Source organism: Priestia sp. YIM B13491 (assembly GCF_042787605.1).
Lineage (GTDB): Bacteria > Bacillota > Bacilli > Bacillales > Bacillaceae_H > Priestia > Priestia megaterium_E.
In genome coordinates, this window is sequence record NZ_JBHZOR010000008.1 from 115,343 (window position 1) to 160,865 (window position 45,523).

Consider the following 45,523-nt stretch of genomic DNA (forward strand, 5'->3'; position numbering starts at 1 on the left):
AATCGGGGTAATATGGCTGATTTTCTTTTTTAAATCACGCAGAACACTTTCAGTACCATCTAACGTACCTACCTCCGCTTTTACTTGAACAACCTCACGAGAAGAAAGGTGTTTGATGAACGGGGCTCCTATTTGATTAATATGTCTCGTCTGTTCTAATTCCTTCATTCGAGTTGTTAACTGCGCATTCACTCTTTGAAGGTGACGAATTTTTTCTTTTGTTACCTGCTGATATTCCGCTAAAGTTTCAATAAATTCATCCAAGCTGCTGTGTTCCATCTTTCTTTTAATTTCTTTTAACGGAACTCCCATCAGCTTTAAATAGACAATGATATCTAATTTCTTAAATTGTTCTAACGTATAATATCGATAACCGGTTTGCGGATCAACTTCGTAAGGCTCGAACAGGCCAATTTCATCATAATAGCGAAGTGTTTTAACCGGAATATCATGCAGTCTGGCCATTTGTCCAATCGTAAATTTGTTTTGCACTATAAGTTCACCTTCTTTATGTAAAGCTGCTTGCGCTTAAAGCAAGCAACGCCTTAATTCTCATCATTCATTTAGTTCTTGTACAAGCTCTTCCACAATAAGATGTGCAGGGAGTTCTTTTGCCAGCGTAAATCCAGTTCCTGCCCACAAAGATGCATACTCTGGATTCTTCATTTGTGTAGCTTTTGAGCGAATAGGCTTTGTCATGTAATGAATATGAGGGTAGGCGGATGGTGCTGATTTATCATAGGAAATAAAAAAGGCATTCACAAATCCTCTAGCGCGTTTCCCTGTAAAAGCTCGGGTGACACCTGTTTCATTAAAACGCTTTTGAAGAATGCATTCTTTATGAAGAGCACTCGCTCCGCTTTCTGAACAACAAATAAAAGCCGTACCTAACTGAGCAGCAGAAGCTCCTTCTTGTAACACACGTTTAATGTCAGACCCCGTCATCAACCCTCCCGCAGCAATCAATGGGTTTTTGGTGATTGAGCGAACTTCTTTCAGCAACTTCATAAGCGGGTAATCCACCGAACTCTCTAAAAAAGTAGATCGATGGCCGCCGGCTTCAATGCCTTGCAAACATAGCGCATCCGCTCCTGCTTTCAAAGCCACTTCGGCTTCTTGAGGTGTTGTAATCGTAATGAAAACAAGGCTTCCAATTCCTTTTAAACTTGCTACAATCTCTCGATCCGGGCACCCAAATGTAAAGCTCACAGCAGGTACTCGATGTTTTTGAATGATGTCGAGCTTGGCACTCCATTCATCATCATCATTCTTTGGTATACCAACTTGACACTCCAAATATCCAGCTGCTTTTGACAGTTCTTTTTGATAACAATCAAGTGCATCAACTGCTACTTTTTCATTTGTCGGAACAAACAGATTCACTCCAAAAGGTTTTTTCGTAAGTGAGTGCATCTCTATAATTTCCTGCTCCAATTCACGCGCACTTTTATATCCCGCAGCTAAAAACCCTAGCCCTCCGCTATTAGATACTGCTGCAGCTAGTTTAGGCGTCGAAACTCCTCCTGCCATGGGAGCTTGTACAATTGGATACTCACATATATTTTCCACACTTATCACCTCAGCCTTTCATGCGTTCTCTCTTCATTCTACTATAATCCCAGAAAAAAAAGCCCTCCAAAAGGACTTTTCTTCCATATATAGATAGATTATAAATGATGCTAAGGAACGCACACTACCTGACTATTCCCTCAAAGATTCACCTATGCGGATGGCACTAACCCCGCAAGGGAAGTGACATCCGCTTAGATTTGAAAGCCAGACCTGATTGTTCTTTGATCAGGTCTGGTTTTCTACATCGATTACTTATAGTGGAGGAACTTTACGCATACAGCTTCTGGAACCGTAACGTTAGATTGAAGAAGCGTTAGCTTTCCACTTTCTTGGTCTCTTTCAAACAGTACCAAGTTTCCTGTTTCTTGATTAGACGCTACAATAAATTGTTCCGTTGGATCCAAAACAAAATCGCGCGGCCAGTCGCCTTCAGTACCTGTCCATTCTACGAATGTTAACTGTCCAGAATCCTGATCTACTTTGAATGTTGCAATCGAGTTATGTCCGCGGTTTCCTGCATAGACAAAGCGGCCATCTGAAGAAATATGGATCGCACTCCCTTGATTATTTTCTGTAAAATCAGCCGGGATCGCTAAAGTAGCTTGTTGTTGAGTAAAGCTTCCTTTGCTTTCGTCATAAGTTAAAAATAAAACTTCAGAGCTGAATTCTGTCATTGCATAGGCATAGCGGCCATTTGGATGGAACGTTAAATGTCTAGGGCCCGAACCAACAGATGTAGAAAGACTGTTGACTTCCTTCAATTTATTCTCTTCCACTTCATATGTCACGATTTCATCGATACCTAAGTCCACAACAGCCACGTGCTTTTCTCCAGGAGTAAAATCGGCATAGTGTACGTGTGGTTTTCCTTTTTGTCCTTTTTTGAGGTCTGAATGAGGATGTTCCACTACGGATGCTACATATTCAATTTCCCCTGTTTCTTCATTAACAGAATACGTCTCAACGCTCCCTTTATGAAAGTTAGCAGATAAAACAAGCGTATTATCTTCATTCACTGAAACATAGCAAGGAGGTGCGCCGTCTAGCAGCTGTTTGTTTACAAACTTTAGTTGCCCCGTGTTTGGATCAATCTTAAAAGCAGCTACTCCGCCTTTTTCTCCTTCTTTAATAACTGTATAAAGATGTTCGTTGTCTTTGCTTGCATTTAAGTATGTAGGATTTTCAATTTTAGCCACGGCTTTTACTTCTACAATCTTTTTAGCCTTTGTATCTAACGTAAATGTATAGACACCTTCACTGCCTGCTTTTGTATATGTACCTGCAAATCCAATAAATTTTCCATGTTCACTCATTTTCCTATACCCCTCCTAAAGAATTGTTTTGTTTCATTTATTTTACTATATCATACCGCATTTGTTATAGAGAATGCTCCAATTCAACGTTCATTTATCAGTTTTCCCTACATGCCTATCGTCAAACCCTTCCTTTTTAAGCCTGCATCTTGCATTTTCCTACCATTGGGCGTTATGATTAAGGATGATTTTATATCGCCCCATAGCAGACGGCTTCTGTATTTCTTGGATTTTCAAATAAAGAAAAATGAACTGATGAATAGTCGACTTTCATGGCTATAACCGCTGCTCAACTTTTTTCGTAAAGTTACATCAAAAAAGGAGTGAACAACAATGATCACATTAAAAAGTGAACGCGAAATTAATTTAATGCACGAAGCAGGTAAATTATTAGCTTCTTGTCATAAAGAAATCGCTAAAATGATCAAACCAGGCATAACAACAATGCAAATTGATAAATTTGTTGAAGAGTACTTAGCAAAGCACGGAGCAACACCGGAACAAAAAGGATACAAAGGATATCAATATGCAACGTGCGCTTCTTTAAATGATGAAATTTGCCACGGTTTTCCAACAACTAAACCGTTAAAAGACGGTGATATCGTAACCATTGATATGGTTGTAAATTTAAACGGAGGCTTAGCAGATTCAGCATGGACTCATACCGTTGGAGACATTTCAGACGAAGCACAGCGTCTAGTAGATGTTACATACGAAGCGCTTTTGAAAGGAATCGAGCAAGCACAGCCAGGAAATCGCACAGGTGACATCGGCCACGCTATTCAAAGCTATGTAGAAGGCGAAAAGTTCTCTGTGGTACGCGACTTCACAGGACACGGAATTGGAAATACCATGCACGAAGCACCTACCATTCTTCACTACGGAAAAGCTGGCAAAGGTACACGTTTAAAAGAAGGCATGGTGATTACAATTGAGCCAATGGTAAACGCTGGTACATGGCATTCTAAAATGGATAAAAACGGTTGGACGGCTCGTACAACAGACGGTAAATTATCCGCTCAATTTGAACATACACTTGCGATTACGAAAAACGGTCCTCTTATTTTAACAGCACATTAAAAAAACAGCCCTTTTGAGGCTGTTTTTTTAATGTAGAGGAAATTTAATAACAAAAACGGTGCCGCGGGAAGAAGTAGATAATAATTTAATCTGTCCTCCGTGGCTTTCTAGAATACGCTGAGCAATGGGCAGACCAAGACCTGTTCCGCTATCTTTTGAAGTGGAAAAAGGCTGGTACAGCGACTGCTGCATATGCAAAGGAATGCCTTTTCCAGTATCTTCAATGTATAGACAGTAGCTATCTTCATGAACCTGCGAGTAGATTGTAATGACTCCTTCTCCATCCATGGCTTCCATACTGTTTCGAATTAAATTATGAAGAACTTGTTTGATTTGTTTTTCATCTACCTTTAGTATATGCGGCTGCAGTTTCACATCGAAGATAAGCTTATCTTTTTCTGTAAATTTGCTTGAGTGAGTAATCAAAGGCAATAGCTCATTAATAATCTCCTGCATGCTGACTTTTTTCATCACCGGAGTCCCTGGTTTTGATAACAACAGCATTTCTTCAATGATGTAATTAATCCTCTCTAGCTCTTTCATAAGTAGAGGCAGGTAAAAACGCTTTTTCTCCTCATCAGAAAGAGACTGATTCATAAGAGATATAAATCCATGAATCACGGCAAGAGGATTACGAATCTCATGAGCAGCTCCGGCTGCCACTTCTCCAACCAGGGCAAGTTTCTCAGACTGATGCATTCGCTTTTCTAATTCTTCGGTATCCGATATATCAATGAAATAAAAAATCCTTCCAATGCTCTCGTTCTTCTCGTTAAACAGCTGCGTTTGAGAGGCTAAAAAGCAATAGCACGTCTTTTTTGTTCCAAATAATACTTTTTTATTTTCGTGAATTTCTCCCGAATTCAACATTCTCCAAAACTCAGTATTATATTCAGGACATTCCTCCATGTACCCGCAAATATCCTTTTCATCGAGATCTAAAAACTGCTTTGCTGAGGTATTGGCAAATATACTATTTGTCTCATCTTCCATTGTAATAATTCCAACAGGCAGTGAATTTAAGATCTGCTGGCGATACGCTTTATCTTTAATGATTTTCCAAAATGAATCTTCTAAACTAACCGACATTTGATTGATAGAAGCCGAAAGCTGCTTCAGCTCAATTTGCTTTGTGTCTTGAAGAACAAGACCGTATTCTCCGTCTGCAATGTCATTCACTTTTTCAATCATTTGTTCAATTGGTTTCGTAAGACTCGCACTCATGCGATATGAAGCATAGAGAGAAGCCACAATAGCACTTACTGTTAAAATTAATAATAAAATTAATGAATCCTTAATAATGACAGCCAGTGTATCTGATAGTGTATCAAGTGAATCAACCGTCTCCTCTTTTGAACTATTAATATCTTTTTTTATCTGATGCAAATCCGGCAAATAATTTCCCTTAAGATACTCTTTTGCTCCCTCTATATCTCCATACTTCAGCAGTCCTTGCACGTTATTAGAGATCTTAAAATCCAGCAGCTCAATTTTTTCTTTCAGTGGAATCAACGATTTTGGCACAGGCTGCTTATATCTTTCATTATTTTCGATAACTCGTGTATCATATGATTGATATTCTTCTATCAAAGAGACAGTGGGGTTCTTTAGATTATTTTTCACAATGTATTCTTTTATGTTCAGCTGCTCTTCCCAATAAGAAAGCCACACCATTTGAGGAACATCTTCATCTTTAATTTCGTTGCTTACATGATTCATTTTATCAACGGCATGCACTAAAACTAAAGAGAACCCGCTTAACATGAATGTAATCAAAAGAAGAATCGTTAATATTTGGCTACGGAATGACATGTTGCGAAATAATTGATTCATAATCATCTCTTTCTTTTTCATAGTTACTTCGGCTGTGTAGACATTCTAACTTTCGAATATAAAATTTGTTTTTCCCGTTTACTGTACATCGGTCCAAAAGGCGCAAGCTTATAAACACCGTCTCTGGCGTCAAGTTTGACTTCTCCAATTGGAAGACCCTTTTTACTGAAATAGTCTTTCATAATCACGTTGTAAGCTTGAGGAACATCATTGATCACACTTGTTAAAATAACAGACCTACCCATGTACGCCTGATCATCTAAATATCCTATTACGTACATTCCTTGTACTTTCGCTTCTTGAATAACTTCTTGATTATACGAATTTCCTTTAGCATAGACGATATCGACGCCTTCACCTTTTAACTCACGGAGCAGCTTTACTGCTTTTGCTCCATCGTCTCGGCTGTTTACAACTCGATAATAAAAAGCAATCGATGGATTATACGCTTTGATTCCTTGTTCAAATCCTAGATTCTTTTCTTTGGCAAATGTATCAATTAATCCAATTTTTTTCGTTTGTGTCTTCATGGCAGCTGCCGTACCTGCCAGATACTCTATTTTGGTTTGATCAAATGTATATACCGTTTGGTTTTTATAAGTTGAAGTACCGTGAATGGTGACGAAATGAACATGAGGATACTTAGGAGCGAGTTCTGTAAAAACGGTAGAAAATTCTCTTCCATGTCCAATTACGACTTTTGTTCCATTTTGAATAACTTTTTCAGCAGCTTCCTTCATTTTTTGGTTCGTATTTACTTCGCTAATAACTTGAGCCGAAACAGGGTACTGCTGCTCGATGTTGATTTTTCCTTTATAAGCTAGACTGCCCCAGCTTTGATCTGTCAGTACATCAGAGGTGAGAATTGCAACGCTTGTATTTTCTACTTTTTTTGTCGTTTGCTGACTTATAATCCCTTGTGTTTTCGAAACAATAATAATTAAAAACGAAGCGACAACAATCAGGGCAAGCAATAAAATCAGCCTTAACTGTCTTGATCGTTGCATAGACCTTCTCCTTTTTGTTTAGCATACTTTCATTATATAAAAAAAGCATCTAAAAAGACTACATCTTTAACGAAATTCCAACTTTTTTCGACATTTCTTTCATATCTTACCTTTTTTAATACTTTCACTCCAAAAGAAAAAGCAGAAAACATCTGTTTTCTGCTTCTGCCTTCAATCTTCATCTTTTACGTCCATATCTTCAGGGATTGGCTCATTTAAGTATTCTTCAATTTGTTTTTTGTACTTTTCCATTTGCTCTAAATGGGTGTTAAACTGCTCTTTATTTAATAAGTAGTTTTCACCATCAAATATAGCCCGTACTTTTCCTTCTTGAATCAACTTCTGTACATATTCTTCAGGAAAAGATAGATACTCTGCTGCTTCTTTTATCGTTAAATACATCCTGCTCCACCTTTTATACGTTATAGTGTACTTCTTCTGTAGCTTTAACCATTAACTCATACTGACGCAAGCGAAGCTGGAATAATGTTAACGGATCATAGTAAGCTTCAGGATTGGCTTTCATATGACTTAAAACGTCTTGATTTTCATTAATATGCGCCTGTGTTTCTTCAATCGTTTCTTTTAAAACCTCTTTTGGCTTTTCAAAGAATAGTTCAATATCAACTTCTAAATTTTTCTCAAATAAATTAAATTGCATAAAAAACTTTGCCAGCATAGATTCTGTGATATCTTGATAGTCTTGACTTTCAATGTACTTTTTATATTGATTATAAAGCAGCGTTTGATTTTGAAGAATGGAAGAAAACAGCTTTCCTGCTCCTTTTAACAAGAGCTGCGTTGGATTAACGCGAAGTAAAATATTTTCTTCATCCAGCTGAACCCGATTAGCCATACGATTAACGTCGCGGCGCCAGTCATCCAGCACTTTAAAATCGCAGGCTAACGTTAATTTTTGCTCATTGTACATCTTATTTAATGACTCTGCTACTTCTTCAATATCTACTTGACTCGCAATCAGCTCTTCATTTGATGTAGCAATCCAGTCCTTTAAAGAAATACGGAACTTAGGTAGGACATCTTGCTGCAAGTGCTCTTCCACGCGCATATTCATTTGTTTATTCAGCTCAATATGAACCGTGCTAAAATCACTGTCTTCCTTCACTAATTCTGAAGACTTTTTGAGTAAACGAGGAATTTTATTTTTTAACTTTTTGCTAATATCCTCTTTGATGCCGTGATAAGCCGAAACAATACTACTCGCTTTTTCTTGTTCTAAGTCATCTACTCGATGCAAGAAGCCATTTAATCGCACAAGCATATCTTCGTTCCATTTAATGCTTTCAATCAAATGATTTTCTGTTTGATTTCTCTTCTCCACTAAGCCCTTTAGCATGCTTTGAATAAAGAACAGCAGTCTGCGCGCACGCTCTTCTACTCCAACGTTGTTTGGATCGTAATAGAAATTAGCTTTAATAAACTGAGCCAAGTCTCCGTGGTGCTGACTCGATACGTAGTGAGGCGTATAGGCTAATACATGCGCCTGCGGGAAATCTGCTCCAATGCTTGCCTCAAATTCTTTTGTAATTCGCTCAATCGTTGCTTGATTATAAAGACTGTCCATATTGTTGATGACAAAATGAACTGGCGTATTTGGCGCATATTCTTTAATCTCCAGCAATAGTTCTCTTTCTTCATCAAGCAGCGATTCTTTTGCATCAAGCACAAACAGTAAACCATCTGCTAAAGGAGCATATTTAAATGCATCCTGCTCACGCGCCTCTTGTTCTGTAAAACTTGGCGTAACAATGCATGAACAATTATGCTTATCAAGGAACGCAAAAGGTTTTTTCACTTCTACAAGCGCCTTGTGAGGAGATTGCTCCGCTCCGTCAATCGTTTCCATCGGAGTGATTTCTTGATCAGCGATTTGCTGGATAGATTCTTCCTCATCATGAATGAACACAAAGGTTGTTTCGTGATTTTGCGGTACCTTTTCTTCTGTAATCGATCCCACAAATGAAGACGTTGCAGCATTTGTTCCGGTAATTAATAAGTGTGTCGTATGAGCATCTAATAAGAAATCTACCCACCATTTAAAAGTATGCCCCACTTCTAAACCATTTTCATTAGCCCATTTAATAATGCCATGGCAAAGCTTGTAGTGATATTCAAGACCATCAATGTCGTTACGCGCCTCAAAAATTAACCTGCCTGCATTTTCGATTGTAATGGTATCAATAGTTGACGGAAACTTTTCATTCCATGAAAGCACGGCCGCAGACGGAAATAACGCACGTGACTTATTGGTAATTTTAAGCCAGTTTGTTAATACGTTCGGAATGACTTCATGCAATTCCTTTACAGAATGATCACTTTCCATTAAGTCAGTGTACGTCTCTTGATAAAGAGTTGAAATCTCTTGCCAATAATCATAGAGGCCCACTTCAATATTCAAGAAAATATCATTGATGGTTTTAATCCAAGCAAGATAAGGAGGCTGACTCTTATATTGTTTCCATAAAGCTGAGACAAGCTGTTTGAAATATACTTGATCCACTTTGTAAAATGAAATCATCACTTGATAAAAATAGTTAGGGATAAAATTTGCTGTATATCCTTTATCTACGTAAGTCTTTAATACCGCAAACCAATTTAACGATTCCGTTCGAATACACTCATCTACCGCAAGCTCTACTGCGCTGTTAAAGTCTTCTTGCTCTTCATAAAATCTGCGTGCAATCGCCGTGACGTTTGGATAATCCGGCTGAGAAGCAACCAGCTCGTTAATAACTTCATAAGCTCGTTCAATATTGTTATGGTCCGTATAAAGCGAAAACAGCTTTAGCGCTATTTCAGCTTTTAATAATTTTGAATCCGTTTCGATGGATAGGTAAAGCTCTTCAGCTAGCGTAGACAACCCCAATTCATAATGTGCGTCGGCTGTATTTTTCTTTGCCCACAGCTTAAACTCGCCATTTACATTCTCCCACTTAAAAATCGCGGACTCAAAATCTTGATTATGGAAGTACACTTCTCCCTGAGCTAAGCGAACGAGCGATAAGTCGTACCACTCTTTTTGCTGCTCTTCGTAATAAGCTTGTCCAAGGACTTTTACAGGCGGCTGATTTTCATTTTCTTGCATAAACGTTTCGTAATATTTCTTTTTCGTTAACTGATATTCTACCGTCATATAGTCTCTCCTTTTTGATGTCAATATTTTATGTACTCTATCAAATTCCCTTTTTTATACTTTTCATACACGATATTTTCTTACTCATATTTTACGCAAAAAAAGCCTCAAGAACTACTCTTAAGGCTTTTTTTATAACTTTTATACTATAAAAATGGCTATTTATCATAAATCGGCGCTGAAATAACAAATATATTAATAGGCATCCCGTCGAAACAGCCCCATTACTTCTACCGTTTCCGTAATATTTACGAAAGCTTCAGGATCCACGGATTGAATTAACTGCTTGAGGTTTGCAAGCTCATAGCGTGAAATTACCGTCATTAATATTTTACGGTCTTCTCTTGAATAAGCTCCTTCACCGTTCATTAACGTCACGCCGCGCACCAAATTCGTAAGAAGCTGCTGCTTCATTTCTTCGCCTTTTCTTGTAATAATTGTTAACGTGAGCTTAATGTGGCGAGTATGAATCGCATCCACTACTTTTCCTGTGACGAAAATCGAAAGCATCGTATATAAAGCCGCGTCCCAATTCACAAAAAAACCTGAAACAAATACAACCACGGCATTCATCGCTGATAATATAGCGCCAAGCGGAAATTCTTTTTTATGCGTAAGAAGCATCGCAATAATATCAAATCCACCTGTCGAAGCTGACTGACGAAAAACAAATCCTACGCCAATTCCAGTTAAAACTCCTCCAAAAACAGCTGACAGAATAGGATCTGTACTAACAGCTCTCAGGGGAATCACGTATAAAGCAATTGATAAAGCCACAACGGACAGCAGCGTATGTAAAACAAACCGCTTTCCTAACTTCATAAAACCAATAATTAAAAGGGGTAAATTCAACAAAAAATTCATTGTTCCCGTGCTTGCAGGCGTTAAAATTCCTATAATCATAGCAATACCGCTAATACCGCTGCTTAGCACTTTATGGGGAATTAAAAACCAATTGTATGCAAATCCAATTAACACAGAACCTGCTATAATAGCAATTGCTCTATACATGATGTCCCTTCACCTCTTACCACAAATATAATGTTTTCATTTATTGCTTCTTTATTATAATTCCTAAAATATTGAAAACCTTAAAAAAAGTATATTCAGAAATTTGCTGTGTTGGTGAGGTGGACAAATGTAAAAAAGCGAAAGAAAAAACCTTAGCGGTGTCCTCTTTCGCTTTAAATTCAAATAGGTTGATTTTTCATGTAGTGAATTTCCCATTTATCTTTCTATACTAATTTTCTCGTTATCAAAATCAGCTTGTTGATATTCTTCTTCAAATACCATAAACCAATACCCCGTCTGATCCTGAGCACATATAGCTTTTCTTACTTCACTCATACCTTTTGGAGTAAAGATGCACGCATAAATTCTTTCTGAATTAATCTCAGCGTCATAATATCGATAAATCATTAAAGCATTAGATTTTTGAGTGGCATTTTTTTGAAGAATCAATTCATTTAGATATTGTATCCTTTCAAAAGACTCTACGAACTGAATTCCTATTACATTATGAGGAATATATTCTTCTTTCGTTTGTGAAAATAACTTTTGAATGGTATCGACATCTTTTTCCCAAACATTTTCTCGTTCTAAATGTAAGGCCAGATATAAAAAGTATTCGTCATCAAATCGAGCATCCCATTTCCACCAAGATAAATCCATTGGTCTAGAACGACCTTTCAAGCAATCGAACTTAGAGTCTTCAATAAAGGCGTCAAAGCCTAACGACTCCCCTAAATGAGCAAAATAATCAATTTCTCGTTTTGTGAACATGGATCGATTATGTAAACTTGATAAATTCATTCTTCGATAGCTCCGTACATAACCATTAAAGAATGACATTAAATTAAAGTATTGCTTTTCCATGAAGGTCTCTCCTCTTTTTTACTTAAGAAGAGACAGCTTCCTAAAGTGAAAGCTGAAAGCTGCCCCTAATCAACAAACATATTCATATTATTTAACTGTAATGGAATCTAGCGTTACTTTTGTTACGGTCTTTTTAGCTCCAGGATGAACTTTTCCAGACCATTCAACTTTGAGAGTATGTTTTCCTGCTTTTAATCCTTTTTTGTTAAACACTGTAGCTTTATACTGTGACTTATCAGCGTACAAATCAACCCAATAAGCGGTGCCGTCTAGTGTTACTTTTGCTTGCCCTTGGGTATTATCCTTAAGCGTATTTAAAGATACTTCAGTTCCATTAAATACAAACTGCATGCTAGCATTTGCTTCATTTACAGCTTTGTATGATCCTCCTGATGAACTGCTGTTTGACACTTTACTCCAGTTTCCTGTATAAGCCAAATTTGTACTAGTATCTTCGTATACCCCAGCAGTTGCTCCGTACTTCACATCTACTTTATAGCTTCCGCTTCCTTTATAAGCGTATACATCTAAATAATAAGTACCATCAGCTGACGCTACAAACGTTAAAGCTTCACTTGAAGTATTCAACTTTTCTGAGTAAGCTACGATACCATCGCTAGAGTTTACAGTTTTTGCATTTTGATTATACAAATACAAATCAAAATCTGTCCCCGTAGCTCCTGATAACGACACCGTAAACTTTTCGCCTTTTGTTAACTTTATTGAATATACATCATCTTTATCTGTGGAAGCGTTCAAGGTAGAGCTTATGCTATTTCCATTTAAAGACACTCCTGGTATTTCTCCATCTATATCAGCTGATACCGCTAATCCAGCGTTAACTAGACCGCCGCTTGCAACTTTTCCTGTTAAAGATGACAGTTTTGTGGTACTTTTCATCAATGTATCTTTTAGTTGTGCAGAACTGAAAGATGGATTTGCTGCTAAAACCAATGATGCTACACCCGTTACATGCGGAGCAGCCATAGATGTTCCACTGAAATAGCCATAACTATTCTCAGGAAGCGTGCTCAAAATAGAAACACCCGGTGCAGCTATATCTACATTTTTACTTCCATAATTCGAAAAATAGCCTAGATTACCTTGGTTATCTACCGCTGCTACAGAAACGATATTAGGTAAGTCAAAAGCAGCTGGATAAGCGGCATAATAATCAATGTTGTCACCATCGTTTCCAGCCGCCGCTATGAACGTAGAGTTTGAGTTTTTAATAACATCATATAAAGCCTGAGAGTACTGTCCGCCTCCCCACGAATTATTAGATATTTTAATACCTTTTGATTTTGCATAATTAATTGCAGCAATGGCATCATCTGTGCTACCGCCATCAGGACCAATAAATTTTAAAGGCATGACTTTGACGTTAGGTGCTACACCCATTACACCCACTGAATTTTCCTTAGCCGCGATTGTTCCAGCTACATGAGTACCATGATCATCTTCGGTTTCGTCATAATAAACATCTTCGTTTCCATCATAAAAATTCCAGCCGTTCACATCGTCTACATAACCATTATGATCATTATCTACTCCGTCACCAGGAATTTCTCCAGTGTTTTTCCAAATATTATCCTTTAAATCCGGGTGATAAATATCTACACCGGTATCAATTAAAGCTACCGTAGTGCTAGCGCTTCCTTTTGTTTTCACCCAAGCGCTTTCAGCGTTTATATCAATACCTTTTTTCCCTGCCACTCCATCTATATACTGACCTGTATTTTTTAATCCCCACATATATTGATAATATGGCTCTGAAACAGCTGCTGGTTTATAAATATAATTAGGTTCAGCATATTCCACAGCGTTGGAAGCATTTAAGCTTTTTAAGATTTCTTTCATAGTTGATACATTCGTATCAAACTTTAACGTTTGAATTCCCAGTTTCTTATCTAACGTTTTATTTAACTTTAACCCTTTTACCTTTGTTTTATCTCCTAGACTACTAATAGACTTATTCGTTTTAAACTTAACAATAATTTCGTCTTTTATGTATCCTCTTTTTGCATCCGCTTCAGTTATCTTTCCTCTTCTAGTTTCCTTTTTAGAGCTACTGCTAAATAAATTTTTTTCTTTTTTCTTCACTTTATTAGCAGGAATTTGGATAGTAGGATTCAACTGTTGCGTAGCCTTTTTCACATTAGAATTAGTACCTGATTCTGCATAACTTGACTCCGCGCCTAGCGTTAATCCAGACACTAATAAACTTACTCCCAATAAAGCACTTAAAGACTTTTTCATATAGGTCCCCCTTATCGATATTCTAAAAATAATACTACAGACCTATAATATCAGTATTTTAAGAAAATATAACTATTTACTTTTAGACATTTTACGACAAAAGAACTATAAATTTATTTACTTGCACCTTTTATTTATAAGAAAAATAAAAAATCGCTATCATTTCATTGATAGCGATCTACGTATTTATCCTCTTATTTTAATGTAAGCACCGCCACATTCTCCACATGTGTCGTATGCGGAAACATATCAACAGGCTGAACTTCAACCGTCTCATATCCGCCTTTTTCTAAAATAGCTAGGTCACGTGCGAGAGTTGCTGGTCCGCATGAAACATAGACAACTTTTTTCGGCTTCATGTCAATGATGGTATTCAAAAGAGCTTCGTCGCATCCTTTTCGCGGCGGATCTACGACGATGACGTCCGCTTTGATGCCTTGTTTGTACCAGTTTGGAATGACGACTTCTGCTTCGCCTACTTCAAATTCAGCGTTGTGAATACCGTTTAGCTCAGCGTTGCGCTTTGCATCTTCAATCGCTTCAGGCACGATTTCAACGCCATATACTTTTTTCGCTTTTTGAGCGAGAAATAACGAGATTGTTCCGATTCCACAGTAGGCGTCAATGACCGTTTCTTCTCCTGTTAAATCTGCATACTCAAGCGCTTTGTCATAAAGCACTTTCGTTTGCTCAGGGTTTACTTGGTAAAATGATTTTGCTGAAATGGCAAATTTAACGTCGCCGATATAGTCGTAAATATATTCTTCTCCCCAAAGTACGTTCGTTTGGTTCCCTAAAATGACGTTTGTGCGCTTGCTGTTTACGTTTTGAACAATTGATTTCACGTTCGGCACGGCTTCGATAATGTCTTCTATAATACGCTTTTTGTTTGGCAGCTCAGCTGTACGAGTTACAATGACAACCATAATTTCACCCGTTACAAGTCCGTAGCGCGCCATGATATGACGAAGCGATCCTTTATGCTTTTGTTCTTGATAAGCAGAAACGCCATGCTTTTCACAGATTGATTTGACAGCTTGAACAACATCATCATTTGCCTGCTGCTGAATCAAACAGGCATCCATGTTAATGATGTCGTGGCTTCGCTGCTGATAAAATCCAGCGACCAAACCGCCTTCTCGTTCTGCTACGGGAACTTGAGCTTTGTTTCGATAGCGCCAAGGATCGTTCATTCCTAGCGTCGAATGTACCGGAACGTCAGGCAAATGGCCAATTCGCGCCATGACGTCTTTTACTTGCTTTTGTTTAAATTGCAGCTGTCCTTCATAGCTTACATGCTGCAGCTGACAGCCTCCGCACTGCTTGTAGACCGGACAGGGTGCTTCAACACGCTGCTCACTAATGGTATGGTGCTTGATAAGCTTGCCAAACGCATAGCCTTTTTTTACTTTAATGACTTTTACTTGGCCGCTTTCGCCGGGCAGCGCATTTTGAACAAAAATAGGAAATCCGTTCACTTTCGCTACACCCGCTCCGTCATGCGTTAAATCTTCAAACGCAACATCTATATATTCATTTTTTTCTACAGGTGGTTTTAATTTTTCCATTTATCGTTACATCCTTTTAGTCATTTGAAAATGCTGAACTGATTGTACCATAAGAGCGAAAGCCAAACAAAGAAAAGCATGAAAAAAGATCGCAATTAGGCGATCTCATTTTTTTCCATCAATTCAGCTGTTGCTTTTGGAACAAAGATTTCTACATGGCGATATAAGTTTACAAATTCCCCAGGCAATAACCCTCCGTACTCGCCATCTAGATTTAGCTGCATTTTATCATTTGTATGAATTTTAACACGGTTTGCTTTTGTATAAATAATATGAGGATCATTGATATGTTCTCCTCGCAGCGCAAGTGTCGCAATTCGAATAAATTCAGCTAAATTTGCTTTCTTTAAAATAATTAAATCAAACATGCCGTCATCTAAAGAAGAATCTGGTGCCAGCTTTTCAAAACCGCCGACTGAGTTCGTTAAGGAAACGAGGAAGAACATAATCTCGCCGCCAAAGAATTTTCCGTCATACTCAATTTCAACAGATGTTGGTTTAATAGAAGGAAGCATTTCCATGCCTTTTAAATAGTAAGCTAGCTGTCCAAGCATTGTTTTTAACTTGCTTGGCACTTCATATGTTAGTTCAGTTAAACGGCCGCCTCCGGCGATATTTACAAAGTAATGCGTTTCTCCGTCGTTTGTTACACAGCCTAAATCAATTGGCTTTGTTATGCCCTCTACAATGACATCAATAGCGCCTTCAATCGTACGCGGCACATTAATGGCACGAGCAAAGTCATTGGTTGTTCCAACAGGAATAATACCTAGCTGCGGACGATAGTCTTGTCCAGCGATACCGTTTACGACTTCATTGATGGTACCGTCTCCACCAGCTGCGATTACAACGTCAAAGCGACGTTCTACTGCTACTTTAGCAGCTTCTGTTGCATCACCAGCGCAAGTTGTAGCATGACAAGATGTTTCATAGCCTGCTTGCTCTAGCTTTTGCAAAACTTCCGGTAAGTTTTTCTTAAAAATTTCACGGCCCGATGTCGGGTTATAAATAATTCTCGCTCTTTTCATATTCATCATCCTAATAATGATAATTTGTCACAAATCTTTGCCTACTTTTATCAGTGAAAGAATGCCCCCTCACATTACATCATCAACAAGAGGGGGCATGAACAAACATATTATAAAGAAATTAACCTTGATATACAATATTCACGTTTCGGTTTTTATTCATACCTTCAGCGCGATCGCCCTTACTCATAATAAATGTGAGATGGAAACCCACCTCACATTTAGTTATCAAATTTAGCGTTTATTAATTTCTTCTAAAAGAATTTTATTAACCATCGGTGGGTTCGCTTGGCCTTTTGAAGCTTTCATAATTTGACCAACTAAGAAGCCAATGGCACGATCCTTACCGTTTTTGAAATCTTCAATAGATTGAGGGTTTGCATCTAATGCATCTGTTACGAATTTGCGTAAAGTTGCATCATCAGAAATTTGTACAAGACCTTTTTCTTTTACAATTTTCTTTGCATCTCCGCCATTTTCAATTAATTCTTTGAATACTTTTTTCGCAATTTTAGACGAAATCGTACCTTCTTGAATTAATTGAATCATACCAGCTAGGCCTTCAGGTGTTAAAGCTACATCTGAAAGTTCTTTTTGGTTTGAGTTTAAGTAAGCAGAAACTTCACCCATTAACCAGTTAGAAGATAGCTTCGCGTCTCCGCCTGCAGCAAGTGTTGCTTCAAAGAAATCAGACATTTCTTTTGTTAGCGTTAATACCATTGCATCATAAGCAGGTAAGCCAAGCTCTTCTACATAGCGCTTTTTACGAGCATCTGGAAGTTCAGGAATCGAAGCACGAACGCGTTCTTTCCACTCTTCGTCGATGTGTAATTCTAATAAGTCAGGCTCTGGGAAGTAGCGGTAGTCGTCAGACCCTTCTTTTACACGCATTAGAATTGTTTCGCCCGTAGACTCGTCAAAACGGCGTGTTTCTTGCTCGATTAAGCCACCAGACAATAACACTTTTTCTTGACGAATTTCTTCGTGTTCAAGACCGCGGCGCACATAGTTAAATGAGTTTAAGTTCTTTAACTCAGCTTTTGTACCGAATTCTTCTTGTCCAACTGGACGTAAAGAAATATTGGCATCACAGCGAAGTGAACCTTCTTCCATTTTACAATCAGATACGCCTGTATATTGAATAATTGATTTTAATTTTTCTAAATAAGCATATGCTTCTTCAGGAGAACGCATATCTGCTTCTGATACAATCTCAATCAGAGGTGTACCTTGACGGTTAAAGTCTACTAGTGAATAGCCATCGCCTGTATGCGTTAGCTTACCAGCATCTTCTTCTAAATGAAGTCGGTTGATACGAATACGCTTCGTTTCACCTTTAACTTCTACTTCAATCCAACCGTTCTCGCCAATTGGTTTATCAAATTGAGAGATTTGATAAGCTTTTGGGTTATCCGGATAGAAATAGTTTTTACGGTCAAACTTTGTATCTGTTGCGATTTCACAGTTTAGCGCAAGCGCTGCTTTCATTGCAAAATCAACTGCTTCTTTGTTTAACACAGGTAATACGCCAGGATAACCTAAGTCAATTACACTTGTGTTAGCATTTGGAGCCGCACCAAATGCGTTTGGACTTGCTGAGAAAATTTTAGATTTTGTCTTAAGCTCAACGTGTACTTCAAGACCAATAATCGTTTCAAAGTTCATCTTTATCTCACCCCTTACAGTGCTGGTTTCGCTTTATGATGCTCAGTTGCTTGTTCGAATGCATGAGCAACACGATAGATTGTGCTTTCGTCGAAATGCTTACCGATAATTTGTAACCCTAATGGCAATCCATTTGATAAGCCGCAAGGCACAGAAATACCAGGTACTCCAGCAAGGTTTACTGGGATTGTTAAAATATCGTTTGCATACATTGTTAATGGATCGTCTGTTTTCTCACCAATTTTGAATGATGGAGTTGGTGTAGTTGGTCCAATGATAACGTCATAGTTTTCAAATACAGACTCAAAGTCTTGCTTAATTAACGTACGTACTTGCTGTGCTTTTTTGTAGTAAGCATCATAATAACCAGAGCTTAACGCAAATGTTCCAAGCATGATACGGCGTTTTACTTCGTTTCCAAAGCCTTCGCTTCGAGACTGCTTGTACATTTCGATTAAGTTCTCCGCATTATCTGTACGGTATCCGTAGCGAACGCCATCAAAACGAGATAAGTTAGCAGACGCTTCAGAAGAAGATAATAGATAATACGTAGCTAATGCGTATTTAGAGTGTGGAAGCGATACTTCTTCCCAAGTTGCTCCTAGTCCTTCTAACACTTTTAGTGCATCTAAAACAGACTGGCGAGCTTCTTCGCCCACACCTTCGCCTAAGTATTCTTTTGGAACAGCAATTTTAAGACCTTTTACGTCACCTGTTAAAGCAGATACATAATCCGGTACATCAACATTAGCAGAAGTAGAATCCATTGGGTCTACGCCTGAAATTGCTTGAAGTAAATATGCATTATCTTCAACAGAATTTGTGATTGGTCCGATTTGATCTAAAGAAGATGCAAATGCCACTAATCCGTAACGAGATACGCGACCATACGTTGGTTTTAATCCGACAACACCGCAATAAGCAGCTGGCTGACGAATTGAACCACCTGTATCAGAACCTAAAGAAAACGGAACTTCGCCTGCTGCCACAGCTGCAGCTGAACCACCGCTAGATCCACCTGGTACGTAATCTAAATTCCATGGGTTGCGCGTTAACTGAAGACCTGAGTTTTCAGTTGAAGAACCCATTGCGAATTCATCCATATTTAATTTACCGATTGTTACCGCTTCAGCTGCCTGTAATTTTTGAACAACTGTTGCATCATAAATCGGATCAAAGTTTGCTAGAATTTTACTAGAGCAAGTTGTACGTAAATCTTTTGTGACAATATTATCTTTTACACCGATTGGCATACCAAATAATAGGCCAAATTCATCTTTTGTTTGTAATGCTTCATCAAGCTCTTTTGCATAAGCACGAGCATTGTCTTCATTAAGCGCTAAGAACGCACCTACTTTATCATCTACTTCATTAATACGTTTGTATGATTCGTCTACTAAATCTTGTACACGTACTTCTTTCTTGTGTAAAAGGCTATGTAGTTCTGAAAGTTTACGATCGAATAAAGACATCGTAAAGCCTCCTTCCTTATTCTAAAATAGTTGGTACTCGAATGTAGCCATCCTTGTGGTCTGGCGCATTTTTTACTACGTCTTCAATTGGTAAACCTTTAGCTGGCTTATCTTCACGCATTACGTTTTTCATATCCAATACGTGAGAAGTTGGTTTTACATTTGTAGTATCTAACTCATCTAATTGTTCTGCATATGTAATAATAGCATCTAATTGTTTTGTAAATAGTTCTGCTTCGTCATCCGTCACCGCAAGTCTCGCTAAGTTTGCAACGTGCTTTACTTGATCAACAGAAATTCTTGACATGTTCCTTCACCTCCGAATATTCGTCCCACTACAATATACTGATAATACCAAACTTCACTAGCAACAGGCAACATTTCTGAGACTAGTTCCTAAAATATTAAAAACCCCGCCAGACAAGACAGGGCTTACATTTATCACTTCTATTTTATACCAAATCTATTTCATTCAAACAACATTCCATACTTTTCCTTCGTCATAAAATATTTCTCTCTTGCATAGGTATAAAATAACCTTCTTTTTAGAAAAGATAGATAGAAAGAGAAACATGCTTTAGATGAACACACCACTATGTTTTAATTTCACTAGTCTTTGGGAAAGTAAAGAAAACGAATAACTACTTTACCGTAAAAGAGGTGCTATAAAAATTGAATAAAATACTTATACAGTCAGTCATCCACCAGCGCCCTGTGTATCAGCAAAGCGGAAGATGGTTTGTATTAGATGAAGAATTCAAGTGGGATTTGTCCACCTTGCAAAAAGATGTTTTTGCTTGTTTAAATAAAGCCTTTCATATTCCTATCATTTTTTGTGATTCGTGCGAAGCCAATAAAATTGTCTCTGCCCTTGGAGAAGAAGAAACAGAGTACCTCCAGTTTGCATCAGGCGTTTACTGGCGAGAAGTAGGCATTATATTTATTTTTAAATTTGATGACTATCTTCCGCTCATTGAAACGATCTTTCACGAGCTGCGCCACTATATTCAAGATCACATCCCTTATTATCAGAAAGAATTTGAGCTGGATAAAAAGCGCCCGTATGAAGAGCGGACAACCGAACAAGATGCATTTGCATTTGCTGCTTATTATCTTGCTAAGTTTACGAAACAAAATTCTCACGCCATTTCTTCATAGGAGGCAATTTCATAGAATTAAAAACAGACACTGCTTGAGCAGTGTCTGTTTTGCTTACTCTTCGTAAATATGAACGAACGGCTTGTCTTCATCTGCTTTTCTAACAATGAGAGCTTCCGGTCCGCTTACTGAGTTAATAGAGATACTCGTTTCCATATATGAAGGGAAATGATCAAGCATTAAACCAGCAACGTACTGAGTAAATCCTACAATTTCACCTTTTCCGTAAAATTGTACGGGAATATCAATCGTCATTTTTTGAAGCTGTCCATCTTTGTAATACCCTTTCCCTACTACGCTTGTAAAGTTCGGGAAGTAGTCTTCGATTTGCGCTTTAAACTCATCAAATTTCATCGCATCGTCTCGATGATCTTTTGTTGCATCTGATGATGGGAATAAATAATATTGCTCGTCTAAATTATCCCAGCTGCCAACGGCCGTATCATTTGAACCTGCATTTCCGACAGCTATAAAGTTACCCGGTGTTAAAGAAGACTTAGCACTTTGTTTGAATAATGCTACTCGAACTGGCACATTTTCTAGGCCTTTGATGTCGCGCATACGCTTAACAATCTCATCTGCCATTTGCTTTCCTTGGGCTTCAATCTCTTTATTTGTAAGCTTCACTTCACGGGCATAACCATTTTCTTCCGTATAATAATGAACGGAATTCATCGCCAGGCCAATTGTGACGCCTCCAAGTTTTACCTTGTCATCTCCGTCTTGGATAAGGTAATCTTGCTCAGTAATGTTCGCTAAGTACATTGGACTTGTTTCGTTACGAGTTTTCAAATCGCCTTTTTCTGTATCAATTGGGTTTAACCCAGTGTTTTTAAGCTTCTTTTTCGCCGTATCATCTTTTGCTTTGCTTTGAAGATCTTTAAACTGTTTATCACTCAGCTTACGGCTTAACCATGAGCGAATAGTATCTTTATCAAGATACTGGCCTTCTTGATACACATATTTTTTCGGAGAATAGCTATCTGTCGATAAGCGCATTAAGCCTGTTTCAAATTCTTGCGCATCCAAGCGGTTGTTTAAGTTTGCTGCTACTAAGCCTCTTGCCACTCCCGCTTTAAATGGAAGAATTGTTCGGTAATAATCATCTGAAATACTATACTTCGGAATAACTGCTTTTTCTTTCTTGTTGTTGGTTTGTTGAACAGTCTCTTTATCGTCCGAAAGATTCGGTGCACACGCTGAAGTTACAAGCATGACCGCAAGAGAAAGTAACAATATCTTTTTCAACTACACACACCTCTTATTTATTTAATTCCGTAAGTAGCCTTGCCTCATCCCATACTTCAATTTCAAGCTCGTTAGCTTTTATCAGTTTGGAACCAGCCTCTTCCCCTGCCACAACAAGGTCTGTCTTTTTACTTACGCTTCCTGTGACTTTACCGCCAAGTGCTTCAATTTGTGCTTTTGCCTCATTGCGAGATAGCTGTTCAAGCTTACCTGTTAATACAACGGTTTTACCAGCAAAAACAGAATCTACATTTTCTACACTTACAAGCTTGGGTCCTTTGTATGTAAGGTTTACTCCATACTCTTTTAATTCATGTATAAGTTCTTGAACCTCTTCTTGTGTAAAGTAAGCGACAATAGCATCAGCCATTTTGGCACCAATTTCATTAATTGCCACTAATTCATCATACGTTGCTTTTGTTAACTTGTCTATGGTTTCAAAGTGCTGAGCTAACGTCTTTGCAGCTTTTGCTCCGACATGGCGAATACCCAAACCAAAAAGCAAACGCTCAAGCGAATTTTCTTTCGATGTTTCGATGGCTGCAATCAAATTATCAGCAGATTTCTCACCCATGCGCTCAAGCTCGATTAACTGCTGTTTTGTCAGCGTATAAATATCCGCTACGTCTTTAATTAACTGTTCGCGAAATAATTGCGATATAACTTTTTCACCAAGTCCATCAATGTTCATCGCATTGCGGGACACGAAATGAATAAGTCCTTCACGAATTTGAGCAGGACAGCTTGGATTAATGCAGCGAAGCGCAACTTCTCCTTCTAAACGCACCAGTTCACTTTCACATTCCGGACAGTGAGTAGGCATCGTAAACTCTTGCTCTTCTCCCGTTCGCTTCTCTTCAATCACATTCACTACCTCAGGAATAATATCTCCTGCTTTTTTCACTACGACATAATCTCCGATGCGAATGTCTTTTTCGCGAATCAAATCTTCATTGTGAAGAGACGCACGCTGTACCGTCGTACCTGCTACTTGAACAGGCTCCAAAATAGCTGTTGGCGTAATGACACCTGTACGGCCTACCGTCAGCTCAATATCTACAAGCTTGGTTACGACTTCTTCAGCAGGAAACTTATAAGCAATAGCCCAACGTGGACTTTTGGCCGTTGTTCCAAGCTCAGCCTGCTGATCAAATGAATCTACTTTTACAACAATGCCATCAATATCATAAGATAGCTCTGGACGTTGCGTTTGCCAGCTTTCGATGTAAGCAATCACATCATCAATAGTTTCACACGTCTGTCTTTCCTTATTTGTTTTAAAACCAAGCTCATCCAGTAAATTCAAACTTTCGCTGTGAGAGTCGATTTCTAATTCTCCTGTATCAGTCATGGCATATACAAAGATATCTAAATTACGTTTTGCCGCAATTTTAGGATCTAGCTGACGCAGTGAGCCTGCAGCTGCGTTACGCGGGTTAGCAAACGGAACCTCATCCCTTTTCATTTTTGCTTCATTAAGTGCTTCGAATGATTTTCTTGGCATAAATGCTTCTCCGCGAACTTCCATTGATAATGGTTCTTTAATTCGCAGTGGAATAGAGCGAATTGTTTTCAAGTTTTCAGTAATATTTTCACCAGTTGTACCGTCACCGCGCGTAGCTCCCAGCACTAAGTATCCATCTTCATAGCGAAGAGATACGGCAAGGCCGTCAATTTTAAGTTCGCATACATAAGAAAACTCATCTCCAACGGCTTGGCGCACTCGGCGATCAAAATCCCGAAGGTCTTCTTCATTAAATGCATTTCCTAAACTCAGCATAGACGTTTGATGCTGAACCTTCTCAAACGCATCGAGCACTTGGCCGCCGATGCGCTGAGTAGGTGAGTCAGCTGTTTTTAATTCTGGAAATGATTCTTCTATCTCAATTAACTCATTCATTAATTTATCGTATTCTGCATCTGGAACAGATGGCTGATCTAACACATAATATTCATAGCCATATTGATTTAATAAGTCGCGTAATTCTTGAACGCGTGATTTTGCTGTCTCAAACTCCATATTCTAGCTCCTTTTCACGATTACACTTTCGTAACCGGGGCAAATTTAGCAAGCAGTCTTTTTACACCTGTAGGACTAGGAAAAGCAATGTCTAATTCTTTTGAATCTCCTTCTCCTTTTACACTTACAACTGTACCAATTCCCCATTTTTTATGCTCGGCCTTGTCTCCAACGCTCCATCCAATTGATTCACTGCCTGTTGACACAAGCTTCGTTTTTGCCACGGCCGCTTGTCGGCGCGCTGCAAAAGGCGAAGCTGAAGCCCCTGAACGACCAGCAGTAGGTTTGCGCATTGCTTCATTTAAAGATTCCACAAGCTCGCTTGGGATTTCTCCAATGAAGCGCGATTTTGGATTAACGTTTGTTTTACCAAATAGTGTACGCATTTGAGCATTTAATAAATACAATTCTTGTTCAGCACGCGTAATCCCTACGTAGGCTAAGCGTCGCTCTTCTTCCATTTCATTATCTTCGAATAATGATCGGCTATGAGGGAATACGCCTTCTTCCATACCCATTAGGAAAACAACCGGGAACTCTAGACCTTTTGCTGAGTGAAGCGTCATCAGAATCACTTGTTCGTTCTCTTCTTCTTCCTCGTCGTCAAGCTTATCGATATCAGCAACAAGTGCTAAATCGGTTAAAAATGCTACTAAGCTTTTATCTTCACTTGCTTCTTCAAACGTTTTTGTGACAGATAAAAACTCATCAATATTCTCTAAGCGGCTTTGTGCTTCAATTGTTTTTTCCACTTTAAGCGCTTCACGGTATCCTGTTCTTTCTAATACTTGTTCCACAAGCTCTGTAACAGACATATAGTCTTGCATTTGAGCTAAGTTCGAAATCATCGATTGGAAATCACGAAGGGCTTTTGTTGCTTTGCCTGTTAACCCCATTAATTCTACTTCATCCAGTGCTTTGAAAATCGAAATGTCATGAACGTTTCCGTAATTGGCCACTTTATCGACTGAAGTAGCTCCAACTCCGCGCTTTGGAACGTTCACAATACGAGCTAAGCTAATGTCATCATCTTGGTTGGCAATTAAGCGCAAGTACGCAAGTAAATCTTTAATCTCTTTGCGGTCGTAGAACTTAATGCCGCCGACAATTGTATAATTAATATTGGATTTTAACAGCACTTCCTCCATCACACGAGACTGTGCATTTGTACGATACAAAATGGCAAAATCACTGTATTTACGCTTTCCGCTGTCTACTGCTTCTTTAATTTTACGTGCTACAAACTGTGCCTCATCATGCTCACTCATTGCTTGGTAATGGTAAATCTTCTGGCCTTCATCGTTTTCCGTCCATAAGTTTTTCACTTTACGATTCATATTGTTTGCAATGACGCCGTTTGCCGCAGCCAAAATCGTTTTAGTTGAACGATAATTTTGTTCAAGCAAAATGGTTTTCGCTTTTGGGTAATCTTTTTCAAATGACAAGATATTTGTAATATCAGCCCCGCGCCAGCGGTAAATAGACTGATCTGAATCCCCTACTACGCATACATTTTCAAATCTTGCAGCTAGCAAGCGAACCAGCATATACTGTGCATGGTTTGTATCTTGATACTCGTCCACATGAATATATTGAAACTTGCGCTGATAGTAAGTTAACACTTCAGGAACTCGTTTAAATAGCTGAATCGTTGTCATAATCAAATCATCAAAATCAAGCGCTTGGTTTTTCTTTAAACGCTTTTCATACTCTTTGTAGACTTTGCTTACAACTTCTTCATACGGTCCCGCTGCTGTTTTATCAAATTCTTCCGCTACTTTCAGTTCATTTTTAGCTGAACTAATGCTTCCTAATAACGAGCGCGGATCGAATTTTTTCGGATCGATGTTTTGATCTTTTAAAATATTTTTAATAACGGACAGCTGATCCGTTGAATCTAAAATCGTAAAGTTACGATTAAAGCCAATACGATCAATATCTCTTCGTAAAATACGCACGCACATCGAGTGGAACGTTGAAATCCAGATATCTTCTGCCACTCCGCCAACGATACTTCCCACACGCTCTCTCATTTCACGAGCTGCTTTGTTTGTAAAAGTAATGGCTAAAATATTCCAAGGTGCAACTTCTTTTTCTGCCATTAAAAACGCAATTCGATGCGTTAATACACGTGTTTTTCCACTTCCTGCACCGGCCATAAGTAATAGTGGTCCGTCTGTTGTTTTAACTGCCTCTTGTTGCTGAGGGTTTAATCCTGTTAATAATTTTTCACTTAAAAAATTCACGTTTTCACCGCCTATATCGAACATATATTCTCTATTCTACTTTATTTATTTTTCACTGTGCAATATTCTTTTTTACTGCTTTTACAGTTTTTAACGCTTCCGATAAATTTGTATAAATAACATTTCCTACAATCACCGTATCGGCTAGCTTTCCCATCTCACTCGCTTGCTCTTTTGTCTCAATACCTCCGCCGTAAAATAACTTCGTCTCATTTAGCGAATTTTTCACTTCTGCCACTAATTCAGGATCTCCATACGTTCCGCTGTATTCTAGATAGAAAACGGGCAAATGAAACATGCGTTCAGCCATACGAGCATACGCTACAACGTCTTCTGCATCCAAATCTGTTTTCGCTTCCGTTAGCGCAGCTACTTTTGCTTCGGGGTTAAGTACGCAGTATCCTTCTACAAAAATTTCATCCCAGTCCATGATCTCTCCGTATTCCTTCATCGCCGCGTGATGTAAATCAACAATCCACTTTGGATCCTTGCTGTTTAAAACGGTCGGAATAAAATAAGAATCAAACCCAGGTGTTACAGAGTCAATTGTTGATACTTCAAGCGCACACGGCACCGTGTAGCGGCGAATACGCATTAACAGCTGCAGTACATTGTCTAGAGTCACTCCATCAGATCCTCCGACAAGAACCGCATCCGTGCCGGATTCGCAAATTTTCTCCAAATCTGCATCTGAAATCTCTTTATTAGGATCTAATTTAAAGACATGTCTCCACTCTTTAATATCATACATATATGTTCCTCCATTTCTTTACACTTAAAAGTTCGCGCTCGTCCATTTGTTCATTATAACAAAACTAAGAGGGTGAAATGAAAGGAAAACCGAACTTTTCATCACGTTTTTTGTTTTCAAAAAATATGTACAAAAGATATGGTTTCACCCTCAAATCCGGAAGAAAACATCACAAAAAAAGCCTATTTTGCACAAGGTTATTGTTTCTCTGCATAGGATATGCTAATATATAGCTACTAAAATTCATATGATATACGCTGAAGGATCAATAGTACTTAAATCCTCTTCACAAAGCGAACTAGGGACGGTGGGAGCCTAGAGAATGGTTTAAGGAAAAGGCAATCTGGAGTATATACAGACGAAGGTGGATACATTTTGTATCAACCAGGGTGGAACCGCGGGAAAAACTCTCGTCCCTGGGCATATTGTTGATATGCCCAGGGACGAGAGTTTTTTTGTACCCGCTCTTTTTGTTTCGCTTGAATCACTACCATTTACAGGAGGAATTAGAATGTCAAAAACAATGGATCAAATCGTATCTCACGCTAAACACCGCGGCTTTGTATTTCAAGGATCTGAAATTTACGGCGGTCTTGCAAATACATGGGATTACGGCCCGCTTGGCGTAGAATTAAAAAACAATATTAAAAAAGCATGGTGGAAAAAATTCATTCAAGAATCTCCATACAACGTTGGTTTAGACGCTGCGATTTTAATGAATCCAAAAACATGGGAAGCTTCTGGTCACTTAGGAAACTTTAATGACCCAATGATCGACTGTAAGGATTGTAAAGCCCGTCATCGTGCCGATAAATTAATTGAAGAAAAACTTCAAGAAAAAGGCATTGAAATGATCGTAGACGGCCTTTCATTCGATGCAATGGCTGACTTAATTAAAGAACATGAAATTACATGTCCTGAGTGTGGTTCAGCTAACTTCACTGAAATTCGTCAATTTAACTTAATGTTCAAAACGCACCAAGGTGTTACTGAAACATCAACAAATGAAATTTACCTTCGTCCTGAAACAGCTCAAGGTATTTTCGTAAACTTTAAAAACGTTCAGCGCTCAATGCGTAAAAAGCTTCCGTTCGGTATCGGCCAAGTGGGTAAAAGCTTCCGTAACGAAATTACACCTGGTAACTTCACATTCCGTACGCGTGAATTTGAACAAATGGAACTTGAATTCTTCTGTAAACCAGGCACTGAATTAGAGTGGTTTAACTACTGGAAAGAAACATGTAACAAATGGCTTCTTTCTCTTGGTATGAAAGAAGAAAACGTTCGTCTTCGCGACCATGATGATGATGAACTTTCTCACTACAGTAATGCCACAACAGACTTTGAATACAAGTTCCCATTCGGCTGGGGCGAACTATGGGGCGTAGCTTCTCGTACAGACTATGACTTAAAACAGCACATGGAACACTCTGGAGAAGACTTCCAATATGTTGATCAAGAAACAAACGAACGCTATGTACCTTACTGCATCGAGCCTTCTTTAGGTGCTGACCGTGTAACATTAGCTTATATGATTGATGCTTATAAAGAAGAAACGTTAGAAGATGGATCTTCTCGTACAGTTATGCAGCTTCACCCTGCTTTAGCACCATTTAAAGCTGCTGTATTACCACTTTCTAAAAAGCTTTCTAATGAAGCTCGCGCTGTCTTTGAAGATTTAGCAAAATACTTTATGATTGACTATGATGATGCTGGTTCAATCGGTAAACGTTACCGTCGCCATGATGAAATCGGTACGCCGTTCTGTATTACATTCGACTTCGATTCATTAGAAGACAATCAAGTAACAATCCGTAACCGCGACACAATGGAACAAAAACGTGTAGCAATTAGCGACCTTAAAAATATCATTGAAGAAGCAACTCAGTTTTAATTAAAAAATAAGCGTATGGCTGCTTCAGCCATACGCTTTACTTTTGATTTGAATCTTCTTGAAGGCGTTCTAACACCATTTGATACGCATCGCTTCCATAATTCAAGCAGCGTTTAACACGGGAAATAGTCGCTGTGCTTGCTCCAGTTTCCGTCTCAATTTTATGGTACGTGTTGCCTTCTCTCAGCATTCTTGCCACTTCTAAGCGCTGTGCTAATGATTGAATTTCATTAACTGTACATAGGTCATCAAAAAATTGATAGCATTCTTCAATGTTTTCTAATGATAAAATCGCTTGAAATAGCTGATCTAATTCTTTTCCTCGTAGTTTGTTGATTTGCATCGTATCGAACTCCTTTATCATTGGCTTTCTTTACTGGTTGTTTCTATCTATAAAATACAGTTTCTATATTTGTTTGCACATACATTCATTCTGTATGAAGACAGCCAATTTCATACAAATTTCAAATTCCTTTGATACTTTTATATTTTAACGCATTATAGACGGAAAAAGTACTTTTTTATTCATAACATCATAAATTCCTACTGGCGTGATACGAATATAAGGCAAATGTGTAGACGAAAAGAACAGCAGTGAATAGACAGGATCATCGTGTTTGTATCCTCGCTCACACAGCACTTTCTTGAGTTCTACCTCTCGTTTACTTAATTCCTCCATCGGCAGATTCGACATGACTCCTTTTAACGGAAGATCCAGTTCGTATACTACTTTCTCATCTTCGGTAATGACAATACCCCCTCCAATTTCTTTCATACGTTTAAATGCACACATCATATCTTTTTTCGATTTTCCAATTAAAATAAAATCACCGGTATTTGAAAATGAACTCGCCAGTCCCGATACATTTGTCGCAAATCCTTTTAACAGGGTATTGATCCGCCACTTGCCTTCTCGGTCCACCAGCACTAAAAAACTTTCATCATGATCAGAGGCTAATACATCTCCGCTCACATTCAAGTGAATTGAATACGGCTCCATAATAACAGCATTTTTCATTTTTACGCCTACTGGCATTGAAAATTGAAAATCGTCCATCGTTAAATCAAAGTCCAACTTTAACGGGGAAAAACCAAACTTTTCCCAAGGAAATTCTGCTGAGGCTAATGCTTGTTCTTTGCCTTCTTTTTTCATCCACTTTCCTTTTGCTAGCACAGAGACTGGAGTAGGCCGCATAGGATCTTCTAAAATATTAATATTAGCCACACAGCCTGTTGCTACATGCCCGTGCAAATGTTCCATGTTATAATAGCGAGCAATATTTACAGACACCATATTATAAGCATCTAACAGGGGAACCCCTTCTGAAATAGCTAATGTAATTAACATATCTGACACGCCATTTTGGTAAAAAGAAGGCGGAGAACCGTCTGTATTCATCGTAATATGGTCAAAATAATCTACCTGCAGCTCTTTTAACTCCTGAAGCAATTTTGGCAAATCCGGCCGAATTGAAGAGTGGCGTAAAGCAACGTCATAACCTTGTGTTAACCGAGCAACAACATCTTCCCCCGTCATAGACTCATGATCGCTGTCTGCTCCGAGCAATTTCATTTTTGCCAAGGTAAATGCTGATGCCCCCGGGAAATGTCCTTCAATGTGCTTTCTCATCCTTTTTGTCTCTTGAACCCAGTGAAGCATTAAATCATCTCCGTCTAAAAGCTTCGGCCAACTTGTCAGTTCGCCTCCTTGTAAGACAGCTTCATTTTGTAGCCAAGAAGTAATGTTCGTGTGTGAGAAGATGTCAGCCTCTTCATCAATTTCCGTCTGGGAATCAAATCTGCACCACCAGTACAGCGATTGTGGTAACGTTTTCATTTCTTCAATCAATGAAAATGCCGTTTTTTGTTCAAGCTGTAAAGCGAGAATTAAATTATCATTAAATAAAGTCGTTGTTCCATGCTTGGCTGCATATTGGGAAAAAGTCTGGGGATTATATAACTGAAACGGGTGAACATGCGGCTCAATATACCCAGGAACCACATATTTATCACTGCAGTCTATAATCTCTGTAGAAGCGTCTGTGTGCTTAGGCATCTCTGAGCCAACGTATACAATACGATCTTGGTAAACCCAAATATGTGCTTTTTTCCACTGCTTCATTCGAGCGTTCAAATATGTTGCATCTTTTAAGACAATAGTTGGTGCTTTTTGACCGTTTAATACTAAGAGCTGCTGTCTAATATGTTTGCTTTTCCAGCGGTATCTTTGTTCCGGCATGCTAAATTCCCCCTAATTTACTATGTATTTTTATCGTAACACATCCGTGATGTAAACGCATTCAGAAACTGTTATTAATTTTATGAATAAAGGTGATAAAACATGAAACCAAATATCGGTATTGTTAACGCATTAATTCGACTTACACTGGGCTTTACCCTTCTTTCTTGGACAACATCTCGTTTATCTCGCAGACCGTACAAAGATTCATACATCTTCTTAGGGTTAATGGGAGCTTTAAAAGTTGCAGAAGGCATCACGCGTTTTTGCCCCCTTACGTACGCATATGATTCATGTCAAAAACATGATGAACATGAACACCATCCAAATGGAAATGAAGAAACGTATAATCCTTCATAAGGTAAAAAGGAGAGCCTAGGCTCTCCTTTTTTATTTTAAAGCTGCTTTTGTTAATGCACGATGACCGATGTCTTTGCGATAGAAAAAGCCTTTTTCTACATCGATATGAGCCATTTGCTTGTATACTTCTTGCTGCGCTTCTTGAAGAGTTGCTCCTTTAGCACCTACTAATAGAACACGGCCGCCGTTTGAAACGTATGTGTCGTTTTCTAAAGCTGTACCAGCGTGGAAAACAAGCGCGTCTTCACTAATCGCATCCAAACCGTTAATTGGCGCACCCTTTTGATAATCTTCTGGGTAGCCTGCTGCTGCTAATACGATTCCGATAGCCGCTTCATCATCCCATTCAATTTCTACTTTTTCTTCTTTCAAAATGCGAAGAAGCACGTCGACTAAATCGCTTTTCATACGCGGCAGTACGACCTGTGTTTCAGGATCTCCAAAACGCGCATTAAATTCAATAACTTTTGGTCCTTTTTGTGTTTGAATCAGACCAGCATATAGAATTCCTGTATACTCACAGCCTTCTTCAGCTAATCCTTTAGCCATTGGAAGTAAGATGTTTTCTACAGCCTCTTGTACTTCTGCATCACTGATTTGCGGAACAGGAGAGTAAGCTCCCATGCCTCCTGTGTTCGGACCTTGATCGCCGTCAAAAGCACGCTTATGATCTTGTGCAATTACCATTGGATATACATTTGTACCGCGTACAAATGCCATTAATGAAAATTCTTCACCATCCAAAAATTCTTCTACAACTACTTTTGCACTTGCTTCTTTAAATTTTTGGTCAACTAGAAAATCACGTAATGTATCTACAGCTTCTTCCACTGTTAAAGCAACAGTTACACCTTTACCAGCCGCTAAGCCGTCTGCTTTAATAACAATTGGAGCGCCTTGCTTTTCCACATATGCTTTTGCTTCCTCGTAAGACGTAAATGTTTCATACGCTGCGGTTGGAATATCATACTTTTTCATGAGCTCTTTTGCAAAGCTTTTGCTTCCTTCAATCATCGCTGCTTGTTTGCGCGGTCCAAAGACTGGAAGACCTTCTTGTTCAAATCGATCAACAATGCCTTCAATTAGCGGATTTTCTGGTCCAACAATTGTTAATCCAATCTTGTTTTCTTTTGCAAATAGCACAAGTTCTTCTTGGCTGCTTTCATCGATTGGTACAATCGTTGCCACATCTCTCATGCCCGGATTTCCTGGTGCTACAAACACTTCGTTAACAAGTGGACTTTTTGAAGCTTTCCATGCAATTGTATGCTCTCTTCCGCCTTTTCCAATAACTAAAACATTCACGTTCTTCACCTCATTAATGTTTAAAATGTCTTACGCCTGTAAATACCATTGCAATGCCGTATTCATCTGCTTTTGCAATTGACTCTTCATCACGAATTGATCCGCCTGGCTGAATAATAGCTGTGATTCCTGCTTTAGCTGCTGCTTCTACTGTATCCCCCATTGGGAAGAACGCATCTGAACCTAAAGCTGAACCTTGTGCTTTTTCAGCAGCTTGTTCAATCGCAATTTTTGCAGCGCCTACGCGATTCATTTGACCCGCTCCTACGCCAATTGTCATGTCATCTTTTGCAAGTACAATAGCATTAGACTTAACATTTTTAACAACTTTCCATGCTAATTTTAAATCTGCCCACTCTTTTTCTGTTGGCTCACGTTTCGTTGGAACAGTAATCGTTGCATCATCAAATCCGAATACATCTTCATCCTGAACAAGCACGCCGCCTTTTACAGATGTTAAGAAAGCTTCTTTTTCTGCCTTTTCATCAAGTTCGATCGTTAGTAAACGAAGGTTTTTCTTAGCTGTTAATACATCTAATGCTTCTTGATCGAACGCAGGAGCAATGATGATTTCTAAGAAAATTTCTTTTAACTGAATAGCCGTTTCACGGTCGATAGGACGGTTAGCTGCTACGATACCGCCAAAGATAGATGTAGGATCTGCTTCGTATGCTTTTTGATAAGCTTGAGCAATTGTTTCACCCACACCTACACCGCAAGGATTCATATGTTTGATCGCTACGATAGCCGGCTCTTTGAATTCTTTTACGATTTGAAGAGCTGCATTTGCATCGTTGATATTATTGTATGATAACTCTTTTCCATGGAGCTGCGTAGCTGTTGCAATAGAACCTTTTTGTGTTAACGGCTTTTTATAGAAAGAAGCTTGTTGGTGCGGATTTTCTCCGTATCGTAAGCCTTGAACACGCTCATACGTTACTGTTAATTTCTCAGGAGTTGTTTCACCTGTAATGTTTGTTAAGTATTCAGCGATTAATGCATCATAAGCTGCCGTGTGACGGAATACTTTTGCTGCTAATCGTTGATTAGTTTCAAATGAAACATTGCCATCAGCTTTTAACTCTTCTACTACGGTTGCGTAATCGCTTGGATCTACTACAACTGAGACAGAACGATAGTTTTTCGCAGCTGAACGAAGCATTGTAGGTCCACCGATGTCAATATTCTCAATCGCTTCAGCAAGCGTTACATCCTCTTTTTCAATTGTCTTTTTAAATGGATATAAGTTTACAACTACAAAGTCGATTGGCGAGATATTATGCTCTTTCATTTGTGCTTGATGCTCTTCATTATCGCGTAACGCTAATAAAGCACCGTGAACGTTAGGATGCAATGTTTTTAAACGACCGTCTAAAATTTCTGGAAAATCAGTTACTTCAGAAATTCCGATAACGTCAATGCCGTTTTCTTCTAGCGTACGTTTTGTACCGCCAGTTGAAATAATTTCTACTCCTAAGTCCTTTAATTCTTGTGCAAATGAAACAATACCTTCTTTATCAGATACGCTAATAAGTGCGCGTTTTGCTGTCATTTTGTAAACTCCTCCTGATCCGATCTCTCATTTAAAATCTTTCTTTCACTACTACTCTACCATAGTAAAGGATTAAAACTTTTTTGACAAGGTTACATCCTATTTATTTAACTGCGGCTTGTTCAAATAATTCATTTAGTACCGCGGGATAAAATTGATGTTCAATTTCATGAATGCGGGCCTCAACGGTTTCTCTTGTATCGCCTTTTTCAATGCGAATAGCCTGCTGATCAATAATTGGTCCTGTATCCATTCCTTCATCTACAAAATGCACGGTAATTCCAATCACTTTTACTCCTGCATCAAAAGCTTGACCAATAGCATCAATCCCAGGAAATGCAGGTAAAAGCGACGGATGAATATTAACAATACGATTTTTGTATGGCTTAAGCAACGTCGAACCAACTAATCGCATATATCCTGCTAAAACAAGAAATTCTACTTTAGCTGATGTAAGCTCTGCAAGAATTGCTGCTTCATACGCTTCTTTGTTTTCATAGTTTTTAGGCGAACAAACAAAGCATGGTATTCCACATGCTTTTGCTCGTTCAATTACGTATGCATCGGGTTTATTGCAAACAACAAGCGCAATATTTGCTTTTAATCGACCTGACTGAGTTGCTTCGTAGATGGATTGAAAGTTACTGCCGTTTCCAGAAGCAAACACTGCAATATTTATCATGCAAACGTCCCTCCAGCAAATTCAACACCTGTTCCTTCTTTTACACGTCCGATAACAAATGCTTTTTCGCCTTCGTTTTCAATTGCTTCAATGACTTTATTCATATCTTCAGGTTCAACAGCTAAAACAAATCCGATTCCCATGTTGAATACTTCGAACATTTCTTTACGGTCTAGCTTGCCTTGCTCTTCAAGGAAATCAAACACGTATGGAATTGGCCAAGAACCGTAATCGATTTCTACACCTAAACCTTCAGGAAGCATACGAGGTATATTTTCAACAAACCCGCCTCCAGTAATATGAGCCATACCTGCAATCTTAGCTGCATGTAATGCTTTTAGGACCGGCTTCACGTATATTTTTGTTGGCGTTAATAACTCAACTCCAAGCTTTTCGTTAAAACCAGCGTAAGTTTCTTGAAGATTTAATCCTTGATCATCAACGATTTTACGTACAAGAGAGTAGCCGTTGCTGTGAATACCGCTAGATGAAATACCGATCAACAGCTGTCCAGCTTTAATCTCATCTCCAGTAATAATTTCTGACTTTTCTACTGCTCCTACTGTAAACCCTGCAAGATCATATTCATCTTCTTCGTATAAACCTGGCATTTCAGCTGTTTCTCCGCCAATTAACGCACAGTTAGATTGTTCACAGCCGTCTGCAATTCCTTTTACAATCGATTCAATTTTTTCAGGAACTGCTTTCCCGCAAGCAATATAATCTAAGAAGTAAAGTGGCTCTGCTCCTTGTGCTAAAACGTCGTTTACACACATGGCCACTGCATCCACACCGATTGTGTCATGCTTATCCATTTGAAAAGCAAGTTTCAATTTTGTTCCTACTCCATCTGTACCAGAAACAAGAACAGGCTCTTTTAAATTCAATGTAGATAAATCGAACATTCCGCCAAAGCCGCCGACTGTTCCCATAATACCTGCACGAGCAGTGCGTTCTACGTGCTTTTTAATACGTGAAACAGCTTCATATCCTGCTTCTAAGTCAACTCCAGCTTGTTTATATGAATATGACATGTTGTCACTCCTTTTTTACGTTAAAACTAACAAGTTACCTTTTCATGAGGGTGTACAGTATCTGGATAAATTTCAGTTGGATACTTTCCAGTGAAACATGCCATACACTGTCCGCCGTTGCCTTCATACTGTCTGCCGATTGCATCTACTAACCCTTCGTTGCTTAAGAAAACAAGTGAATCAGCTTCAATCAATTCACGAATTTCTTCAACAGAGCGTGTAGCAGCAATTAGCTCAGAGGATGACGACGTGTCAATTCCATAAAAACATGGATTTTTGATAGGGGGTGAACTGATGCGTACATGTACTTCAGTTGCTCCTGCTTCTCGAAGCATACGAACAATGCGACGGCTTGTTGTGCCGCGAACGATAGAATCATCTACCATGACAACACGTTTACCCTCTACAATTTTACGTACAGGAGACAGCTTCATTTTTACACCTTGTTCACGCAATTCTTGTGAAGGCTGAATGAATGTACGGCCTACGTATCGATTCTTAATTAAACCTAATTCGTATGGAATTCCTGACTGTTCTGCAAAACCGATCGCTGCTGAAATACTTGAATCGGGAACGCCTGTTACAACGTCTGCCTCAATCGGTGACTCAACTGCAAGTTGTTTCCCAAGGTTTTTACGAGCAGAGTGAACATTGATTCCATCAATATTGCTATCTGGTCTTGAGAAATAAATATATTCCATACTGCAAATTGCACGGTTTACATTTAATGTGAAACGTTCTGATTGAATACCTTCATCGTTAATAATAAGTAATTCACCCGGCTCTACATCACGCTCATGAACTGCTCCAACGATATCGAACGCACATGTTTCAGAAGCTACTACATAAGCATCACCTAATCGTCCAATTGATAACGGACGCAATCCGTGAGGGTCAAGTGCAACCATCATCGTATCTTCTGTTAAGATAACGAATGCGTATGCGCCTTTAACCATTGATAAAGCATTTTTTACTTTATCTTTCATATCTTCATAGCCGCTTCGTTTAATTAAATGAGCAAGTACTTCTGTATCCGATGTTGATTGAAAAATACTCCCTTGGTTTTCCAGCTGATGCTTTAATGCATTTGCATTAACCAAGTTTCCATTATGAGCTAACGCAAGGCTTCCGCTATGAGAGCGGAAGTGAAGGGGTTGAACATTTTCAAACCCTCCGCCTCCAGCTGTTGCATAACGAACGTGTCCAATTGCTGCTTTACCGTTTAGTTGCTCTAACTCTCCGTGGCCAAATACTTCGTTAACAAGACCGACACCTTTCATTACTGTCACTTTTTCTCCGTCTGTTACAGCAATACCAGCGCCTTCTTGTCCGCGGTGCTGCAAGCTATGCAAACCGTAATAAGCAATCTGGCTTGCATTTTCATGTCCCCATACACCGAATACGCCACATTCTTCGTTTAAGCCTTTGATTTCAGCAAGCATGGAAGCGCTCCTTTCCAAGCAGTAGTTAATTCTTCAACTGATAATTGAACAAGAACATTTTCTTGATGTTTAACAGTTAATGTTGCGTCTTCTGTTACGCGTCCTACTAATGTTACATCTTGTACAAGCATTTCGAATTTTTCTTTATTCTCTGGAGAAACCGTTACGATAAAACGCGATTGTGTTTCACTGAATAGCTCTGCTGTTGCTTCGCCGTCTACCGTTACGTCCACACCTAATCCGCTGCCGTTCATCACTTTTTCAGCTAGTGCTACCGCGAATCCTCCTTCTGCAAGATCGTGAGCAGATTGAACTGCGCCTTCACGAATTGCTTGAAGAAGCTGATCTTGACGTGTTTTTTCAACTGCTAAATCTAATTTAGGTGAATGCCCAAATACCGTACCGTTTTCTAGTACTTTTTGAAGCTCAGTACCTGCGAATTCTGCTTCAGCTTTACCAATCACATAGATTAAGTCATCTTTTTGCTTCGCATATTGAGTTGTAATATGGTTGAGATCGTCGATCAAACCAACCATTCCGATAACAGGAGTTGGGTAAATTGCTTCACCTTTTGTTTCATTGTAAAGAGATACGTTACCGCCGATAACCGGAGTCGATAGCTCACGGCAAGCGTCACTCATACCGTCTGTTGCTTTTTCAATTTGCCAGAAGATTTCTGGTTTTTCAGGGTTACCGAAGTTTAAGCAGTCTGTAATTGCAAGAGGCTGGGCACCTGAACATACAAGGTTACGAGCAGCTTCTGCTACTGCAATACGGCCGCCTACTTCTGGGTCTAGGTATAAATAGCGAGAGTTGCAGTCTGTTGTCATCGCTAATGCTTTATTTGTATCACGTACACGAACAACCGCCGCATCAGATCCAGGAGATACAACTGTGTTTGTACGTACTTGATAGTCATATTGGTTGTAAACCCACTCTTTGTTTGCAATAGTAGGCTGTTTTAAAAGTGTTACTAACATATCACTGTGATTTTCAACAGTAGGAGCATATGCTGACTGCTCTTGGAACTCACGATAGTATGCTGGTTCTTGAGATGGCTTGTGGTATACCGGTGCATCTTCTGCTAATGCATCTACAGGAACATCTGCTACTACTTCTCCGTTGTGAGTTAAACGAAGGCGCTTATCGTCGGTTACGTGACCAACTGAAACAGCTTCTAATCCATATTTTTCTACGATTTCTACGATTTCATTTTCACGGCCTTTTTCAACAACGATAAGCATGCGCTCTTGAGATTCTGAAAGCATCATTTCATATGGTGTCATACCTGTTTCACGCTGAGGTACAAGATCAAGGTTCATTTCAATACCAGAACCCGCTTTACTTGCCATCTCTGCTGAAGAACTTGTTAAGCCCGCAGCACCCATATCTTGAATACCGACTAAAGCGTCACACTTGATAAGTTCTAAGCAAGCTTCAAGAAGAAGTTTTTCCATAAATGGATCTCCTACTTGTACAGCAGGACGTTTTTCATCTGACTGATCAGATAGTTCTTCAGAAGCAAATGTTGCGCCGTGGATGCCGTCGCGGCCTGTTTTTGCTCCTACGTACATAACCGTGTTGCCAACGCCTTTAGCTTGACCTTTTTGAATGTCTTCGTGATTAATTAAACCCACACACATAGCGTTAACAAGCGGATTTCCTTCATATGAAGCTTCAAACTGAATTTCTCCGCCTACTGTTGGGATTCCTACACAGTTACCATAACCTGCGATTCCCGCTACTACTTCCTCAAACAAATGACGAACCTTTGGAGATGTTAATTCACCAAAACGCAAAGAGTTTAAAAGTGCAATCGGTCTTGCTCCCATTGAAAAGACGTCACGAATGATACCACCTACACCAGTTGCTGCTCCTTGATAAGGTTCAATCGCTGATGGATGGTTATGACTTTCGATTTTAAATACAACGGCTTGGTTGTCACCAATATCAACGATACCAGCTCCTTCACCAGGACCTTGTAATACTTTTTCACCCGTGATAGGGAATTTTTTCAGTACAGGCTTAGAGTTTTTATAACTGCAGTGCTCTGACCACATAACAGAGAATAAGCCTGTTTCTGTATAATTAGGAGTACGACCAAGCAGTTGCTCTACATTCGCAAACTCTTCGTCTGTTAATCCCATGTCTCGATATAACTTTTGTTCTTTAATTTGCTCTACATTTGGTTCAAGAAGTAACGACATTTTGTTCCCTCCACTGCTTTACGATTGATTGAAATAATTTAAGTCCGTCCGCGCTTCCTAAAAGATCGCTTACCGCTCTTTCTGGGTGAGGCATCATTCCTAATACGTTGCCTGTTTCGTTCGTAATCCCTGCAATATCTTGAAGACTTCCGTTTGGATTATCACCTGCGTATTGGAAAAGAATCTGGTTGTTTTCAATCAATTTTTGTAACGTGTGTTCATCACAATAGTAGTTGCCTTCACCGTGTGCCACTGGAATAGCAATTACTTCATCTTTGCCATAAGCATTTGTAAACATTGTTTCGTTATTAGCTACTTTCAAATTCACTGTTTTACAGATGAATTTTAAGTTTTCATTACGGCGCATAGCACCTGGCAGTAATCCTGCTTCTAATAAAATTTGGAATCCATTACATACACCTAGTACTGGCTTTCCTTGGCTTGCTGCTTTTTTTACAGCGTCCATTACATTTGAGAAACGAGCGATAGCACCTGAACGAAGGTAATCTCCATATGAGAAACCACCTGGAAGCAAGATACCATCATATTGATCTAATGATTCTGTATCGTGCCAAACGTAATCTACTTCTTCACCAAGCTCATCTTTGATAGCATGATACATATCGACGTCACAGTTTGATCCTGGAAAAACAATTACAGCAAATTTCACTGTACGACAACCTCCTCAACCTCGTAACGGTAATCTTCAATTACTGTATTAACTAAAAGCTTTTCACACATTTCTTTTACGCGTTCATCTAATGAATCTGTGCTGTCGATTGTTAGCTCTAAAAATTTACCGATGCGTACTTCTTCTACTTCTTCATAAGACATACGGTGCAATGAATTTTTAACGGCTACTCCTTGAGGGTCTAATACACTTTCTCTTAATGTGACAAATACTTTTACTTTATACATGGTTGGGTTATCCTCCGATTCGCTGTAAGATTTTTTCGTATGCTTCTGTTAAACCGCCTAAATCTCTGCGGAATACATCTTTATCTAATTTTTCGTTCGTATGAACATCCCAGAAGCGGCAAGTGTCAGGTGAAATTTCATCCGCTAAAATAATGTCGCCTTGAGAAGTACGGCCGAATTCTAATTTAAAATCTACTAAGAAAATATCTTTATCTTTGAAAAATTTCGATAATATTTCGTTGATTTGAAGTGCTTGTGCCTTTAAACTATCAATCTCTTCTTGAGTTGCAGCCTTAAGGAAAATCGCATGTTCTGCAAGAATTAATGGATCACCAAGCGCATCGTCTTTGTAATAAAGTTCAACGATTGGCTGTTCAAAACGAATACCTTCTTCTACGCCAATTCGCTTCGCAAGGCTTCCTGCTGTAGCATTTCGTACAACAACTTCAAGCGGGACAATTTCTACTTTCTTAACCGCTTGTTCATGATCTGAAAGCTGCTTCACAAAGTGAGTTGTAATCCCTTGCTCATGTAACATTGAAAATAGTAAACTACTAATTTGATTGTTCAACTGTGCTTTTCCGCTAATCTCCGCTTTTTTCTGACCGTTGAATGCTGTAGCTTCATTTTTATAAGCAACCCACAATACATCTTGCTCATCAGTAGCGTAAATTTTTTTCGCTTTTCCTTCATAAAGTAACTCTTGCTTTTCCATGCTGTCACCTCTACATACAGAATATTCAGATACACTTTCTTAGATAAAGGCAAGGACGTGCCTTGCCTTTTTTATTAAAGACCTAAACGTTCAAAGATCATATCTACATTTTTTAAATGGTGCTTATGATCGAAGCAATCTTCAATCTCTTCTGGTGATAAGTGGCGAGTAATGCGCTCTTCGCCTTCAATTAAAGAACGGAAAGGAACTTGCGTTTCCCATGCTTCCATTGCTTTTGGCTGTACTAAGTCGTATGCTTCTTCGCGTACCATGCCTTTATTGATTAGTGTTAACAGTACACGCTGTGAGTAAATTAATCCTAGTGTACGATCCATGTTGCGCTTCATATTGTCAGGGAATACTGTTAAGTTTTTAACAATGTTTGCAAAACGATTTAACATGTAATTTAAAGCAATCGTTGCATCAGGTAAGATGACACGCTCTGCTGATGAATGAGAGATGTCACGCTCATGCCAAAGCGGTACATTATCATAAGCTGTAACCATATAGCCACGAATTAAGCGAGCAAGTCCCGTTACGTTCTCAGAACCGATTGGATTACGTTTATGAGGCATTGCAGATGATCCTTTTTGACCTTTTGCAAAGTACTCTTCAACCTCACGTGTTTCACTCTTTTGAAGACCGCGAACTTCTACTGCAAATTTCTCAATAGATGTCGCAATTAACGCTAGTACTGACATATAGTGTGCATGACGGTCACGCTGTAATGTTTGCGTAGAGATTGGTGCTGGTGAAATTCCTAACTTCTCACACACGTATTTTTCAACGAAAGGATCGATGTTAGCGAACGTTCCAACTGCTCCTGACATTTTACCGAATTCCACTTCAGCTGCAGCACGTTTTAAACGCTCTAGGTTACGCTTCATTTCTTCGTACCATAATCCCATTTTCAAACCAAATGTCGTTGGCTCAGCGTGTACACCGTGCGTACGTCCCATCATAACCGTATACTTATGTTCTTGAGCTTTTTCCTTTAGTACTTCTACAAAGCGCTCTACGTCACTTAGCAAGATTTCATTAGCTTGCTTTAATAAATAAGATAGAGCTGTATCAACTACGTCAGTTGAAGTCAAACCGTAGTGTACCCACTTGCGCTCTTCACCAAGCGTTTCAGATACTGCACGAGTGAAAGCTACTACGTCATGACGCGTTTCTAATTCAATTTCATTGATGCGGTTAATATCAAAAGATGCATTTTGACGAATTAACTTCACATCTTCTTTCGGAATATGTCCTAATTCTGACCATGCTTCGCAAGCTAGAATTTCAACTTCTAACCAAGCTTTAAATTTATTTTCTTCTGTCCAAATAGCTGCCATTTCTGGTCTTGTATAACGTTCAATCATGTTGTTACTTCCTCCGTTCTTTCCCAAATTCCTAGAGATTCGGCTTTTTCTATCGCCTCATCTATCTTATCAGCTAATACCGTGATATGTCCCATTTTTCTCTTCTCTTTTGCAACTTTTTTTCCGTACAAATGCAAGTGCATATCATCTAAACATTCGATTTTTGCCATTGTGTTCTCAATATGCTCCCCTAATAGGTTAACCATAACAGCAGGTTTTAATAAAGTCGGCTGTGCTAGGGTCCAGTTACAAATGGCTCTTACATGCTGCTGAAATTGAGAAAGATCACAAGCATTGATTGAATAATGACCTGAATTATGAGGTCTAGGTGCCATTTCATTTATATAAAGCTGACCTTCTTCAGTTAGGAACATCTCAACTGCTAATGTACCAACTAAATCTAATCCCTTTGCTATTTCTTGCGCATATTGAAGAGCTTTCGCTTCTTGATCTGCTGTAATACGTGCCGGAACAATCGTTTGGTGCAAAATATGATGCTTATGAATGTTCTCAGCTACTGGTAAACATACCGTTTCGCCTTTTGCATTGCGGTGTACAATAACTGATACTTCTTTATCTAAGTTCATCCACTGTTCTACAATGCATTCCGACTGTGCTAATAGCTCAGCTGCTTCACGAATATTATTCTCATTTTTCACTAGAACTTGCCCTTTACCGTCATATCCGCCTCGGCAAGTTTTTACGACACATGGATAACCAATTGTTTCGACAGCTTTTAAAAGTTCTTCTTCAGTCGTAACGATTGCGTAATCAGGAACGTCTAGATTAAGCTTTGTAATCATTTCTTTTTCTAAACGACGATTTTGTGTAACGGCTAGTAAATGACTGCCTTGTGGCACGTAGCATTTTGTTTCTAGCCATTTCATCATCTCAACATCAACGTTTTCAAATTCATAGGTGATGACATCTGACACTTCAGCAAGCTGTTCAACCGCTTTTCTATCATCATAGTTGCCAATGACTTTAATATCTGCTACTTGACCGCAAGGAGAATCTTCTGTTGGTTCAAGCACTGCAATGTAATAACCCATTTCTTTAGCAGATAGTGCAATCATTCTTCCTAGCTGTCCACCGCCTACGATTCCAATTGTTTTACCAGGAGGTATAAGTAAATTAGACAAGTTGATCACTACTTTCTAACACGGATGATTTAATAGACTCTCTACGATTTTCAAGTTGATCACTTAACGTTGGATCCTGTGTTGCTAAGATTTGTGCTACTAGCAGGCCAGCGTTCGTAGAACCAGCTTTTCCAATAGCTACTGTAGCTACCGGTACGCCGCCCGGCATTTGAACAATCGATAAAAGTGAATCTAAACCGTTTAAGTTACTTGATTTAACCGGTACACCTATTACAGGTAAAATTGTTTTTGCAGCAATCATACCAGGTAAGTGAGCAGCGCCACCAGCGCCAGCAATAATAACTTTAATCCCTCGTTCTTTAGCAGTTTCAGCGTACTCAAACATATAATCCGGCGTTCGATGTGCTGATACAACTTTCTTTTCATATTCAATATTTAATTCATCTAAAATGTCACACGCATATTTCATAGTGCTCCAGTCTGACTGACTGCCCATTACAACAGCAACTTTTACATTCATGAATAAAAGCTCCTTTTTCACGTTATAAAAAAACCTAGGGTACGTTATGGCTCACTAAAGGAAAGCCACAACTACCCTAGGTTTCATGTATCAACATTCCTTTTGAAAAGGAATCATGTTTACCTATTTAGTAATTGTACTCTCCTCATAGTCCAATGATTTACGGTCATCGGGTAGAAACTCGTGGGCCATATTCCCACTATTATATGAGGTTTCGGATATCTCAATTGACAACTTAATAATAACAGCCAAACCAGAAAAAAGTCAACCCAAAAATCGAATGTTTACTATTTTTATCATTAAAATGTTCGTATTTAGAGACTTTTCCCTTCGAAAACAATCTGTTGCTTTACCGGAACATACTCTTTTTTACCATTTATTTCTTTTTCTTCAAAGATAGGCTTTTCCATGCGTCGAACGGGCATATACCCATCTTTTTTCATCCGATCTAAACAACTTGCGATTGTTTCATTTTCCTGTAATTCGTATAGTACTTTTTTTGATTTCTTACCCAAAATGCAGCCTCCAGTTTGAAAGAAGTTTCTTACAACGTCAAAAAGAACTTTTATAATAAAAAATTAAATGAATCCACTATAGTGTAACATAATTTAAAAGTTAAATTCACGCTGTAATTTTTAGAAACAAAAAAAGACTAGTCATTGAATGACTAGTCTTTTTATTGGCCTGGCAACGTCCTACTCTCACAGGGACAAAGTCCCAACTACCATTGGCGCTAAAGAGCTTAACTTCCGTGTTCGGTATGGGAACGGGTGTGACCTCTTCGCTATCGCCACCAGACAAGAGATTGCTCTCTCAAAACTAGATAACAGTTCGCTGAGTAAAGCTTACGCTTTTAAAGTTTGGTTAAGTCCTCGATCGATTAGTATCAGTCAGCTACACATGTCGCCACGCTTCCACCTCTGACCTATCAACCTG

The 45,523-nt window shown here is 38.9% G+C and carries 38 protein-coding genes, 1 rRNA gene and 1 riboswitch (1 of these 40 only partly in view); of the genes, 4 read left to right on the plus strand and 35 right to left on the minus strand.

The features are described from left to right. From ACFX4E_RS23255 to ACFX4E_RS23265, 3 genes are all read right to left on the minus strand, one after another. Positions 1-492, minus strand: the 5' portion of a protein-coding gene (locus tag ACFX4E_RS23255) for a MerR family transcriptional regulator (RefSeq protein ID WP_098248768.1). Its footprint begins 330 nt before the window's first position; only the first 492 of its 822 coding nucleotides appear in the window; the start codon lies at positions 490-492; its stop codon lies off the left edge, out of view. A 63-nt stretch (positions 493-555) separates the two neighbouring features. Then, on the minus strand, positions 556-1,569 hold the full coding sequence (locus ACFX4E_RS23260; RefSeq protein ID WP_252124012.1) for a nitronate monooxygenase: 1,014 nt from the start codon (positions 1,567-1,569) through the stop codon (positions 556-558). Positions 1,570-1,820: 251 nt separating this feature from the next. Next, on the minus strand, positions 1,821-2,885 hold the full coding sequence (locus ACFX4E_RS23265; protein WP_025752899.1) for a lactonase family protein: 1,065 nt from the start codon (positions 2,883-2,885) through the stop codon (positions 1,821-1,823). Positions 2,886-3,218: 333 nt separating this feature from the next. Here ACFX4E_RS23265 and map point away from each other — a divergent pair, with 333 nt between their 5' ends. Beyond that, positions 3,219-3,965: a type I methionyl aminopeptidase gene (gene map / locus ACFX4E_RS23270; RefSeq protein WP_025752900.1), complete on the plus strand. Its 747-nt coding sequence runs from the start codon at positions 3,219-3,221 to the stop codon at positions 3,963-3,965. Between the two features lie 27 nt (positions 3,966-3,992). On the opposite strand, the gene ACFX4E_RS23275 is transcribed toward map, so the two are convergent. The 12 genes from ACFX4E_RS23275 to gatC all read right to left on the minus strand — a co-directional run bounded on the left by ACFX4E_RS23275 (position 3,993) and on the right by gatC (position 20,133). Then, positions 3,993-5,798 (minus strand): ATP-binding protein, encoded by a 1,806-nt coding sequence (locus tag ACFX4E_RS23275; RefSeq protein ID WP_377238962.1) that lies wholly within the window; start codon positions 5,796-5,798, stop codon positions 3,993-3,995. A 23-nt stretch (positions 5,799-5,821) separates the two neighbouring features. After that, entirely contained in the window at positions 5,822-6,805 is a 984-nt protein-coding gene (locus tag ACFX4E_RS23280) for a BMP family ABC transporter substrate-binding protein (protein ID WP_028410193.1), read from the minus strand. A 171-nt stretch (positions 6,806-6,976) separates the two neighbouring features. Next, positions 6,977-7,207 carry a helix-turn-helix domain-containing protein gene (locus ACFX4E_RS23285; protein ID WP_013055062.1) on the minus strand — a complete coding sequence of 77 codons (231 nt, stop codon included), beginning with the start codon at positions 7,205-7,207 and terminating at the stop codon, positions 6,977-6,979. Positions 7,208-7,220: 13 nt separating this feature from the next. Further along, a complete protein-coding gene (locus ACFX4E_RS23290) occupies positions 7,221-9,959 on the minus strand; it encodes a GTPase domain-containing protein (protein ID WP_377259559.1) in 2,739 nt (912 codons plus the stop codon). 195 nt (positions 9,960-10,154) lie between these two features. Beyond that, complete coding sequence (locus ACFX4E_RS23295) at positions 10,155-10,970, minus strand: YitT family protein (protein ID WP_013055060.1); 816 nt, start codon at positions 10,968-10,970, stop codon at positions 10,155-10,157. 216 nt (positions 10,971-11,186) lie between these two features. Beyond that, positions 11,187-11,834 (minus strand): hypothetical protein, encoded by a 648-nt coding sequence (locus ACFX4E_RS23300; RefSeq protein WP_377238964.1) that lies wholly within the window; start codon positions 11,832-11,834, stop codon positions 11,187-11,189. Between the two features lie 87 nt (positions 11,835-11,921). After that, positions 11,922-14,093 (minus strand): S8 family serine peptidase, encoded by a 2,172-nt coding sequence (locus ACFX4E_RS23305; RefSeq protein ID WP_377238966.1) that lies wholly within the window; start codon positions 14,091-14,093, stop codon positions 11,922-11,924. Between the two features lie 194 nt (positions 14,094-14,287). Further along, positions 14,288-15,661 (minus strand): 23S rRNA (uracil(1939)-C(5))-methyltransferase RlmD, encoded by a 1,374-nt coding sequence (gene rlmD, locus ACFX4E_RS23310; RefSeq protein ID WP_013081455.1) that lies wholly within the window; start codon positions 15,659-15,661, stop codon positions 14,288-14,290. Positions 15,662-15,756: 95 nt separating this feature from the next. Continuing rightward, entirely contained in the window at positions 15,757-16,689 is a 933-nt protein-coding gene (locus ACFX4E_RS23315) for a diacylglycerol kinase (protein WP_098332816.1), read from the minus strand. Positions 16,690-16,923: 234 nt separating this feature from the next. Beyond that, complete coding sequence (gene gatB / locus ACFX4E_RS23320; protein ID WP_013055057.1) at positions 16,924-18,354, minus strand: Asp-tRNA(Asn)/Glu-tRNA(Gln) amidotransferase subunit GatB; 1,431 nt, start codon at positions 18,352-18,354, stop codon at positions 16,924-16,926. 14 nt (positions 18,355-18,368) lie between these two features. Beyond that, positions 18,369-19,826, minus strand: a complete 1,458-nt coding sequence (gene gatA, locus ACFX4E_RS23325) for an Asp-tRNA(Asn)/Glu-tRNA(Gln) amidotransferase subunit GatA (RefSeq protein WP_013055056.1) — start codon at positions 19,824-19,826, stop codon at positions 18,369-18,371. A 16-nt stretch (positions 19,827-19,842) separates the two neighbouring features. After that, on the minus strand, positions 19,843-20,133 hold the full coding sequence (gatC, locus tag ACFX4E_RS23330) for an Asp-tRNA(Asn)/Glu-tRNA(Gln) amidotransferase subunit GatC (RefSeq protein ID WP_013055055.1): 291 nt from the start codon (positions 20,131-20,133) through the stop codon (positions 19,843-19,845). A 365-nt stretch (positions 20,134-20,498) separates the two neighbouring features. Here gatC and ACFX4E_RS23335 point away from each other — a divergent pair, with 365 nt between their 5' ends. Next, positions 20,499-20,984 (plus strand): DUF3920 family protein, encoded by a 486-nt coding sequence (locus ACFX4E_RS23335; RefSeq protein WP_098248761.1) that lies wholly within the window; start codon positions 20,499-20,501, stop codon positions 20,982-20,984. 54 nt (positions 20,985-21,038) lie between these two features. Here the strand turns inward: ACFX4E_RS23335 and ACFX4E_RS23340 are convergent, their stop codons facing one another. Genes ACFX4E_RS23340 through pcrB form a run of 4 tightly spaced genes read right to left on the minus strand, consistent with a single transcriptional unit; the run spans position 21,039 to position 27,249 of the window. Continuing rightward, positions 21,039-22,232, minus strand: a complete 1,194-nt coding sequence (locus tag ACFX4E_RS23340) for a CamS family sex pheromone protein (RefSeq protein ID WP_098248760.1) — start codon at positions 22,230-22,232, stop codon at positions 21,039-21,041. Positions 22,233-22,245: 13 nt separating this feature from the next. After that, positions 22,246-24,252, minus strand: coding sequence for an NAD-dependent DNA ligase LigA (gene ligA / locus ACFX4E_RS23345; RefSeq protein WP_377238967.1), 2,007 nt, complete (start codon positions 24,250-24,252; stop codon positions 22,246-22,248). A 20-nt stretch (positions 24,253-24,272) separates the two neighbouring features. Further along, a complete protein-coding gene (pcrA, locus tag ACFX4E_RS23350; protein ID WP_377238968.1) occupies positions 24,273-26,522 on the minus strand; it encodes a DNA helicase PcrA in 2,250 nt (749 codons plus the stop codon). A 28-nt stretch (positions 26,523-26,550) separates the two neighbouring features. Continuing rightward, positions 26,551-27,249, minus strand: a complete 699-nt coding sequence (pcrB, locus tag ACFX4E_RS23355; protein ID WP_132019042.1) for a heptaprenylglyceryl phosphate synthase — start codon at positions 27,247-27,249, stop codon at positions 26,551-26,553. A 511-nt stretch (positions 27,250-27,760) separates the two neighbouring features. On the opposite strand from pcrB, the gene ACFX4E_RS23360 reads away from it, so the two are divergent. Continuing rightward, entirely contained in the window at positions 27,761-29,143 is a 1,383-nt protein-coding gene (locus ACFX4E_RS23360) for a glycine--tRNA ligase (RefSeq protein ID WP_377238970.1), read from the plus strand. Between the two features lie 37 nt (positions 29,144-29,180). Here the strand turns inward: ACFX4E_RS23360 and ACFX4E_RS23365 are convergent, their stop codons facing one another. Together ACFX4E_RS23365 and ACFX4E_RS23370 are read right to left on the minus strand one after the other, a co-directional pair. Continuing rightward, positions 29,181-29,486, minus strand: coding sequence for a YerC/YecD family TrpR-related protein (locus tag ACFX4E_RS23365; RefSeq protein WP_013055048.1), 306 nt, complete (start codon positions 29,484-29,486; stop codon positions 29,181-29,183). A 147-nt stretch (positions 29,487-29,633) separates the two neighbouring features. Continuing rightward, positions 29,634-31,382 carry an adenine deaminase C-terminal domain-containing protein gene (locus ACFX4E_RS23370; RefSeq protein WP_028410198.1) on the minus strand — a complete coding sequence of 583 codons (1,749 nt, stop codon included), beginning with the start codon at positions 31,380-31,382 and terminating at the stop codon, positions 29,634-29,636. Positions 31,383-31,484: 102 nt separating this feature from the next. Between ACFX4E_RS23370 and ACFX4E_RS23375 the strand changes: the two genes are divergently transcribed. Then, positions 31,485-31,742, plus strand: a complete 258-nt coding sequence (locus tag ACFX4E_RS23375) for a YgaP family membrane protein (protein ID WP_016762773.1) — start codon at positions 31,485-31,487, stop codon at positions 31,740-31,742. A gap of 30 nt (positions 31,743-31,772) precedes the next feature. On the opposite strand, the gene purD is transcribed toward ACFX4E_RS23375, so the two are convergent. From purD to rrf, 14 genes are all read right to left on the minus strand, one after another. Beyond that, positions 31,773-33,047 (minus strand): phosphoribosylamine--glycine ligase, encoded by a 1,275-nt coding sequence (gene purD / locus ACFX4E_RS23380; RefSeq protein WP_025752919.1) that lies wholly within the window; start codon positions 33,045-33,047, stop codon positions 31,773-31,775. Between the two features lie 13 nt (positions 33,048-33,060). After that, positions 33,061-34,599 carry a bifunctional phosphoribosylaminoimidazolecarboxamide formyltransferase/IMP cyclohydrolase gene (gene purH / locus ACFX4E_RS23385; RefSeq protein ID WP_098433731.1) on the minus strand — a complete coding sequence of 513 codons (1,539 nt, stop codon included), beginning with the start codon at positions 34,597-34,599 and terminating at the stop codon, positions 33,061-33,063. Positions 34,600-34,702: 103 nt separating this feature from the next. Then, on the minus strand, positions 34,703-35,281 hold the full coding sequence (purN, locus tag ACFX4E_RS23390) for a phosphoribosylglycinamide formyltransferase (RefSeq protein WP_014461934.1): 579 nt from the start codon (positions 35,279-35,281) through the stop codon (positions 34,703-34,705). Continuing rightward, a complete protein-coding gene (purM, locus tag ACFX4E_RS23395) occupies positions 35,278-36,315 on the minus strand; it encodes a phosphoribosylformylglycinamidine cyclo-ligase (RefSeq protein ID WP_013081441.1) in 1,038 nt (345 codons plus the stop codon). Before purM ends, purN begins: the two co-directional genes overlap by 4 nt. A gap of 26 nt (positions 36,316-36,341) precedes the next feature. Then, positions 36,342-37,757: an amidophosphoribosyltransferase gene (gene purF, locus ACFX4E_RS23400; RefSeq protein ID WP_013055041.1), complete on the minus strand. Its 1,416-nt coding sequence runs from the start codon at positions 37,755-37,757 to the stop codon at positions 36,342-36,344. Then, entirely contained in the window at positions 37,733-39,964 is a 2,232-nt protein-coding gene (gene purL, locus ACFX4E_RS23405; protein ID WP_377238971.1) for a phosphoribosylformylglycinamidine synthase subunit PurL, read from the minus strand. The genes purF and purL overlap by 25 nt, the downstream gene beginning before the upstream one ends. Next, complete coding sequence (gene purQ / locus ACFX4E_RS23410; RefSeq protein WP_013055039.1) at positions 39,948-40,634, minus strand: phosphoribosylformylglycinamidine synthase subunit PurQ; 687 nt, start codon at positions 40,632-40,634, stop codon at positions 39,948-39,950. Before purQ ends, purL begins: the two co-directional genes overlap by 17 nt. Beyond that, positions 40,631-40,882: a phosphoribosylformylglycinamidine synthase subunit PurS gene (gene purS / locus ACFX4E_RS23415; RefSeq protein ID WP_013055038.1), complete on the minus strand. Its 252-nt coding sequence runs from the start codon at positions 40,880-40,882 to the stop codon at positions 40,631-40,633. The genes purQ and purS overlap by 4 nt, the downstream gene beginning before the upstream one ends. A gap of 7 nt (positions 40,883-40,889) precedes the next feature. After that, entirely contained in the window at positions 40,890-41,597 is a 708-nt protein-coding gene (gene purC, locus ACFX4E_RS23420) for a phosphoribosylaminoimidazolesuccinocarboxamide synthase (protein ID WP_013055037.1), read from the minus strand. Positions 41,598-41,671: 74 nt separating this feature from the next. Continuing rightward, the gene (purB, locus tag ACFX4E_RS23425; RefSeq protein ID WP_013055036.1) at positions 41,672-42,964 is read right to left on the minus strand and encodes an adenylosuccinate lyase; all 1,293 of its coding nucleotides are present in this window, start codon (positions 42,962-42,964) and stop codon (positions 41,672-41,674) included. Beyond that, positions 42,961-44,106: a 5-(carboxyamino)imidazole ribonucleotide synthase gene (gene purK / locus ACFX4E_RS23430; protein ID WP_013081438.1), complete on the minus strand. Its 1,146-nt coding sequence runs from the start codon at positions 44,104-44,106 to the stop codon at positions 42,961-42,963. The genes purB and purK overlap by 4 nt, the downstream gene beginning before the upstream one ends. Continuing rightward, positions 44,099-44,587 (minus strand): 5-(carboxyamino)imidazole ribonucleotide mutase, encoded by a 489-nt coding sequence (purE, locus tag ACFX4E_RS23435; RefSeq protein ID WP_377238972.1) that lies wholly within the window; start codon positions 44,585-44,587, stop codon positions 44,099-44,101. Before purE ends, purK begins: the two co-directional genes overlap by 8 nt. 128 nt (positions 44,588-44,715) lie before the next feature. Continuing rightward, positions 44,716-44,817, minus strand: a riboswitch (purine riboswitch). 84 nt (positions 44,818-44,901) lie between these two features. Further along, positions 44,902-45,102: an NETI motif-containing protein gene (locus ACFX4E_RS23440; RefSeq protein WP_014461942.1), complete on the minus strand. Its 201-nt coding sequence runs from the start codon at positions 45,100-45,102 to the stop codon at positions 44,902-44,904. 167 nt (positions 45,103-45,269) lie between these two features. Further along, positions 45,270-45,385, minus strand: a 5S ribosomal RNA gene (gene rrf / locus ACFX4E_RS23445). Positions 45,386-45,523 lie beyond the last annotated feature (138 nt).

What these genes read in the sequence shown, in the direction of transcription:
- purN (WP_014461934.1), bottom strand. Translation starts at nt 35,281, where the DNA reads ATGATAAATATTGCAGTGTTTGCTTCTGGAAACGGCAGTAACTTTCAA.
- gatB (WP_013055057.1), bottom strand. Translation starts at nt 18,354, where the DNA reads ATGAACTTTGAAACGATTATTGGTCTTGAAGTACACGTTGAGCTTAAG.
- ACFX4E_RS23315 (WP_098332816.1), bottom strand. Translation starts at nt 16,689, where the DNA reads ATGAAAAGAGCGAGAATTATTTATAACCCGACATCGGGCCGTGAAATT.
- gatA (WP_013055056.1), bottom strand. Translation starts at nt 19,826, where the DNA reads ATGTCTTTATTCGATCGTAAACTTTCAGAACTACATAGCCTTTTACAC.
- ACFX4E_RS23285 (WP_013055062.1), bottom strand. Translation starts at nt 7,207, where the DNA reads ATGTATTTAACGATAAAAGAAGCAGCAGAGTATCTATCTTTTCCTGAA.
- pcrB (WP_132019042.1), bottom strand. Translation starts at nt 27,249, where the DNA reads ATGTATGATATTAAAGAGTGGAGACATGTCTTTAAATTAGATCCTAAT.
- ACFX4E_RS23370 (WP_028410198.1), bottom strand. Translation starts at nt 31,382, where the DNA reads ATGCCGGAACAAAGATACCGCTGGAAAAGCAAACATATTAGACAGCAG.
- purH (WP_098433731.1), bottom strand. Translation starts at nt 34,599, where the DNA reads ATGACAGCAAAACGCGCACTTATTAGCGTATCTGATAAAGAAGGTATT.
- purS (WP_013055038.1), bottom strand. Translation starts at nt 40,882, where the DNA reads ATGTATAAAGTAAAAGTATTTGTCACATTAAGAGAAAGTGTATTAGAC.
- purE (WP_377238972.1), bottom strand. Translation starts at nt 44,587, where the DNA reads ATGAATGTAAAAGTTGCTGTTGTAATGGGCAGTCAGTCAGACTGGAGC.
- ACFX4E_RS23375 (WP_016762773.1), top strand. Translation starts at nt 31,485, where the DNA reads ATGAAACCAAATATCGGTATTGTTAACGCATTAATTCGACTTACACTG.
- ACFX4E_RS23295 (WP_013055060.1), bottom strand. Translation starts at nt 10,970, where the DNA reads ATGTATAGAGCAATTGCTATTATAGCAGGTTCTGTGTTAATTGGATTT.
- purC (WP_013055037.1), bottom strand. Translation starts at nt 41,597, where the DNA reads ATGGAAAAGCAAGAGTTACTTTATGAAGGAAAAGCGAAAAAAATTTAC.
- ACFX4E_RS23280 (WP_028410193.1), bottom strand. Translation starts at nt 6,805, where the DNA reads ATGCAACGATCAAGACAGTTAAGGCTGATTTTATTGCTTGCCCTGATT.
- gatC (WP_013055055.1), bottom strand. Translation starts at nt 20,133, where the DNA reads ATGTCAAGAATTTCTGTTGATCAAGTAAAGCACGTTGCAAACTTAGCG.
- rlmD (WP_013081455.1), bottom strand. Translation starts at nt 15,661, where the DNA reads ATGGAAAAATTAAAACCACCTGTAGAAAAAAATGAATATATAGATGTT.
- ligA (WP_377238967.1), bottom strand. Translation starts at nt 24,252, where the DNA reads ATGGAGTTTGAGACAGCAAAATCACGCGTTCAAGAATTACGCGACTTA.
- pcrA (WP_377238968.1), bottom strand. Translation starts at nt 26,522, where the DNA reads ATGTTCGATATAGGCGGTGAAAACGTGAATTTTTTAAGTGAAAAATTA.
- ACFX4E_RS23305 (WP_377238966.1), bottom strand. Translation starts at nt 14,093, where the DNA reads ATGAAAAAGTCTTTAAGTGCTTTATTGGGAGTAAGTTTATTAGTGTCT.
- map (WP_025752900.1), top strand. Translation starts at nt 3,219, where the DNA reads ATGATCACATTAAAAAGTGAACGCGAAATTAATTTAATGCACGAAGCA.
- ACFX4E_RS23365 (WP_013055048.1), bottom strand. Translation starts at nt 29,486, where the DNA reads ATGCAAATCAACAAACTACGAGGAAAAGAATTAGATCAGCTATTTCAA.
- ACFX4E_RS23265 (WP_025752899.1), bottom strand. Translation starts at nt 2,885, where the DNA reads ATGAGTGAACATGGAAAATTTATTGGATTTGCAGGTACATATACAAAA.
- purF (WP_013055041.1), bottom strand. Translation starts at nt 37,757, where the DNA reads ATGCTTGCTGAAATCAAAGGCTTAAACGAAGAATGTGGCGTATTCGGT.
- ACFX4E_RS23290 (WP_377259559.1), bottom strand. Translation starts at nt 9,959, where the DNA reads ATGACGGTAGAATATCAGTTAACGAAAAAGAAATATTACGAAACGTTT.
- purL (WP_377238971.1), bottom strand. Translation starts at nt 39,964, where the DNA reads ATGTCGTTACTTCTTGAACCAAATGTAGAGCAAATTAAAGAACAAAAG.
- purM (WP_013081441.1), bottom strand. Translation starts at nt 36,315, where the DNA reads ATGTCATATTCATATAAACAAGCTGGAGTTGACTTAGAAGCAGGATAT.
- purB (WP_013055036.1), bottom strand. Translation starts at nt 42,964, where the DNA reads ATGATTGAACGTTATACAAGACCAGAAATGGCAGCTATTTGGACAGAA.
- ACFX4E_RS23360 (WP_377238970.1), top strand. Translation starts at nt 27,761, where the DNA reads ATGTCAAAAACAATGGATCAAATCGTATCTCACGCTAAACACCGCGGC.
- ACFX4E_RS23300 (WP_377238964.1), bottom strand. Translation starts at nt 11,834, where the DNA reads ATGGAAAAGCAATACTTTAATTTAATGTCATTCTTTAATGGTTATGTA.
- ACFX4E_RS23275 (WP_377238962.1), bottom strand. Translation starts at nt 5,798, where the DNA reads ATGAATCAATTATTTCGCAACATGTCATTCCGTAGCCAAATATTAACG.